The following is a 56,087-nucleotide window of genomic DNA, read 5'->3' as shown; positions in this document are numbered from 1 at the left end:
GACCCGTGCCCCTGCGGCTCCGGCAAGAAACACAAAAAATGCTGCGGTCTCAACTGAGAGCGCTAAAGCTCACAGGGCCGAGACCGGACGGTTACAACTCTCCGACGCTCCGGGCTGAGCTGATGAATGCGATCATGGATGCGCTAGAGGCTCACACCTCGCTGAGCAAGCAGGCATTGGGCTCACAAAAAGTTCAGGAGGGGCTGAAGGATGTTCTCCTCGGGCCGGCGCAGCTCTACGAGGCGCTGCGGCTGCGAGCAGGCGAGGCCAGCGCAGCGATCTGACGCCGTCAGGACGATGCGACCTGACAACTTTTTCCGACCAGGATTTCGCAGACCGCCCGCTCGAGAGGCGCGATAACGCGCGATGGCGTCGGGCCGCGCGCGGATCCTTGGGCATGCCGGCCTACTAACTTGCTAACCGGTCGCGATCTTCATCTGCCTTTCTCACCCTCGTCCAGCTCTTATCCCTTTCGAGACACCAGATCCTCAGGCACCAGTCAGTTCTGCTGCGACGCGCGCGCCCAGACACCTTAGCGCGACGCGCACGCGCTCGTTCAGCTCCTCGAAGGCCAAGAAGCTGCCAGACGCACCTCTCCCCACCCGCTTGGCTGGCGTCATCGTGCGCCCGCTCGTCCGTGAGCGAGATCTGACGTCCTTCCGGACCGTCTTCATGCGACGCGCCCACACCGTGTTCATCGCGCCTAGTCCAATCGCGCCGGTGCCGAGGAATTTTTGCTCGCGCTTTTCCTCATGAACGAGCCTGACGGCTTTCATCGCCCCTGCGGAAAGCTGGCTCGTGGCCGAGAAGGTCGGCAGCACGAAGCTGAAGAACTTGGACTGAAGCGTGGCGAACCGCAGGTGCGCCAGATCCGTCAGGTAGTCGATACCCAGTCCGGCAACGGCGCTCCGGCTTAAGGTGACCTCGATCCGGACCCGCTTATCGATGTCGTCCAGACTGACCGAGGTGCCTGCCGCCACATGCTGCCGGTCAACGACCTTATCCATGATGCGCCATCGGATGTCAGACTCTCTCGCCCCGACATAATAGCAGGCGTCGACGAACGGCTGTCGATCAGCGTCGACAGACATAAGGTAGTCGTCGTCCAGAACGGGCCACCCCTTCTTCCGGCCAATCGCCCCAACGGTATCGTCTTCGCCCTCGCCGAACGTGAAACGCGGCCAGTCGCTGTGGTTGCTGATTACATCGCGGGACGGCTCGAAGTGCCGTGTTAGAGCCATGAACAGCTTAGCTCGGTCATGAGCGTCCCGGAACCGCGACCGGAAATCAACGCTGATCTCGATCGCAGCGACGATCGGAAGGGCCTGAAGATCGAACTTCGCGTCTAATAACCAGCATATGCTGTTCACCTGACGAAGATCCGGTTCTTGGAACGTGATCTCAAACACGCTCGAAACGCGGCCCGGCGTCTCATCGACTACGCAGACATGGCACTTGCGCCCGATGACCGGCTTAACAACTTGCTGGATCCATTGATGCTGAGTCGCCTTGCCGAATACCAGCCGGACCCTGATCCAATCGATCACCGCACGACACTCATACTCATACAACTGCACGCCAGGCACGAGCACGTAACGGTCCTGGAATCTACGCTGCTTCTTCTCGATCGGCGCTCGTTCGTATTGCAGATGGCCAAGGGTGGCTGGGGACTTGATTGTGAGCAGCGGAATGCGGAGCATGGAGCGAAACGGTCACCTTGGTCGAGCAGTTGTCGCAGCTACGGGCTGCATTACCATTATAACGCGTCGCTCGACGCGATGCAGAAATAGCCGCTTGATCGCCTGAGTTTCCGCAAAACCTGGCGCGCCCCTCGCAATGTTCGCCCTAGCTGTCATGGGGCTTACATAATTGCATCGCCTAGCTGCGAAGCTACCATTCGGTCTCTTTCTGATTTGCGGTGTCTCAGACTGAAAGCAACGACGGAACGCCAAGCATTCCTGCGGTTAGAGGGCGTTGACCATCAGAAGCTTGGCAAGTCGGCATTTTTGCTCGGCAACAAGATTATGGCTGCAGCCTGATTTGCAACGCCTCCAGCTCTTCCATTGACATGTCCTGGTCCAGCAGGTCGCCCAGGTAGCCGAGCAGATCATCCTGCCGAGGCTGACCGAAGGCGAGCCGGTAGACCGTAAGGCTTCGCTTTAGCCACTCCAACCGCTGGGTCTCGCGGCTGAAGGGCAGGATCGGCACTCGCCGCTCCACTTTCACCGGCCCCTCGCAAAGCCAGTAGGGTGCGAGATCAGTGTCGGAAATTGTCGCCGCTCGTGCTGCAGCGAACATCTCTTCCCACGGGTCGGCGGGCACAGCCCCCCGCCCCATCAGCTCGGCACCATGATTGTGCGCTACGTTCAGGCGGACGGCGTGGCCTTTGAAGCGATGCACGCGTCCTTCGCGCTGCTCTAGATCGACCGGATTGCCGGGCAGGTTCCAATGGTAGACGCGGTAGCAATATGGATGAAAATCCAGCCCCTCCTGGCCAACCGATGTTGTTGCCAGCACGAAGGGCCTAAACGGCGAGTTGAAGGCGTCACGCACCCCACCCAATCGGGCGACGGCACCCTCTTCGTCGCGATAGTCGGCCAAGCGCATAGCGAACCGGCCTCGCATATGGAATTTGCCAACCTTGAGCTTGCCTTCGATCAGCGTGGGGTTGTCGACGTCGATCTGCGACGGTCGGATAGACAATGTGTCGGCCATGGCCTGGCCCAGCCCGGCGACCCGGTCTCCAGGTTCGGCCGCGCTCAGGCCCTGGGCGTCCACCAGGTAATGGGCGTATTCGTCCAGCACAGCCTGAAGGTTCTGCTGGGCCGAGAAAGTGAGAACCCTATGCCAATAGCGGTCCTCGTCGCCCCGGCGCAGGAGCGCCACCGCGTCATGCTGGTTGAATAGGGTCCGAAAACCCCATGAAACCTGCGCTGCGGCCCGAAGCAGTCGCGGATCGTCCCATGCAAGGTCAGGGGCAACGCGGCGCAGCGCGCGAAGGGCGCAGACGGCTGGGCTGCCTAGCGCGACATCGACCAGGAGGTCGAGCGCCTCATCTGAGACCGGCCCGATATTAACGCCCTTGGCTGCGTCCTTCAGGGCGGCGACATGGTCCTTGAAGCCGACCTCATTTGCCAACGCCACCATACCATCCCAGGCTGCGATCCAGGATAAAGCCTTGTTGCCGGCGGAAGCATCGAGGACGGCCGGCAGGGCCCACTCGGCGGATGCCATATCCAAGTCGCCGGGCGGGCTCTCCGTTAGCCCAGTCAAGGAAGGCCGGAGACGATTGGCGACGGCCGCCCGTGTAGCGGCGTATGACAATTGCTTCGATGCTGAACTCATGATCACGAGCGGATCGCCGAGTTCAGCCAATAGTGGCGAGGGATAGATCAGCAGCAGCGCGCGTAGCCCAGCAAGTCGTCCATCCACCTGGCGAAACTGTAGCGGCCGCGGGCGTTTTTGATCGAAGTAGCCGCGGCCCGTCTCGCCGGCGCCCATCCGGCGCTCGGCTTCATAGGAAAGCGTCGCCGCTATCGCGTCGGGGACCATCGTCCATGAGGAGAAGATCAGCGCCTTGGTCGGACGCGGGCCGGCAGAGCCTTCGCCATAGTAGGGCAGCGAAGGCGGGATCCACAAATGCTGCTCAAGGTTATTTTGGAAGACATCGCCCATCACAGCGCGCATGCGCCCGTTTGCAGGCTCGATCCGCGCGTAGCTGTCGAGCTTGGCCTGGTCCAGGCACGCGACCTTTGCGGCCGAGAGTGCAGACGCCAACGCCGGCGAGGACTTGGCGCCCTCCTTCTCTATCAGCAGCCGCTTCAGCGTGTAGTCGCGCATGAAATTCAGGAGGTAGGGCGCCGACTTCCAATACTCGATGATCTCGGGCGCCTCGAGCGCCCTGGCCACGCCCGACACTAGCATTGCCTGCCGAAGATCATCGGCTTGGATAGTGAGCGCCGAGAGCGGTTCGCAAACCATCGAATCCCGGTCTGCAGTGCTCGAAACGCGCTCGGTCCGGCACATCACCTGCTTAAGTGAGGTTTCGACCTTAGCCTTCTGAGCGAGGGCGTCCTGTTGCGAGGCCGGGAGGCCATGGAGCGCGACTCGGAAGGCCCGCATTTCCAGCTCCAGCGCGTTGACCATCTGACGACCGCGCACCTGGCCGAACAAGAAGGTCAGCGTCTCCAGAAAGTCGCGGTAGTGATCGCCGTCGGCAGCATCGTCTCCCTGAAGGGTTAGCATCCGATATGGCGTTGCGGACAGCAGCAGCGTGCGCGCTGCGTTACCTTGAGAATCGCGGTAGTCGAACAGATCACGCGCCAGATGGGCCGCGTCGCTGTCGCCATGCAGCAAATCTGGAAAGCGCTGGAACTCATCCATGATGATGAGATCCGGTTGTAGGGCATCCACACAAGCATGCGAGAGCTTGCTGCGTAAACGAGCGATGGTCGCATTGCGAAGCCCTTTCATATCCGCTGGGTAGTAATCGCGCCATCGTCGGAAGCGCTCGACGGCTGCGCCCAGGCGCTCATTGAGCGCCTGCTCCGCCGCAACGTCCTTACGGAAGCGATCAATCAGGTTCTGATCAACCCCATTCAGGGAGATGTCATGCTTAATCCAGGACTCCCAGCGTTCGGTGCCGACATCTACCTGGAGCAGGTTCTGTAGGCCACGCGGCGAGCTGACCAAGGGCCGCAGGAGATGGAACAAAAGAGCGCGCTCTTCAGCTACGCCGGTCGACGAGCGCAGGTCGAAGGTCGTGCCCGGAGTCAGGCTAATAAAGTTCACCTTGTTGGCAATGAGCGAACGTTCGCCTCGCATCTGCAAGGGCACCAAGGTCATACGGGTCGGGAGCGCCAAGGCTGCGCGGCCAAGGACATTCAGCCGATTCAGATTTTGCGCGGCAATAGCCTGGTTCGAGCAGATGTAGAGGATGTCGATCCGGTCGGTCTTGTCCCATAAGTGCTCGATCGCCTTCGCGATGACGCCGCGGGCCACCATCGTCTTGCCCAGGCCTACCTCGTCGGCGACGAGGAACTGATAGGCCGGGCTCGCGGCGTCATAGAAGCGACCGAACACATAGTCGACCGTGCGGCGCTGAAAGGCCTTCAGCGAAGCAATCGCCGCACCGGCTCTGAACGGTTCACCCGGCATGCGCGGTGTCCAGCATCATGGCGGACCGGAAAGAGGCCCAAAGGGCGCGAAACTCAGGAGGGATAGGATCTGCCGCGGCATCCTCCGCCGACAGGCGCGAAATGAGACGTTCGATGGCGATGAGCCGGTCGTCACCGGAGCAAAGGGCGCGAACCATGTCTTCGAGTAGGGGGACATCGTCGCCTCTACCACGGGACCAGGCGCCTTTGGCGGCGCTGGACTGAGCCGCGAGTGCCGCGGCGAAGGGATCGCCCAAATCCGACAGAAGCAACCTCAGGTAACGGAAGAACGTGTCTCGATTGGTGATGATCGAGCGGAAAATCGCGGCGTGCCGCTCGGCCGGGACCCCCTCTATTGGCAGACCGAGGCTGAACAGGAGCCGCGCGTCGCTCTCTTCGTCAGTGAGTTGGAAGGCGATGAACCGGGTTATGTCCGCCAGCGGCATGACGCCTAGGTCGACGCTACCCCCGGACGATAACGCCGCCAGAACATCACGCCGGTGCCCTTCTCCACGTGTGATGGGCCAGACGTAAGACGCCGCCAAATTGGCGATCACCAGCGGCTTGTCGCAGTCTAGCCAAACCCGCCAACCGCCTGCATCTTCGTTCATGGTCGGCGCGCGCTCGCAGCGCAGAGCTAAAGACGCCCTGCAAAGAATGCGCCTGGCGTCCCCAAGGCGTCGTTCTGCTGCCTTGGCCTCCGCCGATAAGGCAGCGCCGTCATTGGCCTCGAAGGGGCGCAATAGACGTCCGAAACCATGCAGTCCAAGGATATCTTCAACGCTGCCAACCTTGGAGGTCTTACCCGTTAGGCTCGCGAACACCTCGACGTTGTTGATCATCTTACGGTGGGCCACTGCGGCTTGGGTGGCGTTGCCGGAGCCGACCGTGAGCATAGTGTTCCAGCCAATCTCCTGGATAAAGGCCTTGGCGTGCAGGCCTTGTAGGCTCTCGGGCTCAACTTCTTCACCGTCCTCGCTGGCGGCCATCTCATCGAGCACGCTCACCCGCGCATAGCGCGCCAGCGTGTCCGGGGCGCAGGCCACCAATTCGTCGCTGCGACTGACCAGCACAGGCTTTTCGCGGCTTAGGCCCGCGAGCTTCGTGAGGGTGGCGTCGTCGCAGAAGGGCGAGATGATCCCCATGCGCGCGCATGCCGGCGGCGACCAGACCTTGCTCCCGATCCCGTTGACCGCGAGGGTGAGCTCATCAAAGCGCTCGGGTAGCACCCATTGTGCGCGATTGAGGTCACGGGCGACCGCCATGGTCAGATCTATGGCCTCCTCAGAGGGGGGATAGACAGCGAGCTTGGGCAACCTCTTCAAGAGATCGACGATGGGTTTGTTGTCTGCGACCACGCGTCGGGTGATATCCCCGTCGAGCCGCAATGAAATATCCCATGACCGATCGCTGGTTAGATTCCGCGACAACACCAAAAGCCGCATCTTGCCAGAGCCGACACCGTCTTGAGGCTTAAAGCGCAGCACCCAGATCTTCGGGTGGAAGGCGCCGCCCTGCGGAGCTGCAACTTCGATGATCATACGCTCCAGCAGACTGCAAAGCCGCGACTGCGGCTGCGTTCGAGCCTGGATATGACCCGCGTCACTGTAGACGGCGAGCCGGTCCGCAATCCGCTCGGCACCTTCCAGCAAGGCTAACGGTTGGCAGAGGATATCATCCCGGTTTTCGGCGGCGAACAGTGCCAGGCTCACCGGCGCGGCCAGGGCGGTCTCGAAATCCAGTGAATAGGTCGTAGCGACGGCAGCGTCGAAGATGAATCCCGATGGCGACGCCAGGCTCTCGCCGTAAAGCACCCGCTCTTCAGGATCGAGGGAGGTTCTATTCGCCACGCAACAGATCCCCCAGATGAGATTGCGCCTGGCTCCAGCGGAACGACAGCCGATCAGCGCCCGAAGCACCGCCCCATCGGTCGCGCGCCGCATGATTCGAAAAGCGCGACTGCGCCGTTTTTAGCCGCCGTTCCCGCTCGCGCACCAGGGAGCGGGCGGCCGCTAACTCTGGGATCGCCTCCGCGCCCGACCTAACTAGCGCGACCCATTCCTCCACGAAATGGACTAGCTGAGGGCGGACAGTATGGACCGGGTGTGCAACATCGCGCCAAAAGTCAGCCATCGACCACGTTGCGGTGGCATCTTCGTCCAGATCCGCGATCCACTGCGCGAGGCGGGCGCGATAGAGCTCGACCCAGTCCTGGCGGTCTCGGAGCTCAGCAAGCTGTAGGTTGTAGAGCAGCGAGGCGCCGTGCATGACGCCCGAAAACATCTGAGCGTGTTCCACCAGCCGGCGGGCGGCGGGCGGAAAGTCGCCATAGGCCGGATGCTGCCAAATATAGGCGCAATCGCCATTGTGAGCTTGCCGGGCGAGCCAGGTAAGAAGCGCATTAGGGGCCTCGGCGATTAGCCGATCGCGGATGAACTGCACCTCGTCGGGCGTGAGCGTGAAAGAAGCGGTCTCTAGAAAATCGCTCGGAGCCGGTGGCAGTCCCGCGTGCCAGGTGCCGGCATGCAGGACCTCCACTTCCAGGCTCTCGGCCTGGGTGGGACGCTGATGGCGTCGCCGCTGGTTTGGCAGGGCGGCGTAGTAGGTTTCGCGTGATCCCTGAAAAAGCCGGATCCCCCACGCGCCAAGGCCGACCCAATAGACGGAGCTCGGCAGCCTCTGAAGACGGACCCCAGCGTCTCGGCCGATGATCCCGGATGTCTCACCGCCTGCCTTCAATGCGTCAGTGAGGCGAAGCTCCATGGCCCGCCCCTCAGCGCTGAGCTGAGCCGCCGTGCCGTCACGACCTTCTAGTCGCCGCAGTATCCACGGTATGAACAGCATGTAGCGGAGCCGGGTCTGGATCGTGCTCGTGCCGGGAAACAGGTGATCCGCGATCGAGTCGCGGATCGCCCCAAGTCCCAGCTCATCGCGGCTCTCGCGCTCTTGGAACAAGGCCATGATGCGTTGCGCCCGCTGACGCTCCGCCTCATCAAAATCAATCCAAGCCAAAGACGACATCGCCACTCCAAAGGCCCGCGTAGCGAATCGTCTCGCAGCCCCCCTTGAAGGCCTAGCACTAGCCCACCACGCGGAGATTGGGAGATCTCCCGCTCCGTTGGCGCCGGAAACCTAGTGTCCAGCGCACCTATAGCGGCGCCCGAGCGGCCCCCGGCGCGGGAGAAGAACCGTGACGATGCCACCGGTCCGCTCGCTGATGCTCCAGAATCGCACCACGCGGAGCGGCAGTCGGTCGATTGCTGTCGGGCTATGCAGAAAGCGTCCCCTTCGGGCGCCCTTCCATGACGCCGTCGCTATTACGGCCGCAGTCGAGAGCGATCGCCTCGTCCTGCTCATCGAGGTCGAGACTGAATTCCTGCACCAGGCCCGCCTCGTCACGCACCTCGAACCGGAATGGCGTGCTGGCGGTCATCAAGCCGAATGCCCTCAGTGCCGCATCTCTGGGGTCCTCGGCATCCATACGGACGCGGACCACTATCTCGTATGACTGCATGGGTGATCTCCCTCTGATGGTCTTTTCGATCATAGAGCAGCTTGAATTGGAAGTCGGGAGGACGCTGTCGGGCAAAGCTCATAATAGAAGAAAGTAAGCACGCGCTTACTTTCAGCCCTGCCGCAGCATGTTGTCGAAAAAGTGGGGTCAGTAGCGATTGCCGCGTGACGTTCACTTCGAATTGGAAGCGAGATTCGTCGGCTCCGCCTTTCCCCGCTGGCGGGTCAGGCTACAATGCCCTCGCCCTTCTTGCTACCAGCTGACCATGCCAAGGCTCGTTGTTTCGGTCGTCACATCGTTACAAGACATCCACTAACCTATTGATTTTACTCAGCCTTAAGCCAGTTCAATCCTCTCTCGCAGCACCAGCCTGTCCCCTTGAAAGTAAAGCGTTTCCGGAATCTCAGTTCCAAGCCCGGTGTTTGGTCCAGACGCAGAGCATTGTCGAAGACGTTGCGGGTGTCGACGATCAGGCGGGCGTGGGTGGCCAGCGGCCGCATCTTCCGGATCGGAGACGGCTTCGAACGCTCGATTCCGCTCATCCGAACCACCCGCCCGCTGACCCGCCCTCCTTGGCAGATGGCTCACCGCAAGGCGAGAGGGGCCGCCATGGCCAAAGCTGGGGGTTTCCGCCAAATCCCGGATGACAGGCCGGCGGCGAGAGGCTAAGAACATGCCGCTGCGCCCGTTGCGAGATCGCATCCGGCGCCGCCTGCGGGCGTAGTTCAGTGGTAGAACGTCAGCTTCCCAAGCTGAATGTCGTCGGTTCGATCCCGATCGCCCGCTCCAATTTCCCTTGAAGCTTCAGCTTGTTATGGCGTCTTGCCGCTAGACTCGCGCTCCCCGCGTTCCCCAACCCTGTTCAGCGGCTGTTCGGCTCGCCGCGAAGCGCGCCGGCGCGGCCGCTCAAGCGTCCGCCGGCCATATCCAGGGGCGCGCCTGCCCGGTCGCCGCCTTGAAGCGGGTGATGTCGGCTGAAAAGGACCGGGTGACATCGATGTCGTCCCAGCCGTTCAGGAGCTGCTCGCGCCAGACCGGGTCGATCCGGAAGGGCACGGCGCGGTTGTCCCAGGACAGGGTGCAGGCTTCCAGGTCGACGAGCATCAGGCAATCGGGCCTGGCGGTCAGGACCGCGAGCAGTTCCTCGGCCTCCGCCTCGCCGATGACCGCCGGCAGCAGGCCATTCTTGACGGCATTGGAGGCGAAGATGTCGCCGAAGGTCGGAGCGACGACGACGCGGATGCCGTGGTCGGCCAAGGCATAGACAGCCGCCTCGCGCGAGGAGCCGGACCCGAAATTCCGTCGCGCCACCAGAATCGGGGCGTCGCGCCAGGGAACCTGGTTGAGCGGGAAATCGGGCTTTTCCGCACCGGCCTCGTCCCGGCGAAGGTCATGCAGCAGGAAGCCGCCATAGCCCTCCGAACGCGGCCGCTTCATGAAGCGGGCGGGGATCAGCTGGTCGGTATCCACGCTGGCGAGGCCTAGCGGGCAGGCATGGCCAGCGACCTGGACAAGCGGCTTCACGAGCGTCCCTCCAGCATCGGGCGGACATCGGCCAGGCTGCCGGCGACCGCGGCGGCGGCGGCCATGGCGGGCGACATCAGGTGCGTGCGCGCGCCCGGCCCCTGCCGGCCGCGGAAATTCCGGTTGGTGGTGGAGGCGCAGCGCTCGCCGGCCGGCACGCTGTCGCCGTTCATGCCGACGCACATCGAGCAGCCGGATTCGACCCAGTCGAGCCCCGCCTCGCGGAAGATGCTGTCGAGCCCTTCCTCCTCGGCCTGGCGCTTCACCTGCGCCGAGCCCGGCGACACCAGTCCGGGGACCTTCGCCTTGCGTCCTGCCAGCACGCTGGCCGCCGCGCGCAGATCCTCGATGCGGGCATTGGTGCAGGAGCCGATGAAGACGCGGTCGATCGCGATGCCGGAGAGTTTCTGCCCGGCGCTGAGGCCCATATAGGCGAGCGCGTCGCGGATCGCGGCGGCCCGCCCTTCATCGGCCTCGCGCGACGGATCGGGCACGGTGCCATCGATCGGCAGTGCATCCTCGGGGCTCGTTCCCCAGGTCACCACCGGGGCGATCCGGCTCGCATCCAGCGAAATCTCGCGGTCGAACGCGGCGTCCGCGTCGCTCGGCAGGCGCCGCCAGCTCTCGGCCGCCTGCTCCAGCAGGGCGCCCTTCGGCGCGAAGGGCCGGCCCTCGATCCAGCGCAAGGTCGTCTCGTCCGGCGCGATCATGCCGCAGCGGGCGCCGGCTTCGATCGACATGTTGCACATGGTCATGCGCCCGGCCATCGACAGCGCCCGCACCGCCGCGCCGGCATATTCGACGGCATGGCCGCGCGCCCCGTCCGCGCCGATGGCCGCAATGATCGAGAGGATGAAATCCTTGGCGCCAACGCCGGCGGTGGGCGTTCCGTCGATGGTGATGCGCATGCGCTTGGGCTTCTTCTGCCAGAGCGTCTGCGTCATCAGCACATGGGCCACCTCCGAAGCGCCGATGCCGAAGGCATAGGCGCCGAAGGCGCCATGGGTGGAGGTGTGGCTGTCGCCGCAGACCATGGTCAGCCCCGGCAGGGTCAGGCCCTGCTCCGGCCCGACGACATGGACGATGCCCTGACGCGGGTCATGCATGCCGAAGAGCTCGATGCCATGCCGGGCCGTGTTGGCGCCGAGATCGTCGATCATCCGCGCGATCTCGGGATTGCCGACATGGTCGCGGTCGCGCGTCGGCACGTAGTGGTCGGCCACGCCGAAGGTCAGGCCGGGCTCGGCCACGGTGCCGCCCCGCGCCTTCAGCTGGTTGAACGCGTGGAACGAGCCCTCATGCACGAAGTGCCGGTCGATCCAGAGCAGCGCATCGCCCGAGGGGCGCTCGGCCACGACATGGTCGGCCCAGAGCTTGTCGAACAGGGTCTGCGGCCCGCTCCTTGCCTGTCCGTTGCCTGCCGATCTCACCATCGCACGCCCTCCGCTTGGCAAAACATAGCGACAAACCGACTTGACGCAAGTCGGTTGTCCTATACGCTAGACAACTAGCTGTCCGATCAGGCAATCAATCGATGTCGGGGCAAGGGTGGCGCTTGGACGTATCGCTCGAACCACTGAAGGCCAGGCGGCTCGCGCTGCTGCTGCGTGAGCGCATCGCCAGCGGCGAGATCGCTCCCGGCTCGCGCCTGGCGAGCGAGCCGGCGCTGGCGCTGGAACACGGCGTCTCGCGAGTCACCGTGCGCCGCGCGCTGGACAGCCTCGCCTCAGACGGGCTCATCGACCGGCGCGTGGGCGCAGGCACCTTCGTCCGCGAGGCCGAAGCGCCCAAGCCGATCGTCGCCGACTTCGCGAACATGCTGACCCATCTCGTCGAGATGGGGCGTCGCACCGGGGTTCATCTGCTCTCCTTCTCCTATGTCCATCCGCCAGAAGCGGTCGCCCATTCCCTGGGGCTCGCGGCCGGCGAGCGGACGCAGCGCTCGGTGCGCGTTCGCCTGATCGACGGCCAGCCCTTCTCCTATCTCACCACCCATGTGCCCGAGCGGATCGGACTGACCTATTCCGAGAGCGATCTCGCCAGCGTACCGCTGCTGGCGCTGCTGGAACGCTCGGGAGCGGCGGTCGAGCGCGCCTCGCAGACGATCAGCGCGACATTGGCGAGCCCGGATGTCGCCGAGGCTCTCGGGCTGGAAATCGGCTCGCCCCTGCTCTCGCTGACGCGCGTGGTCTTCGGGCCGGATGGCGATGGGGTCGAGCATCTGCACGCGCTCTACCGGCCAGATCGCTACTCTTTCCAGATGGAGCTGCATCGCGCTGGCGCAGACGGCGAGAGGCGCTGGTCGCCGGTGCCGAGTCGCGGCGCAGACCAGAATGGCGAGGCGAGTGGCTGGCCGTCATCGGCCGTGGCGGGAGGCTGAAGCGCATGCATGAATTCTCGATCGATCGCCGTCGCTTCGGCCTGCTCGGCCTCGCTGCAGGCCTGGCCGCGACAGGCGCCGCCGCGCAGGATGCCTGGCCCAGCCGGACGGGCCGCATCGTCGTGCCCTACCCGGCGGGGGGCGCCACCGACGTCATGGGCCGCTTCGCCGCCGAGGCGCTGACGCAGGGTGCCAGTCCGCGTTTCATCGTCGAGAACCGGCCTGGCGCCTCGGGCGCACTCGGCTCCGCCGAGGTCGAGCGGGCAGCGCCGGACGGGCATACGCTGCTCGTCGCCACGCCGGCGACGCATGTCACCAACCAGTATCTGCGCGAAAAGCTCCTCTACGATCCGGACAAATTCGAGCCCGTCGTCCTGCTCTCCCGCAGCCCCCTCCTTCTGCTCGCGACGACCTCGTTCCCGGCGACGAGTGTCGCCGAGCTGATCGAGATCGCCAAGCAGAAGCCGGGCAAGCTGAATTACGCCAGCTCCGGCGCCGGAGCGACGAGCCATCTCGCGCCCGAGCTGTTCAAGAAAATGGCCGGCGTGGACATCACCCATGTGCCCTATCGCGGCGCAGGCCCGGCGATGACGGATTTGCTCGGCGGTCAGGTCGAGCTGATGTTCGACAATCTCCAGACCGCACTGCCCCAGGTGGAATCCGGCAAGGTCAAGGTGCTGGGCGTCACCAGCGCCGACAGGCTCTCGAGCCTGCCGAACGTGCCGGCGATCGCCGAGACGGTGAAGGGCTACGAGGCGCTGAGCTTCCTCGCGCTGATGGCGCCGCGCGGCACGCCTGCGCCGATCGTCGACAGGATCAACGCGCTCGTCACGGCCTCCTTCCAGACGGCGGAGGTCAAGCCGAAGCTTGCCGCGCTCGGCGTGGAATTCGTGCCGATGACGCCAAGGCAGCTCGACGGGTTCATCCACGCCGAGCGCACCAAATGGGGTGGCCTCATCCGCGAGCGAGGCCTCAAGGCCGACTGACGACCCAGCGACCAGCCCGGCGCCAGACCGGGTTTTCGAGACAGAGGAGAACGACATGACCATGAAGACCGAGGTATCCCGCCGCGCCGTTCTGGCTGGCACAGCTGCCGGAACGGCCGCGCTCGCCGTGCCGGGCGTGCTGCGCGCGCAGACGAAAACCGTGAAGATCGGCATCCTGCAGCCGGTCACCGGCGCGCTCGCCTATGACGGGCAGCAGGGCCAGATCGGCGCCGAGGCGGCGATCAAGGCGATCAACGACGCCGGCGGCATCAAGTCGCTGGGCGGAGCCAAGCTGGAGATGGTGTTCGGCGATGCGCGCTCGACGCCGGAAGGCGGCACGGCGGAGGTCGAGCGCATGCAGGCCGAGGGCGTCGTCGGCATCGTCGGCGGCTTCGCCTCCCCCATCTGCCTCGCCGCCAGCCAGGCCGCGGCCCGCTACGACCTGCCCTATATCGTCGATGTCGGCGTGGCGGATTCCATCGTCACCCGTGGGCTGAAGAACACCTTCCGCTTCGGCCCCGGCTTCGGCATGGTCACCAAGACCGCGCTCGCCAACCTCGCCAAGCTGAACGATGAGGCCGGAAAGCCGGCCAAGACCGTCGTGCTTGTCCATGAGGACGGGCTGTTCGGCGCCGGTCTCGCCAAGCTGATGCAGGCGGAGCTGCCCAAGCTCGGCTTCGAGATCCTCGACACCATCGCCCACCCGACTCCGGCGCGCGACATGTCGAACATCGCGCTGCAGATCCGCTCGAAGAACCCCGACCTCGTCATCCCCTCGAGCTATTATGGCGAGTTCGCCCTGCTGGCCCGCACCATGCAGCAGCAGCGCATCAAGCCGAAGGGCATCTACGCCGTGCTGAACGGCGCCGCCTCGAACTACCGCTTCGTCAAGGAATTTAACGAGGCCGCCCAGTTCGTGATGGACTGCAACCACTGGCATGACCCGCGCAAGCCCGTCGCCGAGGCGCTGCGCAAGCAGGTCGAGGCCTCCGGCAAGTTCTGGACCTACAACATCCCGCTCAACTACTCCTGCGTCGGCCTGCTGGCGGACGCCATCGAGAAGGCGGGCTCGACCGACAAGGCCAAGGTCACCGAAGCGCTCGCTGCCTCGACCTATGCCGGCCACATCATGCCCTATGGCCCGACCAAATTCGTCGATGGCCAGAACCAGGGCGGCGCACCGGTCAACACCCAGGTCCAGGGCAACGACATCAAGGTGATCTTCCCGTCCGACTTCGCCGACGCCAAGCCGGTCTTCCCGCGCCCGGCGTAAGGCGTCGATGACGGCCGCGGCTCCCTTCTCCCCTTGCGGGAGAATGTGGCTCGGCGAAGCCGACGGATGAGGGGGGCGCGCCGACCCTCGTCCGCCAGCCTGTCGTCTCCAGCGGAAACGTAGCGAGACCCCTCATCCGGCCCTGCGGGCCACCTTCTCCCGCAAGGGGAGAAGGGAAGGACTTGAATGTTCGCACCCGACATCATCCTCGCTGCCGTGCTGAACGGCCTGATGACCGGCTCGGTCTATGCGCTGATCGCGCTGGGGCTGACGCTGGTCTACGGCGTGCTGCACATCATCAACTTCGCCCATGGCGCGACGCTGACGGCGGCGATGTTCGCCGTCTATGTGGCGCAGGCGACTCTGGGGATCGACCCTTATCTCGCGCTGCTGCCGATCACCCTGCTGTTCTTCGGCCTCGGCTATATCGTGCAGCGCTTTGTCATCGGCCCGGCGAGCCATGGCGAGGATCGCAACATCCTGCTGGTCACCCTCGGCCTGTCGATCGTGATCGAGAACGCCATGCTCTCGATCTTCCGCTCGGATACGCGCTCGATCGACGTGCCCTATGCCTTCGAATCCATCGATCTCGGCTTCACCTTCCTGGCGCTGCCGCGCGTCGCGGCCTTCGGCGTGGCGCTGCTGGTCGCGCTGCTGCTCGGGCTGCTGCTGACCGGAACCGATACCGGCAAGGCGATCCGCGCCGTCGCGAAGGAGAAGACCGGCGCCGCGCTCGCCGGCATTGACGTCGCGCACATCTACGCCGTCACCTTCGGGCTGGGCGCAGCCTGCGTCGCGATCGCCGCCTGCCTGCTGATGCCGACCTTCTACGTCACCCCGCGCGCCGGCAACGCCTTCGTGCTCGTCGCATTCACGATCGTGGTGCTCGGCGGCATGGGCTCGATCCCCGGCGCGCTGCTGGGGGCGCTCTTTATCGGCGTGGTCGAGAGCCTGTGCGGCCTGTTCTTCGGCGAGAGCCTCGGCCAGATCGGCATCTTCCTGATCTTCATCCTCGTCCTGCTGGTGAAGCCGACGGGCCTGTTCGGAGCCCGCGCATGATCCGCGCCTATGGCCCTGCTCTGGCCCTGATAGCGCTCGCCGCGCTCGTGCCCTTCGCCGTCTCGGCGAACACGGTGCTGAACTTCGTCGTCTTCGCGTTGATCATCGCGCTGGCGGCGCAAGGCTGGAATCTGCTCGGCGGGCTCGCCGGCCAGTTCTCCTTCGGCCACGCCGCCTTCTTCGGCACCGGCGCCTATGCTGCGGCGATCCTGCAGACGCGCTACGGCGTCAACGCCTGGGCCGCCTTCGCCTGCGGCATCGCGCTGGCCGGCGCGGTGGGCTGGATCATCGGCTTCCTGAGCTTCCGCTCCGGGCTGCGCGGCTCCTATTTCGCGCTGGTGACGCTCGCCTTCGCCGAGGTGTTCCGCATTCTGGCCAATGCCTCCTCCGTCACCGGCGGCGCGGCGGGAACGCTGGTGAAGCTCGACGTACGGCCGGAAAACTTCCAGTTCGCCAGCCGGGGCGCCTTCGTCTGGATCGCGGTGGCGCTGGTCGGTTTCGTCCTGCTGATGACGATCGCAATCTCGCGTTCGCGCTTCGGAGCCTGGCTGACGGCCGTGCGCGAGAACGAGGACGCTGCCCGCGCCCTCGGCGTCGACACGCTCTCGGTCAAGCTCAAGGCGATCACGCTCTCGGCGGCGATCACCGGCGCCGCCGGGGCGCTCTACGTGCAGTATTACCTCTATCTCGATGCCGGCATCGCCTATGGCGCCTGGATATCGGTCGAGGCGCTGATCGCGCCGATCGTGGGCGGCATCGGCACGGCCTTCGGGCCGGTGCTGGGCGCCGTGGCGCTGCATGTCTTCGGCGAAGTCGCCAAGGCCGTGGCTGGCGGCATCCCCGGCATCGACCTCGTGCTCTACGGCCTGCTGCTCGTCGCCACCATCGCCTTCGCGCCCGACGGTCTCATGGGTCTGCTCAAGCGGCTGGCCCGCCGCAAGGCGCAGGAGACGCGCTGATGCTCACCGTCAACGCCGCCACGAAGCGCTTCGGGGGACTGGTCGCCGTCGATGCCGCGAGCCTTGAGGTCGCGCCGGGCTCGATCACCGGGCTGATCGGCCCCAACGGCGCCGGCAAGACGACGCTGTTCACGCTGATCGCCGGCTTCGAAACGCCGAGCAGCGGCACGATCCTGTTCGACGGCGCCGACGTCACCGCCCTGCCCGCCCATCGGCGCGCCGAGCGCGGCATCGCCCGCACCTTCCAGATCGTCCAGCCCTTCGCCGGCCTCTCCGTCGTCGAGAACATTGCGGTCGGCGCCTATCTGCGCCATCCGCGCCGGGTGGACGCGCAGGCCAAGGCGCGGGCGGTCGCCGACCTCGTCGGCCTCGGCGGCATGCTTGACCAGCCGGCCGCGGCCTTGACCGTCGCCGGGCGCAAGCGCCTCGAACTCGCCCGTGCGCTCGCGACCGAGCCGAAGCTGCTGCTGCTCGACGAGGTGCTGGCCGGCCTCAACCCGTCCGAGATCCGCGACATGCTGCCGGTCATCCGCCAGATCCGCGGCCGGGGCGTCACCATCCTGATGGTCGAGCATGTGATGCAGGCCGTGATGAGCCTGTGCGAACACATCCATGTGCTGGCTCAGGGCAAAATAATCGCCGAGGGCAAGCCGGCCGAGATCGCCGCGCACCCCGCGGTCATCGAGGCCTATCTCGGCCAGGGCGCCGCCAAGCGGCTGCAGGCCGCGCCGACCGGAGGCGCCCATGCTTGAGGTTCGCGGCCTCGTCGCCGGCTATGGCGGCACGGATGTCCTGCGCGGAATCGATCTCGATGTCGCTCCCGGCGAGATCGTCGCCGTCCTCGGCGCCAACGGCGTCGGCAAGACCACCCTCAACCGGGCTCTCTCCGGGCTGATCGCGCCGCGCGCCGGCGCCATCCGCTTCCTCGACGAGGCGATCGGCGGCAAGAAGCCCGCCGCCATCGTTTCCGCCGGGCTGATCCATGTCCCGGAAGGGCGCCGCATCTTCCCGAACATGAGCGTGCGCGACAATCTCGTGCTCGGCAGCTACCGGCGTGGCAAGCCCGGCCGTCTGGCCAATCTGGAGCGCATCTTCACGCTGTTCCCCCGCCTGCGCGAGCGCTCGGCGCAGGCCGCCGGCACGCTTTCGGGCGGCGAGCAGCAGATGCTCGCCATCGGCCGCGGGCTGATGGGCGAGCCGAAGCTCATCATCCTCGACGAGCCTTCGCTCGGCCTCTCGCCGCTGCTGGTCGAGGAGATGTTCACGCTGATCGCCCGCATCGCGGCCGAAGGGCTCGCCGTCATGCTGGTCGAGCAGAATGTGGTGCAGTCGCTCGAGCTGGCGAGCCGCGCCTACGTCATGGAGAACGGCCGCATCGTCGTCGCCGGCCCTGCAGCCGCAATCGCCGCCGATCCGGCCCTCAAGCACGCCTATCTCGGATTGTGAGGCCCCGATGACCGCCCACGTCAAAGCCGAACCCGTGATGCACCGGCCCGGCACCCCGGCCTGGCTGACCGAGTTGGCGCGGTTCTGCGCCGGCCTGCGCTACGAACACCTGCCCGAGCCCGTCGTCGCGCGCACGCTTCAGGTGATCGGCGACTGTATCGCGGCGATCGCCGCCGGCGCGCAGGAGCCGGAGACCATCGCGCTCGCCCGCCGCATGGCGCCGACAGACGAGGCGACCGGCGCGGCCGTCATCGGCGCCGGCCGCCGTGCGAGCCTGAGCCTGGCGGCGTTCCTCAACGGCACGGCCGGCACGATGCTGGAGCTCGACGAGGGCAACCAGTTCTGCCGCGGCCATCCCGGAATCCATGTCGTGCCCGCGGTGCTGGCAGCGGCGGGGCGGCTCAAGGCCAGCGGCCGCGACATCATCACGGCCATTGCCCTCGGCTACGAGATCGGCGCGCGCATCGGCATCGCCTCGAAGCTGCGGATCACGATGCATCCGCACGGAACCTGGGGCACGGTCGGCGCGGCCGTCGCCGTCGCCTGGCTGGAGCGCCGCGATCCGGCCGGCATGATCGAGACGATCAATGTCGCTTCCTCGCTCGGCCTCTCGACCAGCCGCCGCACCATGCTGGAAGGCGGCACGGTCCGGAACAGCTTCGCCGGCTTCTCCAACCAGATCGGGCTGATGGTGTCCGATCTCGTCGCCGCCGGCTTCACCGGCGAGGCGGACGGGCTCGGCACCGTCTACGGCACGGTCATCGCCGATGACTGGCGCCCGGAGGACATGGTCGCGGAGCTTGGCCAGCGCTGGGAGGTCGCGCGCAACTACTTCAAGCGCCATGCCTGCTGCCGCTACAACCACGGCGCGCTCGACGCGCTGGCCGAGATCGTTTCGCAGGAAGGCGGCCGGATCGACCCCGCCGCCATCGAGCGCGTCGATGTCGCGACCTATATCTGGGCGGCCCAGCTTGCCGGCCAGGAGCCGCACAACATGCTGGCTGCGAAGTTCTCGCTGCCCTTCTCGATCGCCACGACCATCGTCCACGGCGCGGCGACCGTGCCCGCCTTCCGCGAGCCCGCCCGCACCGACGAGGCGATCCGCGCGCTGGCGCGCCGGGTCTTCGTTCGCGAGGATCCCGCCGCGACGGCGAAGCTGCCGGCGCTGCGCCCGGCCAGGGTCACGATCGCGCTGAAGGATGGGCGCTTGCTCGAGGCACAGGCGATGACCAATCGCGGCGATACGGAAGACCCGTACACGCCCGCGGAAGTGCGCCAGAAATACTTCGATCTTTCCGTTCCGGTCTGGGGCCAGCCCCATGCGGAGGCGATCATCGCCGCCGTGGATGCCCTGCCGGGCGCGACCGATCTTTCGGCGCTCGACACCCTGCTCGCCGCTGCGCCCATCACCAGGACCTGATTGATGACATTCTCGCTCAAGGCTCGCTTCGGCCAGCCGCAGATCGTGCTGGCACCCGGTGTCTACGATGCGCTGACGGCCTCGCTCGCCACCGATGCCGGTTTCGAGGCGCTCTATGTTTCGGGCGCCTCGATCGCCTATACCCGCCTCGGCCGGCCGGATATCGGGCTGGTCTCGATGGCCGAGGTCGCCGAGACCATCACCATGATCCGCGACCGCGTCGCGACCCCGCTCATCGTCGATGCCGATACCGGCTACGGCAACGCGCTCAACATGCAGCGCACCATGCGGCTCTTCGAGCGCGCCGGGGCCAACGCCCTGCAGATCGAGGACCAGAGCTTTCCGAAGCGCTGCGGCCATCTGGCCGACAAGGGCGTGATCCCGACCGGCGAGATGGTCGGCAAGATCAAGGCGGCGACCGACGCCCGCGTCTCCGCGGAAACGCTGGTGATCGCCCGCACCGACGCCATCGCCGTCGAAGGTTTCGACAAGGCGATGGAGCGGGCCCATGCCTATGCGCAAGCCGGGGCCGACATGCTGTTCGTCGAGGCGCCGGGCTCGGCCGAGGAGCTCTCCCGCATCGTCGCCGGGCTGAAAGGCACGCTGCCGCTGATGGCCAACATGGTCGAGGGCGGTCGCACGCCGATCAAGTCCACCGCCGCGCTGGAAGGGCTCGGCTTTTCGCTGGTGATCTTCCCGGGCGGGATCGTGCGGGCGCTCGCCCGGGCGGCGCAGGATTTCTACGCCAGCCTCCACGCCAACGGCACGACCGACCCGTTCCGCGAGCGCATGTTCGATTTCGACCAGCTCAACGCCGTGATCGGCACGCCGCAGATGATGGCGGCCGGCAAGGCCTATGAGGGCAAGCCGTGACCGCAGCCCTCGACCCCGTCACGCTCGCGGTCCTGAAGGGCCGTCTGGAGCAGATCGCCAACGAGATGGACGCGACGCTCTATCGCTCCGCCTTCAACCCGATCATCGCCGAGGCGCATGATGCCTGCCACGGCCTCTATCATGCGACGACCGGCGACACGCTGGTGCAGGGCACCTCGGGCCTGCCGATCTTCGTCGGCGCCATGGCCTTCGCGGTGCGCGCGGTGATCGCGCGCGTCGCGGCGGGCGCGGCCAACGAGCCCGGCGATACCTGGCTCTTCAACGATCCCTATGAGGGCGGCACCCATCTCAACGACATGCGCCTGGTGCGACCGATCTTCCGCGACGGGCAGTTGTTCTGCTGGCTCGCCTCGGTCGGGCACTGGCTCGATGTCGGCGGCAATGTCCCCGGCAACTTCAACGCCAAGGCGACCGAGAGCTTCCAGGAGGGTTTCCGCATCCCGCCGGTGAAGCTGGTGCGCAAGGGCGAGTTCCAGCACGACATCGTCGAGATCCTGAACGCCAATTCGCGCCTGCCGCAGTCGAACTGGGGCGATCTCAACGGCCAGCTCAACGCGCTCGATCTCGGCGAGCAGCGGCTCTCGGCCCTGCTGGACGATTACGGCGCCGGCACCGTCAATGCAGCGCTCGATGCCTTCAGTGCCCGCGCCGAGGCGCTGATGCGCGCCGAGATCGCGGCCCTGCCGGACGGGCGCTACTCCTTCGACGACTTCCTCGACAATGACGGCATCAGCGACGAGCCCTTGCGGATCGCGCTCGATCTCACGGTCGAGGCCGACGCGATGACGCTCGATTTCTCGCGCTCCGCTCCGCCCTGCCGCGGGCCGCTCAACATCGCCTATTCGACAGCAGTCGCCTGCTGCTATGTCGCGCTGAAGCACATCTTTCCGCATGTCCCGGCCAATGCCGGCGTGCTGAAGCCGATCACCTTCATCATTCCGGACACGACGCTGCTGGGCGTCACCGCGCCCAAGCCCGTCGGCGGCTATACCGAGACAATCTTGCGCGTCATCGACACGGTGTTCGGCGTCTTCGCGCAGATCGCGCCCGAGCGGGCCAACGGCTCTCCCTATGCGACGATCAACGCGCTTTCTCTGGCCGGCCATCGCGACGACGGCTCGCGCTTCGTGATGTTCTCCTTCTTCGGCGGCGGCCTCGGCGGCAATCCGGAAGGCGACGGCCTCAACCACGGCAACAACCCGATCTCGACCGCGACCATCCCGCCGGCCGAAATCCTGGAGGCCGCCTATCCGGTGATGTTCACGCAATGGGCGCTGCGACCGGATTCGGGCGGGGCGGGACGTCATCGCGGCGGCTGCGGCGCGATCTACGAGATCGAGGCGCTGAGCGAAAGCGGCGCCGACGTCTTCCTGCTGGGCGAGCGCGGCAAGTTCCCGCCCTTCGGCGTCGCCGGCGGCAGCGCGGCCGCCATGAACCGCTTCGTCTACGATACCGATGACGGGCCGAAGTCCCCGACGCTCGTCACCAAGATCGCCGACATCCACATCGCCAAGGGCCAGCGCGTGCGCCTCGAAAGCCCCGGCGGCGGTGGCTATGGCGACGCCAGAGCGCGCGATCGCGAGGCCGTGCGGCGCGACGTCGCCAACGGCTACATCAGCGCCGAGGCGGCGCGCGAGACCTACGGGCTGGACATCGAGATCGGCTGATGACGACTTCCCCTGCCAAAGCCGTCGTCGGTGTCGATGTCGGCGGCACCTTCACCGACCTGTTCTGGTTCGACGAGGCGGCCAAGCGCTTCCGCACCGCCAAGGTTCCCTCCCAGCGCGGCGACGAGGCCAAGGGCTTCATCGCGGGGCTGACCACCTTCGGCCCGGTCTCGGAGCTCGCCTCCATCGTCCACGGCACCACGGTCGGCACGAATGCGCTGCTCGAGCGCAAGGGCGCGAAGATCGGCGTCATCACGACGCCCGGCTTTCGCGACGCGCTGGAGATGCGCCGCCGCGACCGGCGCCAGACCTGGGGGCTGTGGGGCGATTTCACCCCCGCCGCCTCGCGCGACTGCCGGCTGGAAGTGCCCGAGCGCACGCTCGCGGACGGCACGATCCGCACGGCGGTCGACCGCGAGGCCGTGCGCGAGGCGGCCCGTGCCTTGATCGCCAAGGGTTGCGAGGCGCTGGCGATCATCTTCATCAACGCCTATGCCAACCCGCAGAACGAGCGCGACGCGCTGGACGCCGCCCGCGAGGTCTGGCCAAACGAGAACATCGCCTGTTCCTCGGCGATCCTGCCCGAGATCCGCGAGTTCGAGCGCGCCTCGACCACCGCGCTCAATGCGACGCTCCAGCCGGTGGTGGGCTCCTATCTTCGGCGGCTCGAAGATGCGCTGGAAGCCGACGGCTTCACCGGCCGCTTCCACATCGTGCAGAGCAATGGCGGCGTGATGTCGACCGCCACCGCCCGGCGCCTGCCGGTCCGCACGGCCCTCTCCGGCCCGGCCGCGGGCGTGATCGCGGCGGCGGCGGTGGCGCGCGCCGCCGGCCACCCCGACATCATCACCGGCGATCTCGGCGGCACCTCCTTCGACGTCTCGCTGATCGCCGGCGGGCAGGCTGCGCTGGCGGCCCAGACGACGATTGATTTCGGCATGGTCATCCGCACGCCCATGATCGAGATCACCACGATCGGCGCCGGCGGCGGCTCGATCGCCCGCGTCGATGCCGGCGGCCTGCTGGAAGTCGGCCCGGAAAGCGCGGGCTCCCGGCCCGGCCCGGTCTGCTACGGCCAGGGCAATACCCGCCCAACGCTGACCGACGCCAATCTCGTGCTCGGCCGCATCGACGGCTCGAAGCCGCTCGGCACGCTGCAGCGGCTCGATGTCGATGCCGCCCGGGCCGCCATCGCCAGGGAAATCGCCGAGCCGCTCGGCCTCGACGTGATGGCGGCGGCGGAAGCCATCGTGAAGATCGCCAATGCCCGCATGGCCGGCGCGATCCGCCTCGTCTCGATCGAGCGCGGCCATGATCCGGCGCTGTTCATGGCGATGCCGTTCGGCGGCGGCGGCGCGCTGCATGCCGGTGCGCTCATCCACGAGGTCGGGCTGAAGGGCGCGCTCGTGCCACGCTTTCCGGGCGTCACCTCGGCGCTGGGCTGCGTCATCGCCGACATCCGCCATGACGGCGTGCAGACGGTGAACCTGATGCTCGACGGGCTGGACGCCGCCGCGCTCGACGCCCGCATGGTCGAGGCCGGGCGCGAGGCTCATGCCGTCGTCGCCGATGCGGGCCTCTCGGTCGAGCGCATCGACGTGCTCTACGAGCTCGACATGCACTATCTCGGGCAGACGCACACCGTCTCCGTGCCGCTGCCGATCACCCTCGGCGAAGCGAGCACCGGCATCAGCGCCGCGATCATCCGCGAGGCCTTCGATGCGGCCTATGGCGCCGCCTTCAGCCGGCTCCTGCCGGGCATCCCGGTTCGCATCGTGACGCTGCGCACCGCGGCCATCGGCCGCCGCCCGGCCTTCGACCTGACGGCGCTCGCCCCGCCGGCCGATGCCGCTGTCGAGACGGCGCGCCGCGGCACCAGGAAAGTCTATCTCGACGGCGCCTGGCGCGAGACGGCGATCTGGTCGCGGCTGGACCTGCCGGTCGGGGCCCGCATCGACGGCCCGGCGATCTTCGAGCAGCCGGACGCCACGACCTTGCTCGACCCCGGCCTGACCGCCGAGGTCGATGCGCTGGGCAATCTCGTGATCATGAGAGGCTGACCATGGCTGGCCCCCTCGCCTCGCTCGCCAGCACGGCGCTGCTGATCGTCGACCTGCAGAACGATTTCATCCATCCCGACGGCGCCTATGCCAAGGGCGGCGCCGCCGCACCGGAAGCCCAGGCGCTGCCGGCGAAGCTGAAGCCGCTCGCCGACAGCCTGCGCGCGCGCGGCGGGCTGGTCGCGGCAACCCAGTTCACGCTCGTGCCGGGGCGCGGCGGCGAGCCGCTGATCTCGCCGCATCTCAAGCAGATGCGGCCGTTCCTGAAGCGCGGGGACTTCCTGCCCGGCGGCTGGGGCCACCAGGTCGTCGATGCGCTGCAGCCCATCGACGTCGGCGTCGAGAAGATCGCCTATTCCGCCTTCTACCAGACGCGACTCGAATGGCTGCTGCGCAAGCTCGGCATCGAGCACCTCGTCGTCGCCGGCATCGTCACCAATGGCGGGGTCGCCTCGACCGTGCGCGACGCGCATGTCCGCGACCTCGAGGTCACCGTGCTGGAGGATGGCTGCGCGGCCCCGACGCCGGCGATGCATGCCGAGGCGATCGCGGCCCTGAAGCCGGTCGCCCGCATCGCGACCATCGCCTCCGTGCTGGCCGAGGTCGAGGCGCTATGAACCGGGTGCTTCCCGCGGCCGGCGTCGCCTTCGAGGCCGAGGCCGATGTCCTGATCGTCGGGGCGGGTGCGGCCGGGCTCGTCGCGGCGCTCGCCGCCAGCGAGGCGGGAGCCGAGGTCGTCGTCGTGGAGCGGGACGCGGTGCCGAGCGGCTCGACAGCGCTCTCGGCCGGGCTCATTCCCGCGGCCGGAACGCGTTTCCAGCGCGAGGCAGGCATCGAGGACAGCCCGGAGCTCTTCGCGGCCGATATCATGGCCAAGGCCGAGGGCGAGCCCGACCCAGCGGTGGTCGGGCGCCTCAGCGAGCATATCGGCCCGGCGCTGGAATGGCTCGCCGACGCGCACGGCCTGCCCTTCGACGTGGTGACGAACTTCTCCTATCCCGGCCATTCCGCCCGGCGCATGCACGGCCTGCCCAAGCGCACCGGCTCGGAGCTCATCGGCCGGCTGCGCGAGGCGGTCGAGGCCCGCGACATCCCGATCCTGACGGAGTTTCGCGCCACCACGCTCTTCGCCGACGACGCCGGCCGCGTCGCGGGCCTCGCGGGCACGCGCCCCGGTGGCGGCGAGGAGCGCATCGGCTGCAAGGCCCTCATCCTCGCCTGCAACGGCTATGGCGGCCATCGCGGGCTCGTCGCCCGGCACATCCCGCAGCTGGCGGAGGCGCTCTGGTTCGGCCATTCCGGCAATGAGGGCGACGCCGTGCTCTGGGGCGAGGCGCTCGGCGCCGAGCTCGTCCACATGTCCGGCCACCAGGGCCATGGCTCGGTCGCCCAGCCGCACGGCATCCTGATCAGCTGGGCGACGGTGATGGAGGGCGGCTTCCAGGTGAACACCGCCGGCCAGCGCTTCTCCGACGAGAGCCACGGCTATTCGGAGCAGGCCGCGACCGTGCTTACCCAGCCCGCGGGGAAGGCCTGGACGATCTTCGATGAGCGCATCGCCGGCATCGCCCGGCAGTTCGAGGATTTCCGCCAGGCCGAAGCGCAAGGGGCGATCGTCAGGGCGCAGGACATGGTGAGCCTCGCCGCCGCGCTCGGCCTGCCCGCGACGAGCCTTGCGGCCACCGCCGCCGAGGTCGCGGCGCTGAAGCGCGGCGAGGGCATCGACCGCTTCGGCCGCGACTTCCGGAACGCGCCTGCCCTGGAGGCGCCCTTCTGCGCGGTGCGCGTCACGGGCGCGCTGTTCCACACCCAGGGCGGGCTGCGCATCGACACGCAGGCGCGCGTCCTCCGGCCGGACGGGGCGGCCCTGCCCAACCTCTTCGCCTGCGGCGGAGCCGCGGTCGGGGTCTCGGGCTCCCGCGCCTCCGGCTATCTCTCGGGCAACGGCCTGCTCACCGCCGTCTGCCTCGGAGAGATCGCAGGCAGAGAGGCCGCGCGGCCCGTGCGGCTGGACGCTCAGTACATCGCCTCGTAGCCGCAATTCACCACCAGCTCGGAGATCGACGCGGTGTTCGGCGGTGCGACGATCCGCGAACGTGCTCATCTGGAAGCCGGCATTGGCGTAGCCCGACCGGGTGGCCGGCCGGGCTGGCCGCCGCTCAGAAGAGATGGAAGGGCGGCCTGGCGTCGTCCGGCAGGAGCGGCTTGTAGGGCGTCTTCGCCAGCCGTTCCTCGAAATCGGCCCTGGTCTGCCGCAGCAGCTCCGGCTCGGAGAGCACATCCACCGCCACGCCGGCCATGGCCTTGGCGACATGGACCATGCCCTTATGCGCCAGCGGCGACTGGCCATGGGCGGTGAGCTGCCAGGAATGGCCGGGCGTGCCGATCGTATAGGTCGCGCCGCGCGCCTGGACCGTGGGAACGGCCCAGGAGACGTCGCCGACATCGGTCGAGCCCATCATCGTCGGCCCCGGCACGTCCTTGGGCCCGATCCTGTCGCAGAGCGGGAAATCCGAGACCGGCAGGCCGGCCCGGCGGAAGGCCGTCTCGATATGCGCCGGCGTCACGGTCTGCTGCATGCGCCGGGCGAAGGCGACATCCTCCGCGTCGAAGGGCGGCGGCCCCAGGCGATCCAGATTGCGCTGCATCGCATCCTCCAGGGGCGTGTTCCCCAGCAGGCTGCTCATGGCGCTGACGACCTCGCTGGTGACGCTCGTCTCCGTCATCAGCGCCGCGCCATCGGCGATCTTCCGGACGCGGGCGAGCAGCTCGTGCACCTCCGAGACCGCGATCGCGCGAACGACGTAGCGCAGCTTGGCCTTGGCCTGCACGACGTTCGGCGCGATGCCGCCGGCGTCGAGATAGGCATAGTGGATGCGGGCGTCGGAAGGCATGTGCTCGCGCATGTAGTTGACGCCGACATTCATCAGTTCCGCGGCATCGAGCGCGGACCGGCCGAGATGGGGCGCGGCCGCCGCATGCGAGGCCTTGCCGGAGAATTCGAAATCGATGGTGGTGTTGGCGAGCGCGACCGGCGCGGTGACGGCGGCGAAAGCGGCCGGGTGCCAGGAGATCGCGACATCGACGTCCTTGAAGGCGCCGTCCTTGACCATGAAAGCCTTGCCCGCCCCGCCCTCCTCGGCCGGGCAGCCATAGTAGCGGACGCGCCCCTTCAGCCCGTGCCGGACCAGATAATCCTTGACCGCGGCCGCCGCCAGCATGGCCCCGGCGCCGAGCAGATTGTGCCCGCAGCCATGGCCGGCGGGCTGATTCGGAAGCGGCTGATGCTCGGAGACGCCGGGCGCCTGGGACAATTCGGGGAGCGCATCATACTCGCCGAGGATGGCGATGACCGGCCCGCCCTCGCCCGCCTCGCCCATCACCGCGGTGGGCAATCCGGCGATGCCGGTCTCGACGCGAAAGCCCTCCCGGGCGAGCTGCTCGGCATGGGCCGCCGCCGACTTCACCTCGCGGTAATTGAGTTCCGGCATCTCGAAGACGCGGTCGCTCAGCGCGATATATGCGTCCTGCTTGCCATCGACGATCGACCAGATTTCCTCGGTATTCTGCACCATCATCTCCTGCGGCTTTCATTCCGTCCCGGCATTGCCGGATACGACACCGGCCAGTCGCATCTGCGACTGCGAAGGCAAGGTACCACCGGCCGATCGTCAGGGAGGCTGACTTTTTTCACGTCACACTGAGGCGATTCCCGCATGGCGACGAAGTGGAGCCGGCAAATGTCATCGTGCACCCCAGCGGCTTCCGATCACCTGCCAGAACAGTAGCTCACCGGCTTGGAGAAGGCCTTGCCCGGATATAAAACCAAGTCATGAATCGGACTGTTGAGCCAGCCCCGCTGCGGGGGGCTTGATCTTCGGCTGCGACAGGACGCCTGTCGATACGTCGCCGCTTTATGCCAGCGCATGGGCCCATGGCTTCAGGCCCTCCGGCAAGGTGATGGAACACGGATGGTATATCCGCTTTGGGGGGCATTCCCAGCTTGCCTTGATGGAGCATTTGATGCCGAGCAAGGGCGCCATCGTTCCAAATCAGCGTCATCGTCCGCTCTCGAGGACCGCTTCGTGCGCACTAAGGGAATGCCGTTCGTGCCCCTCGTAGCTGGCCTCTGCCTGACCGTCTCGAACCAGGCTCTGACCGATCTTCTCTCTCGCATCGCTGACAGGCAGTACCGGGTCGGCATCATCGGCTTGGCTATTTCAGCATCCCGCTGGCTCTGATCACCTGCAACCCAACTTCTCCGTGATCGGCGTTGACATCGACACCAGGCGCATAGCGCAGATCAATCGGGGCGAGAGCCTCCTCAAGCACACCCCCCGTCCGCGGGCGTTGATGTTGCGAAAACCCATCGAGCCCCTGCCAACTGGCTGTCGCGATTGCGGCGCGTCGTTTTTCGCGCAAAAGACGCCTCCCGGGCAAGACAGCACTCGCGATTCCATCAGGACTTCGGCAAGGCCTTTCCATCCGCACACAAATCATAGGCATTGACGACATCGACCAGCTTTCGATTGTTGGCGGCCATATCGGCGACCGACCTGACCCGGTGCTGGCCATCCCGTATCGAGGCTATGATCTGGCGTGTCGTCGCCAGATCGAAATGCAAGGGGTCCTTGTACCGCGACAGATCATCGGAGATCGACCTGTCTGCCTGGAAATCGAAAAGCGAGACATTCTGGAAGCCGAGCACCTCTTCCGCCAGCCGCTCCCGGAAAGGCAGATGGACCGGCAGGAAGCGCGTAGCGCCGGGGATATAGATCAGTGTCGCCAGAGGCGGCAGGAAAAGATGGAACCTCACCTCGGGATAGGTTCGGATCAGCTCGACGAGGTTCTGCCGGATCGACTGCTCGCGCTTCTCGACGAGAGCCGCCGCCAAAGGACTTTGAGCGCCCGCATACTTCTCCTTGAAACTGTCGCAAGTCCCGCCCCAGGCCTTGACCGTGACGGCAGACCCAAACTCGAACTTGTCGTACCAGGCATGGTAAGCATCGAAATCCGTCTCGCCATAGCCTTTCAGGGCGGCGATCGAGAGGCGGGACGTGCCGAGAGCGAGCAGGTATTCGATATTGGGAATCGGGATATTGCGATACATGTGCCAGGGAAACGGCGCCTGATCGTCGCGAACTGCGGCAGGCGCGAGGTAGAAGGCGCCCGTATCGATCCCCCAAAACACGTTCCTGACACGCCCGCTCTCGAGCGCCGTCCGCAGAACGAGAAATTGCTCATGCGCCGTCGACCCCGAGACCGAGAGCTTGGTTGCGGGCTTTCCCCACAGGGCGCGAATGTCGCGCGGCAGGAAATTCTCTGTGACCGAAGACCCAACGACGACGGTGTCTTCGGCAAAATTACGGGCGAGACCTGCGCTCTGGTAGCGCTGCATCCCGCCCCAGAGGACCGGCTTGTACAGAGTTGCGGCGCGATAGTACTGGAACGGATCAATGACGTAGTTGAACGTTGCCATCACGGCCGCCGACAATGCGAGAACCGCCAGGAAAGCGACGAGGAACTTCCGAGACCGGCCGGCCACCTCATCGTTCATGGAGACGATCCTCAATAGCGGCCCGCGCGGATGACGGCCAGGCAAGACTCAATCCGACATCGACGGATTCACGCGACGTTGCAACAGCAAGATTTCAATTCGTGCAAGCCAAGGGAACGGCTTGACCCCGCTGGCAAATTCTCACAGATGAACCTCATGCTAAACAAGATTCTCGTCACGGGCTGCGCCGGATTCATCGGCTTCCATGTCGCCAAGCGTCTTCTGACGGCGGGCTGGTCGGTCGTCGGCCTCGACAATGTCAACGACTATTACGACACCCGGATCAAGGAGGGCCGTCTCGCGATCCTCCAGCAGCAGGCCGGCTTCCGGTTCGAGCGGCTCGATCTCGCCGACAGGGCGGGCATCGCCGGCCTGCTCGAGCGGGAACGCTTCGCGCGCGTCGTCCACCTCGCAGCGCAGGCGGGCGTGCGCTACTCGCTGAGCCATCCGGACGTCTATATCGACTCCAACATCCGGGGCTTCGAGAACATCCTGGAAGGCTGCCGGCACAATGGCTGCGAGCACCTGATCTACGCCTCGTCCTCCTCGGTCTATGGCGCGAACACGAAGCTGCCCTTCAGCACCTCTGCCTCGGTCGATCATCCGATCAGCCTCTACGCCGCGACCAAGAAGGCCAACGAGCTGATGGCGCATACCTATGCGCATCTGTTCAAGCTTCCCTCGACGGGACTGCGCTTCTTCACCGTCTACGGTCCGTGGGGACGCCCGGACATGGCGATGTGGCTCTTTGCCAAGGCCATCCTCGCCGACCAGCCGATCAGGCTGTTCAACAACGGCCAGATGCGGCGCGACTTCACCTATGTCGACGATATCGTCGAAGCGATCGTCCGGCTGGTGCCGCAGGCCCCGGCCGGCAACCCGGCCTGGTCGGGCGACAGCCCCGATCCGGCGACGAGCTATGCACCCTGGCGCGTCTTCAATATCGGGAATTCCAGTCCCGTCGAACTCATGTACGTCGTCGAGCAGATCGAGCGCTCGCTCGGCAAGAAGGCCGTCAAGGAGTTCTTGCCGATGCAGCCGGGCGACGTGCCGGCGACCTATGCCGATGTCGCCGATCTCGAGGCAGCGGTCGGCTTCCGCCCTGAAACCACGATCGAGGACGGCATCGGCCGCTTCATCGCGTGGTTCAAGGAGTATCACGCGGCGTAGCTTGGCAACCGACGGGGCGGAGGGCGAAGCAGGCCGCCGCCCTTGTCATCAGTTCGGGATCGTCCCCTCCGAGTTCGCTCGATGCTGTTCAACTCCTACCCTTTTCTCTTCGTTTTCCTGCCCATCGCGCTTGCCGGCTATTTCGGGCTGGCGCGGCTCGGCCAGCGCTTCGCCGCGAGCTGGCTGGCCCTGGCCTCCCTCGGCTTCTACGCCTGGTGGGATACCCGCTTCTTGCCCGTTCTGTGCCTGTCGATCATCTGGAACTTCGGCGCAGGCTGCTTGCTGAACCATTTGGCCGAAGCACGGCAAGGCGGCCTGAAACGGTTCATACTGCTGATCGCCATCGCCGGTGACCTCGCCGCGCTGGGCTATTTCAAATACGTCAATTTCTTCATCGGGATCGCCGGAGACCTGTCAGGCATCCAGCTTGCCGCCGTCAACGTCGTCCTGCCGCTGGGCATCTCGTTCTTCACGTTCACCCAGATCGCCTTCCTCGTCGACACCGCTCAGGGCAAGGCGAGGGAATTCAACTTCATCAACTACGTCCTCTTCGTCACCTATTTCCCGCATCTGATCGCCGGCCCGATCCTGCATCACAAGCAGATGATGCCGCAATTCGCGGATTCCGCGACCTATGTCCCACGGAGCACCAATTTCGCGATCGGCGCAGCCTATTTCACCATCGGGCTGCTCAAGAAATGCCTACTCGCCGACAGCTTCGCCCCCGATGCGGCGGCGGCGTTCGCCACGGCCGGCGCAGCGACACTGGGGGCAGCCGCAGCCTGGAAAGGCGCGATCGCCTATACGCTACAGCTCTATTTCGACTTCTCCGGCTATATCGACATGGCGATCGGCCTGTCGCTCTGCTTCGGCGTGCGACTGCCCCTGAACTTCAACTCGCCCTATCGCGCCGCCAACATCATCGATTTCTGGCGGCGCTGGCACATGACACTGTCGCAGTTCCTGCGGGACTATCTCTACATCCCGCTGGGCGGAAACCGGCGCGGCACGGCACGGCGCTATGCCAACCTGATGATCACGATGCTGCTCGGCGGCCTCTGGCACGGCGCGAGCTGGACCTTCGTCATCTGGGGCGGGTTGCATGGACTCTATCTGATCATCAACCACGCGTGGCAGCATGTAAAGCCGACCTCGGCGCTTCAACACATACCGCCCGCTATCCGGATAACCGTTGCGACATTGATCACATTCCTGGCCGTGGTCGTCGCCTGGGTCTTCTTCCGCGCGCCGGACGCGACCACCGCGCTGCTGATCCTGCAGGCGATGACCGGCTTCCACGGCCTCGGCACGCTCCCCACCCGCACATTCAGCGACATCGACCTGTTTCTGATGATGACGAAGCTGCCCAGCGCCATCACGTTCTGGAACGACATCGTCTTGTATATCGGCGGGCTCGCGATCGTTTTCTTCCTGCCCAACAGTCAAGCGATCGTCGAACCGGAGCGCTACGGCAAGGATGCGGCCGGCTTGCCCCTGCTGTCCTTGCGCTGGCAACCCGGTTGGGCATGGGGGGCCGCGATGGGGCTGGCCGTCGCTTTCAGCCTGACGCTGTTCATGAGCACCAGCGAATTCCTGTATTTTCAATTCTGAAACAGCCGCATGCGCCCGCAAGCATCCGGATGTCGCCAGCCTGGTGGTTGACTTCTCCGGACCTTGGAAGCAAAGCCTCGACTTCAGATCGCTTCATTACCCGAAGTCCCGTTTCGCGGAAGTTCTCCATGGCCCAGTCCGACGCCGGCAAAAGCGAAAGCTTGACCGATCTCCTCGCTCGCATCGCCGGCAGACAATACCGGATCGGCATCATCGGCCTCGGCTATGTCGGGATTCCCTTGGCGCTGACGGCCTGCAAGGCCGGGTTCTCGGTGGTCGGCTTTGATATCGATGCCAAGCGTGTCGAGCAGATCAATCGCGGCGAGAGTTTCATCAAGCATATTCCGACCGAGGCGATTGCTGCTGCGCTGCAGCAAAATCGTTTCCGCGCGACGACGGACTTCGATCAACTGAACGACGTCGACGCGATCATCATCGCCGTGCCGACCCCACTGACCAAGCATCGCGAGCCGGATCTGAGCTATGTCGAGGCGACCGCACGAGCGATCGCGCCGCGCCTGCGCAAGGGCCATCTCGTCGTGCTGGAATCGACGACCTGGCCTGGTACGACCGACGAGATCATGCGCCCGATCTTCGAGAAGACCGGCCTGAAGAGCGGCGTCGACTTCTACCTGGCGTTCTCGCCTGAGCGCGAGGACCCCGGCAACCCGGATTTCGGCACCTCGACGATTCCGAAGGTTGTCGGCGGTGACGGCGCGGATGCGCTGGAGCTGGCCAATGCCGTCTACAGCGGGCTCGTGGTCAAGACCGTGCCGGTCTCGTCCTCGGCCACGGCCGAAGCCGTCAAGCTGACCGAAAACATCTTCCGCGCTGTCAACATCGCGCTCGTGAACGAGCTCAAGGTGATCTACGGCAAGATGGGTATCGACGTTTGGGAGGTGATCGATGCCGCCAAGACCAAGCCCTTCGGCTTCATGCCGTTCTACCCGGGCCCTGGCCTCGGCGGCCACTGCATCCCGATCGACCCGTTCTACCTGACCTGGAAGGCGCGGGAATTCGACGTCACCACCCGTTTCATCGAGCTTGCCGGCCAGATCAACACGGCGATGCCGCACTGGGTGGTCGACCGCGTTGCAGAAGCGCTCGACCGGCGGCAGGGCCGTGGCCTCAACAATGCGAAGATCCTGATCATGGGCGTCGCCTACAAGAAGAACATCGACGATATGCGCGAAAGCCCCTCGCTGCGCCTGATCGAGCTTCTGGAAGAGCGCGGAGCTAAGGCGGATTACCACGATCCGCATATCCCGGTGATCCCGCCAACCCGTGAGCATGCAAACCTCACCGGCCGCGCGTCGGTGCCCCTTTCCGCGGATGTGCTCGCCGGCTATGACGCGGTGCTGATCGCAACGGACCATGACGCGGTCGACTACAAGGCGCTCGTCGCTGCAGCCCGCCTCGTCGTCGATACGCGCAATGCCTGCGCCAAGGCTGGCTTGACCGGCGACAATATCGTCAAGGCCTGAGCCGGGACGCCTCAGGGGAAACGCCAGAGACCAACGCCATGACGTCATTCGCACTGATCGGTGCCGCCGGCTATATCGCGCCGCGCCATATGAAGGCCATCAAGGCTGTCGGCGGGGATCTCAAGGTCGCCTTCGACCCCAATGACTCCGTCGGCATCATCGACAGCCATTTCCCGCAGGCGCATTTCTTTACCGAGTTCGAGCGCTTCGACCGCCATGTCGACAAGCTGCGTCGCCGCGGTGAGCGCATCGACTATGTCAGCATTTGCTCGCCCAACTACCTGCACGACGCGCATATCCGTTTCGGTCTGCGCGCCGGCAGCGACGTGATCTGCGAGAAGCCGCTCGTTCTTAATCCCTGGAACATCGACGGGCTGATCGAGATCGAGCGCGAATCCGGCCGCAAGGTCAACACGATCCTGCAGCTACGGCTGCACCCGGCGATTCAGGCGCTCAAGGAGCGCATCGCTTCCTCCAACGAGCGCCATTCGGTCGACCTGACCTACATCACCTCGCGGGGGCGCTGGTATCACGCCTCCTGGAAAGGCGACGACGCCAAGTCCGGCGGCGTCGCGACCAATATCGGCGTCCATTTCTTCGACATGCTCGCCTATGTCTTCGGGCCGCTGCAGTCGCAGACCGCGAACCTGCGCGAGGCCGAGCGCGCCGGCGGCCTGCTCTCCTACGAGAAGGCCGATGTGCGCTGGTTCCTGTCGGTCGATTCCAATGACCTGCCGGACAGCGTGAAGGGCCAAAAGACGACCTACCGCTCGATCACGATGGACGGCGAAGAGGTCGAGTTCTCGGACGGCTTCACCGACCTTCACACCCGCAGCTATGAAGAGATTATCGCCGGCAAGGGTTATGGGCTGGAAGACGTGCGCTTCTCGATCGAGGTGGTCTCGCAATTCCGCAATGCTCCGGTGGTGACGGCCGGCGAGACGCATCCCTTCGTCGCCAAGTATCGCAAGGGTTGAGCCATGGCCGGCGCATCGCAGATGCGGGAGGATCCGCGCTTTCCCGGCGCGCTCGTCCATGAGAGCGCCTATGTCGACGAGGGTGCGGCTCTCGGCGCCGGCACCAAAATCTGGCATTTCGTGCATGTGCTGGGCCAGACCACAATCGGCCGCGACTGCGTACTCGGCCAGAACGTGATGGCAGGGCCGCGGGTCACGATCGGCGACGGCTGCAAGATCCAGAACAATGTCGCGTTGTATGATGGCGTAGAGCTTGAAAACGACGTGTTCTGCGGTCCATCCTGCGTCTTTACCAACGTCAACAATCCGCGGGCCTTCCTGAACCGCAAGTCCGAGTTCCGCCGCACGCTGGTCAAACGCGGCGCCAGCATCGGCGCCAACGCGACCATTGTCTGCGGGCACACGCTCGGCGCCTATTGCTTCATCGCCGCCGGCGCCGTGGTCGCCAAGGATGTTCCGGACTTTGCCCTGATGGCTGGCGTTCCAGCCCGCCGGATCGGCTGGATGAGCCATAATGGCGCCAAGCTCGGGGCCGACTTGGTTTGCCCGGAAACCGGGCGTCGCTACCGCGAAACAGGGCCAGACAAGCTCGAGGAGATCGTCTGATGAGCGAGCGTCCGACAATCGAGTTCATCGACCTCAAGGCCCAGCGCCGTCACATCGGGCAAGCCATGGAGGACGCGATCCTCAAGGTTGTCCGCGACGGCAACTACATTCTGGGGGAGCAGGTCGGCCAGTTCGAGAAGGGTTTGGCGGATTTCTGCGGTGCCAAGCACGCCATCGGCGTCGCCAATGGCACTGACGCGCTGATCCTCGTCCTGGAGGCTCTGGGCATCGGGCCCGGCGACGCCGTGATCTGCCCGAGCTTCACCTTCGCGGCGACCGCCGAGGTCGTGGCCTGGATGGGCGCGACGCCGGTCTTCGCCGAGATCGACGAGGCGACCTATAATCTCGATCCGAAAAGCCTTGCAGCGGCTCTGGATACTGCGCGGCAGCACAAGCTCTCGCCGCGCGCCTTGATCAGCGTTGATCTCTTCGGACAGTCCTGCGACTACGAGCCGATCGAGGCCTTCTGCCAGCAGAACGGTCTGATCCTGATCGCCGACTCGGCGCAGGGCTATGGCGCGCGCTACAAGGACCGCGTCGCCGGCGCGATCGGCGATTTCGCCACGACCAGCTTTTTCCCCGCCAAGCCGCTCGGCTGTTACGGCGACGGCGGTGCGATCCTTACGAACGACGATGCTCAGGCCGATTTGCTGCGTTCCCTGCGCTTCCACGGGAAGGGTTCCTACAAATACGACAATGTCCGCGTGGGCGTGAACTCGCGGCTCGACACCATCCAGGCGGCCGTCCTGATCGAGAAGCTCAAGGTCTATGCCGAGGAGATCGAGAAGCGGCAGGTCGTGGCCCGGCGCTATACCGCGGCACTGAAGGACGTCGTCGTGACGCCTCATGTCATGGCAGATTGCGTCTCGACCTGGGCCCAGTACACGATCCGCGTCGCCGCCGACCGCCGCGACGCCTTCCAGGCAGCGCTGAAGGCCAAGGGCGTGCCGACCACGGTCTATTACCCCAAGCCGCTGCACCAGCAGACCGCCTACAAGCACTTCCCCGTCGCCGGCAACGGCCTGCCGATCTCCGAGCGCGCCGCGCAGGAGGTCGTCGCCCTGCCGATGCACCCCTATCTCGACCAGGAGACGCAGGACTATATCATCGCGCAGGTCCGAGAGGCTCTGGCGGCGCCGACCGCCGCGGTCGCCTGAGGGGCTAGTCCGCCGCTCGCGGCCGCTCAGCTCAGGCAGGCGAGCATTGCCTCGGCCCGGTGCCTGTAGGTATGGCCCGCCATCACCGTCTCGTAGGCAGCTGTGGCGATTCGCGAGCGCTCTCCGCGGTCCTTGAAGCGGGCGATGACGGCATCAGCATTCGACAGATCCCGCTCGAGCGCGAAATAGTGCTCATCCGCCACGAGGATATCGTTGAAGCGGCCACGATAGGCGATCTGGCAGGTGCCGGTGCCGATCGCGTCGAAATGGCGGGACGAGATGGCTTTCCCGTAGGCCGGCGCTCGCGGCTCCTTCTTGAAAAAGGCCTCATTGAGTTCTTCGAAGCTGGTGTTGTAATCGTCCAGCACCTCGAACCCGATCGGCCCCTTCTGCAGCAGACGCCAGAGCACGGCCTTGACCGGGCTCGGCAGATGGCGCGCCGCGCGGCGCAGCGGGCTCTCGTTGCTGATCACGATGCCGCTGCGCTTGCTCTTGAGGTAGGCGTAGATGCGGTCGATCAATTCGTCGTTCGGCGAAATGTACCAGCTGCCGGTCTCGGTCGTGATGGTGCCGTAGCTGGTCTGCAGGAAGCGGGCCCAGTGGGCCCGGTCGAGGCGCTTGTCCTCGCCGACATCGATCGATAATCCCAGGCGCGCGCCGTTGTCGCTGAAGAAGCGCATCATGGTGTTGCGGTCGTCGTCTCCGAGATAAGGCGGGTACTTGTAGCCGCGCACGCCGATGTCGCGCTCGCGCTTTTCCGGGCCGGGGGTGAAGACGACCGGGTTCAGGGCGTGAGGCATCGAGACGATGCGGGCGCCCGACGCCGCATAGAGATAGTCGCCGGCTTCCTGCAGGAGCTGCGTCGCGACGATGTCGCAACGAGCCGTCGCGAACAGCCGAACGCGCTCGGCCGTCGAAACATACGGGAAATTGAACTCGTTCCCGACGAAAGTCGCGACCTTGGCCCGCCGGCGTTCGGCGAGAACCGGAGCCAACGGGGCGAAATAGTCGAGGGTGTCACTGTTGCAGCTATGCAGGAGGATGACCGCGTCGAACTGGTCGATCTCCTGCCGCAGTTGCTCCGGCGTCAGCGTCATGATGTTGCGAACCGAGCAATCATAGCCCAGATGCTGTTCGAAGGCGTCCCGCCAGTCGTCGTAGTAGGACACGCGATTGGGGTAGATCAGCGCCAGGATGAGTGTTCTGAGGCGGCTTTCGTTCATTCCTAGTCCTGAGTGTCGGCCGGCGGCTCTGCGGCGCACGGCATGGCCGGTGCTATCGGGCGGCCGCTACCTTGTCGACCAAGCCCAGAAGCTTGTCTTCATAGACCTCCCAGCAATAGTCGGTATCCGCTGCCGCGTGTGCCCGGGCGCGACACAGCTCGAGTGCCGGTGCGTCCAGCGCGCTGGCGACCGCTTCGGCGAGCGAGCCCGGGCGGCTGACGTTGTAGACCCAACCCATCTCATGGCTGCGCACCATGTCGGCGACGAAGGGGATGTCGTTGGTCAGGACAGCCAGCCCTGCATGCATGTATTGCGAGAGCTTGTTGGGACAAGCGAAACGATAGGACGGCAGGTCGCCCTTGTAAGGAATAATGCCGATATCGGCCTCGGCCGCCGCCGCGATCAGGTCCGCCTCGAAGACGGGCGGCAGGAAATAGACACTGCGGCCCAGGAGCTTCAGCTGTTCGGCCTGGCTTCTGAGTGCTGCGGTGACCGCATTCTCCGGCCCTCTCAGGAACAAGGTGGCGCGATCGCCATCGACAGCCAGCCATTCGCGCAGCAAATCGTCCAGCCCGCGGCCTTCGACGAAATTGCCCTGGTAGAGAAACTTGACGCGCCCCTTGGCCAATGACGCCATCTCGGTTCCGAGCGGCCTGACGCGAGCGCTCGGGCGGGGCTCGGCATTGGGAATGGCCTCGAAAGCCTCTGTCCCGAGAACCGCTGCCAGTTCTGACGCGAGCTGGGGGCTGACGGTCAAACGCAGATCCGTGTGGCTCGCAAGCTTCCGCTCGTACCAGAGCGTCGACGCCACAAAGGTCGGATGCACGAACTGCATCGCGTAGTACTCATGGGAATCGTAGACAAGCGGGCTGCCCGTCTGCTGCTTGAGCTGGACGCCGGTCTGCAGCACATACAGATCGTGGCAGAAGATGATGTCGGGCCGGACGGGATTGGTTGCGAAGTAGCGCTGCAGCGTGTGATTGACGGCCAGCGTCTGCAGCAGATACGCGACATTCGTCCGCAGCCTTCTATAAAGCGGCAAGCGAAACGCCTCGGCTGCCACCGACGCCGGTTCGCGCCCACCATGGGCGCTGCTTCCGGCCGCGCGTTGCATGGAGAAGGCCTGCCACGCCATGTCCGGCCATGGCAGCATCATGTAAGGCAGGCGGACCACCTCGTAGCCGTGCTGGGTGTTTGCCGCAGCGGCAGGTCGCTTGTCACGGGAACGCGTCGTGGAGACGACCTTGACCGTGTGGCGTTTGGCCAAACCGGCAGCCGTGTAATGGATCCGCGGGTCGAGCGAAGGCTCGTGCGGCACCAACATGAGGATGTTCAATCCACCGGCAGGGGAGGTCGCAGAAAGGGTCATTTAATCAAGATTTTGCAGCTTCTCGGCGCCGGTGCGCTGGCCTTAGCACAGCTTGATGCGAAGCTGCCAGCCCGCGGTCGGGATTATCCCGGCTCCCCGCAGCTAGTTGCTGACAAGGGCGAGCGGTTGCTGTTAAAGGCCATCGCCTATCGTCAGCAAACACCCTTGAATTGAGGATGTCGTTTCAAAATGTGCGGAATCGCGGGAGCCATCTCTCTGGCGCATAAGCCTGTGCCGAAGCTCGACCGCGCCCTGGCCACGATGAACCACCTGATCGCGCACCGCGGACCGGATGGGCACGGCTTCTGGCGCGCGCCGTCGGACGTCTGCGGTCTCGCCCATCGACGCCTTGCCATCATCGACCTGTCGCCTGCCGGCCACCAGCCGATGGTTGGAGATAGCGGTGCTGTCATCACCTTCAACGGCGAGATCTACAACTACGTCGAGCTGATGGCTGAGCTGAAGTCCGGCTGGAATTTCCGCTCGGCCTCCGACACCGAGACAGTGCTCGCCGCCTATGCGAAATGGGGCATCGACTGCCTGCAGCATCTGCGTGGCATGTTCGCCTTCGCGCTTTGGGATGGCGAGCGCTTCTTCGCAGCACGCGATCGTTTCGGCATCAAGCCCTTTTATTACGCCATCGTAGACGACGTGCTCTATTTTGCCTCCGAGATGAAGGCGCTGCTGCCGATCCTCCCGGAGGTCGCGACCGATCCGGACGCGCTCGCCGAGTACATGACCTTCCAGTACACCATCGGCGAGAATACGCTCTTCAAGCATGTCCAGACGCTTCTCCCCGGCCATGCGCTGACGGTGGAGAACGGCCAGGTCAAAGTCTTCCGCTACTGGGATGTCCATTACGAGATTGACTGGGACCACACGCCCCGCTGGTTCGGTGAGGAGATGCGGACCCGCCTGTCGGATTCGATCAAGGTGCATCTGCGCTCGGACGTGCCGGTCGGCGCCTATATCTCGGGCGGAATCGATTCGAGCCTGATCGGCATCCTCGCCAGCCGCGAGGAGGCCTCCGGCCGCATCGGCTTCCACGGCAAGTTCACCGAATTCGAGGGCTATGACGAAAGCGTCTATGCCGAGGCGGCCTGCCGGGACGGCGGCATCGACCTGCACCAGATCGACATCACGGCGAGCGACTTCCGCAACAATATCGAGAAGGTACTCTACCATCTCGACACGCCGGTCGGGGGCCCGGGCTCCTTCCCGCAGTACATGGTGTCGGAACTGGCGGCCCGCCACGTCAAGGTCGTGCTCGGCGGCCAGGGCGGCGACGAGATATTCGGTGGCTATGCCCGTTATCTGATCGCCTATCTCGAGCAGGCGCTGAAAGCGTCGATTGATGGCACCCAGCGGAACGGCAACTTCGTGGTGACGCCGGAATCGATCATTCCGCACCTGACAGTGCTGCAGGAATACAAGCCGCTGATCCGCCAGCTCTTCTCCAAGGGCCTGTTCGGGCCGCTGGACGAGCGCTATTTCCGCCTGATCGACCGCTCTGCCGATATGGAGAACGAGGTCGACTGGTCGGCGCTGGACCGGGCCGGCGTGTTCGCGCGCTTCCAGGCCATCTTCAACTCCGAGCGGAACGTGAAGAAGGAAGCCTATTTCGACTCGATGACCCATTTCGACTTCAAGTGCCTCCTCCCCGCCCTGCTCCAGGTCGAGGATCGGATGTCAATGGCACATGGGCTCGAATCGCGTGTGCCGCTGCTCGATCACTCCGTCGTCGAGTTCGCCGCGACCATCCCCGCGGACCTCAAGTTCAAGGGCGGCCAGATGAAGCACTTCATCAAGTCGACCTTCTCCGGCGACCTGCCGCAGGAACTGGCGCAACGCCGCGACAAGATGGGCTTTCCGGTGCCGCTCAAGGAATGGTTCTCCGGCGAGCTCAAGGACATGGTTGCCGACATCTTCTCGACGCAGAAGACTCGCCATCGCGAGTTCTTCAACTCGGACGCCATCCTCGCCAATTTCGACAAGGCCGAGCGCTTCTCGCGCAAGACCTGGGGGCTGCTCAGCCTCGAGCTCTGGCAACAGATCTTCCACGACCGCGCCGCGTCCTACAAGCGCATGCTCGACGAGGTCGAGCCCGCCCAAGTCGCGGCCCAGTAACCCCAGCATTCACAGGAACCAGACGATGAAGGTCTTCATTACGGGCGGCTCCGGCCAGGTCGGCTCGACGGCGGCGGACATGTTCCTGGCGCGGGGCGACACCGTGATGTCGCTCGAGAATTTCTCGACTGGCCGGCGTGACAACCTGCTGGACCAGGAACGCCTGACCCAGGTCGAGGGTTCGATCACCGACTGGAAGCTGGTCGACCAGCTCTTCTCCGACTTCAGGCCCGACGTGGTCGTCCACACCGCCGCCTCCTACAAGGACCCGGAGGACTGGGAGACCGACGCGCTCGTCAACGCGGTCGGCGGCGCCAACATCGCCAAGGCCTGCAAGCTGCATAAGGTCGGGCGGCTGATCTATTTCCAGACCGCGCTGTGCTACGGCACCAAGCCGCTGCAGCAGCCGATCACGCTCGACCACCCGATCAACCCGGTCAATTCGAGCTACGCCATCTCCAAGACGGCCGGCGAGCACTATGTGCAGTTCTCCGGCATCGACTGGGTGACCTTCCGCCTCGCCAACGTCATCGGCCCGCGCAACGTTTCCGGCCCGCTGCCGATCTTCTACGGCCGTCTGGCCGAGGGGAAAAAATGCTTCGTCACCCCGGCGCGGCGCGACTTTTGCTATGCGGGCGACCTTGCCCGCGTCGTGGTCCAGGCCGCTGACGGCAGGGGCAACGGGACCTATCACTTCTCGTCCGGCAAGGACGTGGCAATCAAGGAACTGTACGACGCGGTCGTAAAGGCGATGAAGCTCAATGACTACCCCGAACCGGAGGTGAAGCCGCTCGGGCCGGATGACGCCGCCTCGATCCTGCTCGATCCCTCGAGAACCTTTGCCGACTTCGGCGACATCGAGTTCACGCCGCTCGAAGAGATTGCGCGCCTCTCGGTCGAGCGCTGGGAGAGGGAAGGTGTCGTCGGAGGCTACACCCATCTGAAGGAAGCGCGCGCCGACATCAAGACGCCGGCCAAGGGCTGAGGCGAGCGATGCGTATCCTCATCACCGGCGGGGCAGGCTGTCTCGGCTCGAACCTGACCGAGCGTTACCTCGAGGCCGGCCACCAGGTGCTGGTGCTCGACAATTTCGCAACGGGCCATCAAGGCTCGCTGCCGGAGGCGCATCCGGGGTTGAGCGTCGTCGAGGGCAAGGTCCAGGACCGTGCGCTAGTCGATAATCTGTTCGCAGAATTTCGGCCGAGCCACGTCATCCATTCGGCCGCGGCCTACAAGGACCCCGACGACTGGCTCGAGGATACGCGCACCAATGTCGAGGGTACGATCCAGGTCGTCGAGGCGGCGAAGGCGGCCGGCGTCCGGCGCTTCGTGAACTTCCATACAGCGCTCGGCTATGGCCGGCCGGAAATCGTGCCGATCCCGGCGGATGCCCCGGCGCGCCCCTTCACCAGCTACGGCATCTCCAAGCAGGCTGGCGAGAATTACCTCGCCATGTCGGGCCTGCCCTTCGTCTCATTGCGGCTCGCCAACGTCACCGGCCCGCGCCTGGCCATCGGCCCAATCCCGACCTTCTACACCCGCCTGAAGGCCGGCAAGGGCTGCTTCTGCTCCAAGACCGTGCGCGACTTCGTCGACATGGACGATTTCTTCTCGGTCATGGACGCGGTGATGGCGGATGGTGCGCCGACCGGCGTGTTCAACGTCTCGACCGGAACCGGCCATACGATCAAGGAGATCTTCGACATCGTCGTCGACCATCTCGGCATCACGCTCTCGGAGCCGGTGCCGGAGGTGGAACCCGGGGCGGACGACGTGCCCGCCGTCGTGCTCGACCCTTCGACGACCATCGAGACCTTCGGCTGGCGGCCGCGCTACTCCTTCGAGCAGACGATCCGGCGCATGCTCGACTGGTACGACGCCCACGGCGTCACGGCGATCTACAGCCACCTCAAGGCCCCGCCCACGAAGGCATGACCGCCGTTAAGGCCTCGCGCCGATCCATTCTCTTCTCTCTTCCGGACGGACTTACCCATGACCGATAGCTTCGCTGGCAAGAACGTGCTGGTCGTCGGCGGCGCCGGCTTCGTCGGCTCAAACCTGGTGAAGCAGATCCTGCGGGAGAACCCGCGGAAGCTCACCATCGTCGATAATTTCCTGTCAGCCGACCCGGTCAACGTTCCGGACGATCCGGTCGTGAAGCTGATCTCGGGCCCGATCACCAACGAGCGCATCCTCGCGGGCCTCGATGATGACCTCGACTATGCCTATCACCTCGCCTGCTTCCACGGGAACCAGTCGTCGATCCACGATCCGCTGATGGATCACGAGAACAATACACTGACCACGCTGAAGCTGTTCGAGCGCCTGAAGGACATCAAGTCGCTCCAGAAGGTCGTCTATTCGGCAGCCGGCTGCGCCGTCGCGGCCAAGACCTTCGACGGCGCCACGGCGACCACCGAGGATGCGCCCGTCTCGCTGTTCCACGACAGCCCGTATTCGATCTCGAAGCTGATCGGCGAGATGTATGGCAATTACTATTTCACGCGCTACGGTCTGCCTTTCGTCAAGGCGCGCTTCCAGAACGTCTATGGGCCGGGCGAAATCCTGGGGGCCGGACGTTGGCGCGGCACGCCGGCGACGGTCTGGCGCAACGTGACGCCGACCTTCATCTGGAAGTCGCTGCATGGCGAGGCCCTGCCCGTCGAGAACGGCGGCATCGCCACCCGCGACTTCATTTTCGTCCAGGACATGGCGCGCGGCCTGATGGCTTGCGGCCTGAAGGGCGAGCCGGGGGAGATCTACAATCTCGGTTCCGGTGCCGAGATCTCGATCCGCGAGCTCGCCGAGCGCATCAACACAGCGACGGGGAATGCGACGCCGATCGCCCTGACGCCGGCGCGCGACTGGGACCGCTCGGGCCAGCGCTTCGCGGCGACCGACAAGGCCCGCGAAAAGCTCGGCTTTGTCGCGGAGGTTTCGCATGAGGAGGGGATCAGGCGTACGGTCCAGTGGACGATGGCGAACCGCTCCACCGTCCTGCGCTGCATGACGCAGCACGTTCATTTCGTGCCTGAAGTGAAGAAATATACCGAGTGAGGCTCCCGGACTGACACGATCAGCGCCCACTCGATTGCGGTTGGACGGGTTAGCCTAGCTGGTCACAAGCCAATTTGGCGCAGGGCATCGTCGGCGCTCCAAATATAGCCCATAGAGCATCTGCTCCCGACGGCCCCTGACGCGCACGGAAGAGGCCGCCTCCATTTACCGCACGCGGCAAGCGCCTTGACAGACCTCTGTCAAGACCTGAAATGGCAGCCGGAATTTGCTGCTGCTCGCTCTTTCATCCACCGGCATCGCCAGGACTGTAAGCTCCCTTCATGTCGCTCCCCAAAGTCACACCATTCGTCGCGCGGAATTTCCGGCTCATGGGGGACGGCACCAAGCTGGCGCCCAATGTCGGTCTGGTGCTGGCGTTGATCGCGGCCGGCCTAGTCTACAATCTGGTATTGTTGCCAAATGCACCCTCGGGCTATCCGGCCCTGACAATGAATCACGAGATCTATGCGTCTATCACAAAGGCGCTGGCCGATGGCTGGTACCGACTGCTTCTGCCGTTCGAATATGAGGTAGGGCGATTTTATTGGTGCCCCAGCGTTATATTCTTGGTTTATTGGGCCGAACGCCTGTTCGGAGGAGCCGGTTCCTTCGCGATATTTTTCTCATTATTTGTCACTTCTGTATATTTCTGTAGTTTTAACATAACAAAGTCGAGGTATTTTGCTGGGATCGTGACGTTTTTGTTCTCTTTTGGAACGCAGCTCGATTATCTCTTTACGTTCGGAAACTTAATCGCTTTGTACCTTGTTTTGACCTATGTGGTGATCAATTTCTATTTCCTGATCAGATACCTGAGCACAGCGGACGACGATTGGCGGGCGCTCGCTTTTTTCGCGGTCAGTATGGTTCTTGTCGCCTTATCGAACGAGATGTGGCTGAACTATGCTACCGGACTGTTTTGCGCGTTGGTCTTTGGCATTTTTTGGTCAAGGCGGCATCGAGTTCATGACCTGTCGCGGCGGTGCAAATTCGCGGCAGCAACCCTGCTCATGGTCCTTATCGCGTACCTTACTATCCGCATTCGCGTTGCAAGTCAGTACGTGCAGCCTGGGGCGGAAGAAGAATTGATTATTACCTATCATCACTTGTCTCTTTTTATAGACGACGTTATTACGAATTTCTTTACACTTCTATATATGTCATTGAGTAACTATCTGCCATCATTCTTGAGTGGATCAAATTCTCTTGTTTCGCTGCAACCCGCAGATATTGTTGCATCTCAGCATGGATACCATGCCCAATACGAAAACCTGATCGTAATGAACCATCTGTACATGTGGCGATTCCATGCCGGTGTACTAGTTGCGCTGTTTTTTGTGGCGTTGATCTGGATGCTGCGCCGTAGCTGGCAAACGAAGGACATTGCTCCGGCAGTCGTCGTCGCGTTGGCCCTGATGGTCGTCGGCGGCTTCTCGACGCATCTGTCGATCAAGATGCGTCCTTATAACTCGACGCCCAACCTACCCTACAAAGTGATCATGAGTGTTAGTGCATGGACAGCGCTCATCGGCTATATGGCGTGGCAGATCGCGGAACTGAAAACTGAACGGGCTCGCAGGTGGATCGCGATCGGGGTTTGCGTCGTCGCCTTGTCCGCGGCGATCACGCGGCCGGGGATGCATGCGGCCTTCCTGGCGCAGACAGGGTTGGCAGGTTTCGCTGATCCGATGCCGAAGCTCAAGCGACTGCTGCATCTGTCGGGAACATGACGTGTTCGATATGCACCCCTGGGTGATGGCGATATGAGTTCGTGTTTGAAATTGGCGCGCAAGCATCTCCATCATGGTCTTGTCTGAGGGCTGCATTTGCGGATTCTTGTGCTCTGTTATGAATATCCGCCTGTAGGCGGAGGCGGCGGCCGCATTGCCGCGGTTGTTTCGGAGGGGCTGGCGGCGCGGGGCCATACCGTTCGCGTCGTTACATCGCACACGGGTGCGCTGCCCCACGAGGAAACAAGCACGAGGGGCGTATCGCTGCGGCGCGCCTTTGCGGGCAGGCTGCGGCAGGATCGTTGCACCGTCCCAGAGATGGCTGCCTATGTTGCGAGCCACAGCTTCATCGTCTCTGCGGAAATCGCCCGTTTCAAACCGGATGTCATCCATTCGCATTTTGCCGTGCCCACGGGCGCGGTCGCCTGGCTGACGACTCGATTGCGGCCGGTGCCTTACGTGATCACCGCCCATCTGGCCGATGTTCCCGGTGCGATGCCAGAACAGACCGAACTGCTGTTTCGCTTCGCGAAGCCTATGACGAGACCGATCTGGCGCGGGGCCGCAGCTTCGTCCGCGGTCGCGCCCCATCTCGTCGAGCTGGCTGACAAGGCCTACGGACAGCGCCCAGTGGTCATTCGCAACGGCATCGATATGAGCGATGCTGCGCGCGCGCCGTCGCCCGTCGACGGGCCGGTGCGCGTGCTCTGGTGCGGGCGAATGCAGGCCCAGAAGAATCTCGCTCCGGTTCTGCTCGGCCTTGGTGCACTGGCCGACCTACCCTGGACGCTCGATCTGATTGGCGACGGCCCTCTGCGAGCAGAAGTCGAGGAGAGCATCCGCAAGGCCGGCCTTACCGAAAAGGCGCGGATCCATGGCTGGCTGCCGGCCGAGCGCGTTCGAGACATTTTCAGGCAGTCGCACGTCCTGTTCATGCCCTCGCTGAGCGAGGGTCTCTCGCTGGTGACCATCGAGGCCTTGCGTGATGCATTGGCCATTGTCGGCAGCCGCATTCCCGGGATCGACGATGTGGTGGTCGACGGGGAGAACGGCATCTTGTGCAATCCCCAAGACCCGGCGACCTACGCGAGGGCGCTGGCCGATCTTATCGGAAGTCCGGACCGTCTGGACGCCATGCGGCGCACGGCTCTGGCCAGGGCCCCGCTCTACGATGCCGAGCGGATGATCGACGCCTATGAGGAGCTGTTGTCTCGAGCGGCAGGCGGGTCCAAGTGAACTGGGTAAGCGCACGCGTCATCCGCGGAAATCGAGGTGACATCGCCAGCCGCTATAGCATTCTCAGCCATGCGAGCGAGAATGGCTCTGCTGTCAGCGCTGTTTTTGCAGAGAACAGTCTGCACGTGCCTACCGAGCTCGGAGGGAAGCTGGTCCCATATGGTCCACTGTACAATTTCTGGCCGGGCTGGCAGGGTTTGCGGGCCCTGCGAAACGCCCGGGCGGTGATTTGGACTGGCGGCCTTGATCTCCAGGACGATTCGAGCCTGATCAAGCTCATCCACACCTGGTTTGTCTTTCTCAGCTATCGGTTGCTCGGCCTCAAGATCCTGCTCGCGAACCAGGGCGCTGGTCCGTTGTCGACCGGTGCCGGTCGCTGGCTCGCCAAGCAGGTGTTGCGACAGGTCAGCGTCGCTCTTGTTCGTGACAAGGGCAGTTACGAACTGTTGCGAGCGTTGATGGACGAAAGGCGCCTGATGCTAGGCGCAGACGGCATCTTCCTTGCCGAGCCTTGGCATTCCCTTGCGATCGGGGATAGGCGCGCGCGCCAGGGCGGCCGGCCCGTCATCGGCCTGAACCTGCGTCTCTGGTTTCATTTCAGCAATAGCTGGATACCCTACCAATTCGCGCGCCGTCGCTATATGGAGCGCGCACGTGAGCCGATGGCCCGCGTGGTGGCCGCCGCGTCCTCGACGATTGCCGCTCTGCGCGAGCGTCACGACGCGCGGATCGTGCTGTTCTCGATGTACGAGCCGGATGTCGAAAACTGGGAAGACGATCGTTGGCTTCTTGATCAGGTGAAGGCCAATTTTGCGGGGGATGGAGACGTGCAACTAGCCGGCGGAAATCCGAGCCATGTCGAACTCTGCCGGCAATTTTCGGAGCTCGATCTGATGATCGGCATGCGCCTGCACTCGACGCTGCTCGCCTTGAGGGCAGGCGTCCCGGCGATTCATCTCGCCTATACGCTCAAGGGGCACGATATCTATTCCGACCTCGGCCTGTCGGATTGGGTAGTTCCGATCGAGGGAATTCTCGAAGGGCAGCAGACCCTGGTCGACCTTGCCTCCCGTGTCCTCGGCGACCCGGCGAGCGGATCGCGGGTCCGGGATGCCGTGGCCAAGATCGTGGATACCAACGGCGCGGCCTTGACCGCGGCCATGCGTCGAGTCGAGCAAAGCTAGGGGCATGTGCGGCATAGCGGGATATTACGGGCGCTTCGAATCCGAACGTCTGCGGCGCATGACTCAGGCGATCGCGCACCGGGGCCCGGATGGCGAAGGCCATGATTGGCGCCCTGGTCTGCAGGAAGGCGAAGCTGTCGGCATTGGTCACAGGCGCCTCGCCATCATCGATCTCGCCGGCGGGATCCAGCCGATGTGGAGCGAAGATGCCCGGATCGGCATCACCTTCAATGGCGAGATTTACAACTACCGGGAGCTGAAGGCGGAGCTGATCGCGGAAGGCGGTCGCTTCCGCACCAATTCCGACACCGAAGTCATTCTCGAAGGCTGGCGGCTGCGCGGCGAGGAGATCTTCGAAGCGCTCTCGGGCATGTTTGCGTTCGGCATCTGGGACGGACGCACCAATGAATGGATTCTCTGCCGCGATCGAGCCGGCATCAAACCGCTTTATTATGCGCAGCCGGCGTCTAGAGTCCTGGCCTTTGCCTCCGAGGTGAAGCCGCTCCTGCCGCTCGTCGGCGGGGTACGCCCAAACCGGCAGGCGATGTATGAATTCCTGCTCTACAGCTGGATCCCGGGTCCCCAGACCTTGTTTGATGGCGTTTTGAGCCTACCCCCCGGCACCTGGCTGCGCTGGCGGCCAGATGCACCGATGCCGAAGCCGTTGCCCTACGTGACCGGACGGGACACTGTTTCGGTGCCTGCCACCTTTGCTGAGGCGGCGGCGGAGTTGCGCGGCCTGCTTGATGCCGCGGTCAAGTCTCATCTTGTCGCCGACGTGCCGGTCGGCATCAACCTCTCAGGTGGCCTTGATTCCAGCGCCGTCCTCGCGAGCATGATCCGGGAGGTCGATCCCGGAGCAATCGACGCGTTCACGATCGGCTTTGGCTTGCCTGACGATGAACTGCCGTTCGCGCGGACCGTTGCCGAGCACGCCGGCGTGCGACACCACACCGCCTTGGCGTCACCGTCACGCATCGAGGAAGACTTCTCGCGCATCATTCGGACGCTGGAGGAGCCGATCGGGCACCCGGTGCTGCAGACGACGTTCGAGGTCGCCAGGCTCGCCCGAAGCCACGTCAAGGTGACAATGATCGGCGAGGGAGCCGACGAGCTCTTTCTGGGCTACCCTCAGTTCAAGCTCATGGTGCCGCCATACAGCTTCGCACCACGCCGGCTGCAGCAGCAGACGTTCATGGCGGTGGCATGCCTGATGCCGACGGCCCGGCAGCTCTCCGGCCTGCTGAACCCCGACCTCCTCGACCATGATGCGTTCCAGGCAGCCTCGCATCGCTTCGACGGTTATTTCTCCGATCCAGGTGGCCCCCAAGGCGTTGCCGCATTCGAATTTGACTATCCCTTGGTCTCAAACCAGCTCATGCGCATCGACAAATTGACGATGGCGCACAGCCTCGAGGCGCGTGTTCCGTTCCTCGACAATCGGCTTGCGGCCTGGTCGAAGCGCTTGCCGACAGCCTGGAAGCGTTCGTCCAACGCAACCAAGATCATTCTGCGCGAGGCTGTCGCCGATCGCCTGCCGGGCTCGATCGTTCATCGGCCGAAGACCGGGCGCCGCGGCACGCAGGCGCTCCTGCCGTACCTGAACTCGGTGGTGATGCAAGGTCCTCTCGCGGACCATGTCGCTCCAAGGACGGTTGCCAGGCGTGGCCTGCTTAGATCCGATATGGTGCAGGCCTATCTGGCGGCGCAATCGGACTTTGCGATCAGGCTCCATCCGATCGAGAGCCGCCGGCGCGCCAAGTTCCGTTATGCGCTCGCCGTGCTCGAGCAATGGTCGCGCGAGTTTCTGGACTCGCCATTTCCCTGAGCTTCCCTATTCAATCGCCCTGCCGCGTCGTCCTCGACGCCAGCCTGTGAGACATACGATGCCGCCACTCTATGGCCCAGACGTTCGTGAAAAGCTACGTGAACGCCTGCTGACGCTCTATCGGCAGGCATTCGGCGGTGTCGCTGCCCACGAGCAGCATCTCCAGCAGATGGCGATCGACGGCGCGGACGAGTCACGATCTGTGGAGCAGCTCGAGCGCCTCCAGCAGATGACCGGCCAGACTTTGGCCGGCGCCAAGATGCTGGAAGTGGGCGCCGGAACAGGCCTCACTGTCGCGATCGCGCGCAGGTTCATGGACGTCGAAGCCTATGGAATCGAGCCGGGCGAGGCGGAATATGACGGCACCCTGGCCGTCGCGAAGGATGTCCTGCGCAACGCCGGGCTTGATCCCGAGTTCATTCGCCACGGCTTCGGCGAAGCGATCCCTTTCCCTGACGAAACGTTCGACATCGTCTTCTCGACCAACGTCCTGGAGCATGTGGCCGACCCGGCGCAGGTCGTGAGCGAGATCGTCAGGGTTCTCAAGCCCGGCGGCTCCGCCCAGATCATCGTTCCGAACTACGGGTCTTGGTGGGAAGGGCATTACGGCTTGCCCTGGTTCCCGCACATGCCAGCTTGGCTCGGCAAGATCTATGTGCGGCTTTTCGGGCGCGATGCGCAGTTCATCGATACGCTGCAGCTGGTCTCGCGTGGGAAGCTCGAACGCTGGCTTCGTCCGCACAGCGATCGGGTGGAGGTTCTCGATTGGGGCGTCGCACTATGGGAGCAGCGGGTACGGAGCCTGAACTTTTCCGAATATTCTGCCCTGGCGCGCCTCAAGGGCATTCTGCGCGCGATGCACACGCTTGGTGTCATTCCGCTCCTAGTCTGGCTCGGAAAAGCGCTCCATTGGGAGACGCCGCTCGTCCTGACCTTCCGGAAGCGCGCCTAGGCGGATAACGGCTGGGCTAAACGCCGAGCCGAGCGTCAGCCTATTTCGCCAACGGCTCCGAGACGAGGGCGCGGTTCAGAAGCATGGCCAGACCAGCGATCAAGCTCGTACCGACGATAATTGCTCGCACCAGCAGCGAAAAGACGATGGCCTTCTCCGATGTCGTCCCCGCCGCTGTGAGCAGATAGACGAAGCTCACCTCTTGAAGCCCAATGCCATTCAGGCTGATCGGCAGCATGGTCGCTATTGTCACAAGGCAGATGATGCTGGTGAGCGTCAGGAAGCTCACATTCATATCGAGCAGATTCGAGAGCAGCCACTGGGCGACGATCGATGAGCCAATATTGCAAAGCGTCAGCAGGCCGACTGCCAATAGCAAACCCCGATCCGAAAGGAGTTGGCGGATGGGGGCGAGAAACGATGTCAGGAACTCCGGCAACTCACGCCTGGTCAGAGCTCGGCCAGCCAGCACAGCAATGACGGCCGCAGCAAGGACCAGCAGAAAGATGGTGAGGAATGGGCCCTTATTTTCCAGCGCCCACCCTGCGATCAGTCCCGCTGACGAGCCGGCAAGGATCACCGCTACCGCGAGAGTATTCAGAAGCCGGTCAAAGAAAATGGCGCCTGTGGCTCTCGTGAGCTCGATGTGAGCGGAACGCAGCTTCGCAATACGCACCACATCGCCGCCGACGGTGCCCGGGAGGAACGTGGACCAGAAGAAGCCCGCGAAGGTAGAGACGATGGCCAGCCGCCAGGGCCTGGGCTTGTGAAGCAGGCAAGCGAGACGAAGCCCCGAGAAGATTTGTGAGGTGCTGAAGACGAACGTCACCAGCACCAGTCCCTGAACACCAATGCGGTGGATGGCCGTCCAGGTGCGTGCGTCGAGAGCGCTTGCGAGCCAGAGCAGCAAGAGCACCGACACAGCAAACTGCGTGAAAAGGCCAGCCCGCGAGGAGAAAAATCGCTGCAGCCTGCCGGCAGCATTTCTCAAAATGCGATAGCTCCCGACAAGCCAATGCTCATGCATGACGTCATCTGTCTGTTTCATGGGGTGTCGAGCGGCTGGCGCAGGACGACGTTGACGGTTTGCGCGAACAAGCCCTCGCGATCCAGCTTGTCGATCAGCTTTGCTGTGCCAAAGAGAAGTTGAGCCGGAGCCGCAGCCAAACGGGGTATGCGCCGATGCCACAGTACCGAGGTGGATACCATCGAGACGGCGTGCAGAAGCATATGCGCAATACCGCCGCTCGTCCGCAATTCAGCGATCTCGAAGCCGGCCGTCGTTGCCATCGCGATCACGCCGTGGCGTGTGAAGCGAAAATAGTCGTGCGGCGCTCCATGCAGATAGTAGATGAATGGCACGGAAAGGATGATATGTCCGCCGGGCCGCATGATCCGTTTGAGTTCCGCAAAAGCGAGCCACGGCTCGGGAATATGCTCGAGGACGGAGCAGCAGAAGACTGTATCGACGCTGCCATCGTCGATCGGCAAACCGCCGCGAAGGTCGCCCTGAAAGCTCAGGTCGGGATGCGTGGGCTCGTAGTCCATCGACATGTATTCATCAGCGCGAGCCTGGAGCAGCGAGCGCCATGCCATCCGGCCGGCGCCTGCGTCCAACACGCGCCCCCGCGTGTAGCGCTCGATGAGAGGTACCAGTTCGCGCCTGATCGACAGGTGGTCGACGGCGATATCCCAGAACACGTCACTGCCAATGGTTTCAGCACAGGCTCGATTCCACCCGCTCTTTATTCCCATTTTATCACTCGCTCACTGCTTGCGGGTGCCCGGCCGCAGCGTGTGGCTGATCTGCCTGGCGGTCGAGAGAGCGGCATCGATCCTTCGCGAGACTCCGATGCAACGGGGCGTACAGCCGTCTACTCGCATGGCGGTCGTTTCATCACTTGAGCGTGTATCCGGACGCGGCGAGCTTGTCGCCGCGATAGGCCCAGCCCAGCGCATATCCGTCATAAGCCGCCACGAAGTCCGGCTCGATGGCCGGCTTCTTGTAGGCATTCTGGATGAGCATAAGCCGGTTATGTGCGATGAAGGTCTTGGCGTCGAAGACGGGTTCGCCGAATGCCTTGAGCTGGATCGTGCTGGGGCCGGGCAGCCAGCGGCCTGAAATCATCACCTGCAACGTGACCTCGTTGCAGGGCGTTCCGGCGAAGCGGGTATCGCCCGTCAGGCAGGCGCGCTCGATCTCCTTGCCGAGTCGCATGATCTCCTCGCCCCATCCCATCCATGATGCGTTCAGCCGTCCGCTCTCGGCCTCCCTTGCGTCGCCATAGGTGATCCAGAACGGGCGATAAGCCGCGAAAAGCGGCCTGAACGGCGCCAGTCCCACAACCAGGCCAGCGAGAACGATACAACCGACGCCCAGCTGCGCCGCATGGGGCCACTCGGCCCGCAAGAAACCGCGGACGCCCAGAACGATGATCGAACTGGCCAGCAGGAGCAGCCAAACGTTGAAATAGCGGTGGGCGAAAGGAATGCCGACCATGGCGATAGCGACGGGAAGAGCGACGCTGATCACGATGAGGAACGTCACCGACCAGTTGACGAAGGGTTCAGGCCGAGCGCCAGGCAAGGCCTTCTTTCGCGTTGCGAAGCAGGCCACCACGATGGCCAGGGCGAGCACGAGCCAAAGCGCCGTTGGAATCGCCACGACGAGCACGGCCAAGGCATGGGCTGCGGCGGCGAGCGCGTGCCCAATGGCGGTACTCGAATCAAAATGTAGCGTTGTCTCGCCGAAGGCCTGCACCAACGCCGACGATGGCAGGCGGCTCGGATGATAGGGCGCCCAATAGGCGTGAATATGATTGACCGCAATGGCGCCGCCTACGAAGAGCAGCACGAGCAGCCCCGCCGGCAGCGCAAATGGAGCGTCCCGCCGCGCGATGGACCAGTTCTTGAACCGTGCGACGAGCGGGGGAGCCACCGCGGCCGCGATCACCGAGGCGAAGATGATCAGCAAGCCGGCGCCAATGGCGATCGTGACGCGATAAGTACTGCCAACCGCCAGCCCCACGGTGCTGTTCGGCAGCTTTGCGACGGGCAGCATTAGACTGATGAGAAACCAGGACCAGGAAGACATTGCGTCGACGCTGCTGGCGAAGAGCCCGGCCGGGCGCGCCGAAGGCGCGAGCAAAGCAAAGAGCAGACGTGACAAGAGGCTGATGCAGAGCGGGACGGCGAGCGCCCAGAGGGCTGTCCAGGCCGCGTGCCTCACGCGTTTGCGCAAGTCGACGACCGCAAGTGCTTTCCAGACGGGCCAGACCACCAGCAGCAGGATCAAGACGGGGCCGACGAGCGATTTCTCCTGGGCGGCAAGGGAGGCCGAGGCAACAGCGCCCAAGAAAAGGCGCTCTCTATTCTCCTGGATGGCGCGCAGCGCCAGGATCACGGCAAGCACGGCCAGTGACATGGACAGCAGGTCGTAATTCAACGTTTTGGCGGCAAGCTGACTTGTCGGAATGAGCGCAAGGCCCGCGAAAACGAGGACCAGATTGATGGCGTTGCGGCGCACATTTGCCAGGCACAGGATGTTGAACGCGATGACCAGGAAGATCGCGTTGGCTAGCATCCACCAAAACGCCTTCAGCAGCATGAGGATCGTGTCGCGCTCGGCGCCGAGCGCGTTGAGAAACAACGCAATCGGCAACTGAACCACCGCGCCGGTGCCATAGAGGCCGATCACGATAGCCGACGAGAGGCGGTTGGCCGGATCTAGCAACCACAGCGACATGCCCCATTCGTCCATGGTCATGAACTGCGTGGTTTCTGCGGCGGTCAAAATGAGCACCGGCGCTGCCAGTAGCAGCGCTATCGCAACGCTTCGGCGCGGCCATTCCAGGCGCCTGCCCAGTTGCGCCAAGCCGGCCATGACTAGCAGGATAGCCACAAGTTCGATCAGATTGAGTTCGAAAGGGAGAGATGCGTGCGTCGCAAGGCGCAGCATGGGGCAAATCCTCTACAGGCGTGCTCCATGCCAGAGACGCTCAAGTGTCAGTTTTTTACTTTGGCAGCCGCATATCAGGTCTGGGCAGTCACGCCTAGCCCAAGGCCTGTTGCAAAGTATGCCGGCTGCGCTCCGCTAGCCGTTTACGACGCTCGGTAAAGTCGCCGGCGAGCCTGCCGCGCCGGGCTGCATGTCGCGTCGGATCAATCCTGACTTCCCGGCCGAAGGAAGTGCCCCTTCCTTCATTGCCAAGTGTATGCGGCCACCTCTATATCGAGGCGCAAAATCGGCGCAAACGGAGAAATTTTCTGTGCTTGAGGACGTTCCGAAAATTTCGGAGGCCGTGAATCTTTCCGTAGTCGTACCGATCTTCGAGGAAGAGGAGAGCATCCCGCTTCTGATCGACATGCTCGTCGGCGAGCTAGACAATGTTCGTCGTCAGAACATTCGGCACAACTCGCGGCGTAGATTAGCGGAGTGCGGGCCTCGTCTGGGGGTTGATGTTAGGCGGCGAGCTTGCGGT

General features: G+C 64.5%; 44 protein-coding genes and 1 tRNA gene. 31 read left to right on the top strand and 14 right to left on the bottom strand.

Annotated features, from left to right (window positions below; translation table 11 throughout):
- On the top strand, positions 1–284 hold a 284-nt coding region (locus BW981_RS23490), incomplete at its 5' end, for a hypothetical protein (RefSeq protein WP_244560385.1).
- Positions 285–488: 204 nt separating this feature from the next.
- Here BW981_RS23490 and BW981_RS19345 read toward each other — a convergent pair.
- The 5 genes from BW981_RS19345 to BW981_RS19325 all read right to left on the bottom strand — a co-directional run bounded on the left by BW981_RS19345 (position 489) and on the right by BW981_RS19325 (position 8,670).
- On the bottom strand, positions 489–1,700 hold the full coding sequence (locus BW981_RS19345; RefSeq protein ID WP_076442215.1) for a hypothetical protein: 1,212 nt from the start codon (positions 1,698–1,700) through the stop codon (positions 489–491).
- A gap of 322 nt (positions 1,701–2,022) precedes the next feature.
- A complete protein-coding gene (locus BW981_RS19340) occupies positions 2,023–5,157 on the bottom strand; it encodes a helicase-related protein (RefSeq protein ID WP_076442213.1) in 3,135 nt (1,044 codons plus the stop codon).
- Positions 5,147–7,006: a phospholipase D family protein gene (locus tag BW981_RS19335; RefSeq protein WP_076442211.1), complete on the bottom strand. Its 1,860-nt coding sequence runs from the start codon at positions 7,004–7,006 to the stop codon at positions 5,147–5,149. Before BW981_RS19335 ends, BW981_RS19340 begins: the two co-directional genes overlap by 11 nt.
- Positions 6,996–8,177 carry a DUF6361 family protein gene (locus BW981_RS19330; protein ID WP_076442209.1) on the bottom strand — a complete coding sequence of 394 codons (1,182 nt, stop codon included), beginning with the start codon at positions 8,175–8,177 and terminating at the stop codon, positions 6,996–6,998. The genes BW981_RS19335 and BW981_RS19330 overlap by 11 nt, the downstream gene beginning before the upstream one ends.
- Before the next feature lie 247 nt (positions 8,178–8,424).
- Positions 8,425–8,670: a hypothetical protein gene (locus BW981_RS19325; RefSeq protein ID WP_076442208.1), complete on the bottom strand. Its 246-nt coding sequence runs from the start codon at positions 8,668–8,670 to the stop codon at positions 8,425–8,427.
- Positions 8,671–9,384: 714 nt separating this feature from the next.
- Here BW981_RS19325 and BW981_RS19315 point away from each other — a divergent pair.
- A tRNA-Gly gene (locus BW981_RS19315) sits at positions 9,385–9,459 on the top strand.
- 117 nt (positions 9,460–9,576) lie between these two features.
- On the opposite strand, the gene leuD is transcribed toward BW981_RS19315, so the two are convergent.
- Together leuD and leuC are read right to left on the bottom strand one after the other, a co-directional pair.
- Positions 9,577–10,194 carry a 3-isopropylmalate dehydratase small subunit gene (gene leuD, locus BW981_RS19310; RefSeq protein ID WP_076442205.1) on the bottom strand — a complete coding sequence of 206 codons (618 nt, stop codon included), beginning with the start codon at positions 10,192–10,194 and terminating at the stop codon, positions 9,577–9,579.
- On the bottom strand, positions 10,191–11,627 hold the full coding sequence (gene leuC, locus BW981_RS19305) for a 3-isopropylmalate dehydratase large subunit (protein ID WP_076442203.1): 1,437 nt from the start codon (positions 11,625–11,627) through the stop codon (positions 10,191–10,193). The genes leuD and leuC overlap by 4 nt, the downstream gene beginning before the upstream one ends.
- A 122-nt stretch (positions 11,628–11,749) precedes the next feature.
- Between leuC and BW981_RS19300 the strand changes: the two genes are divergently transcribed.
- The 13 genes from BW981_RS19300 to BW981_RS19240 all read left to right on the top strand — a co-directional run bounded on the left by BW981_RS19300 (position 11,750) and on the right by BW981_RS19240 (position 26,373).
- Positions 11,750–12,574 (top strand): GntR family transcriptional regulator, encoded by an 825-nt coding sequence (locus BW981_RS19300; protein ID WP_139333855.1) that lies wholly within the window; start codon positions 11,750–11,752, stop codon positions 12,572–12,574.
- A 5-nt stretch (positions 12,575–12,579) separates the two neighbouring features.
- A complete protein-coding gene (locus BW981_RS19295) occupies positions 12,580–13,560 on the top strand; it encodes a Bug family tripartite tricarboxylate transporter substrate binding protein (protein WP_076442199.1) in 981 nt (326 codons plus the stop codon).
- Between the two features lie 55 nt (positions 13,561–13,615).
- Complete coding sequence (locus tag BW981_RS19290; protein WP_076442197.1) at positions 13,616–14,833, top strand: ABC transporter substrate-binding protein; 1,218 nt, start codon at positions 13,616–13,618, stop codon at positions 14,831–14,833.
- A gap of 186 nt (positions 14,834–15,019) precedes the next feature.
- Positions 15,020–15,892 (top strand): branched-chain amino acid ABC transporter permease, encoded by an 873-nt coding sequence (locus BW981_RS19285; RefSeq protein WP_076442195.1) that lies wholly within the window; start codon positions 15,020–15,022, stop codon positions 15,890–15,892.
- On the top strand, positions 15,889–16,851 hold the full coding sequence (locus tag BW981_RS19280) for a branched-chain amino acid ABC transporter permease (protein WP_076442193.1): 963 nt from the start codon (positions 15,889–15,891) through the stop codon (positions 16,849–16,851). Before BW981_RS19285 ends, BW981_RS19280 begins: the two co-directional genes overlap by 4 nt.
- The gene (locus BW981_RS19275) at positions 16,851–17,603 is read left to right on the top strand and encodes an ABC transporter ATP-binding protein (protein ID WP_076442191.1); all 753 of its coding nucleotides are present in this window, start codon (positions 16,851–16,853) and stop codon (positions 17,601–17,603) included. The genes BW981_RS19280 and BW981_RS19275 overlap by 1 nt, the downstream gene beginning before the upstream one ends.
- Positions 17,596–18,297, top strand: a complete 702-nt coding sequence (locus BW981_RS19270) for an ABC transporter ATP-binding protein (protein WP_076442190.1) — start codon at positions 17,596–17,598, stop codon at positions 18,295–18,297. The genes BW981_RS19275 and BW981_RS19270 overlap by 8 nt, the downstream gene beginning before the upstream one ends.
- A gap of 7 nt (positions 18,298–18,304) precedes the next feature.
- Positions 18,305–19,717, top strand: coding sequence for an MmgE/PrpD family protein (locus BW981_RS19265; protein WP_076442188.1), 1,413 nt, complete (start codon positions 18,305–18,307; stop codon positions 19,715–19,717).
- Between the two features lie 3 nt (positions 19,718–19,720).
- On the top strand, positions 19,721–20,590 hold the full coding sequence (locus BW981_RS19260; protein WP_076442187.1) for an isocitrate lyase/PEP mutase family protein: 870 nt from the start codon (positions 19,721–19,723) through the stop codon (positions 20,588–20,590).
- Positions 20,587–22,278 carry a hydantoinase B/oxoprolinase family protein gene (locus BW981_RS19255; RefSeq protein WP_076442185.1) on the top strand — a complete coding sequence of 564 codons (1,692 nt, stop codon included), beginning with the start codon at positions 20,587–20,589 and terminating at the stop codon, positions 22,276–22,278. The genes BW981_RS19260 and BW981_RS19255 overlap by 4 nt, the downstream gene beginning before the upstream one ends.
- Positions 22,278–24,338 (top strand): hydantoinase/oxoprolinase family protein, encoded by a 2,061-nt coding sequence (locus BW981_RS19250; RefSeq protein WP_076442183.1) that lies wholly within the window; start codon positions 22,278–22,280, stop codon positions 24,336–24,338. Before BW981_RS19255 ends, BW981_RS19250 begins: the two co-directional genes overlap by 1 nt.
- Before the next feature lie 2 nt (positions 24,339–24,340).
- On the top strand, positions 24,341–24,955 hold the full coding sequence (locus tag BW981_RS19245; protein WP_076442181.1) for a cysteine hydrolase family protein: 615 nt from the start codon (positions 24,341–24,343) through the stop codon (positions 24,953–24,955).
- A complete protein-coding gene (locus BW981_RS19240) occupies positions 24,952–26,373 on the top strand; it encodes an FAD-dependent oxidoreductase (protein WP_076442179.1) in 1,422 nt (473 codons plus the stop codon). The genes BW981_RS19245 and BW981_RS19240 overlap by 4 nt, the downstream gene beginning before the upstream one ends.
- Before the next feature lie 124 nt (positions 26,374–26,497).
- Here the strand turns inward: BW981_RS19240 and BW981_RS19235 are convergent, their stop codons facing one another.
- Positions 26,498–27,910 carry a M20 family metallopeptidase gene (locus tag BW981_RS19235; RefSeq protein ID WP_076442220.1) on the bottom strand — a complete coding sequence of 471 codons (1,413 nt, stop codon included), beginning with the start codon at positions 27,908–27,910 and terminating at the stop codon, positions 26,498–26,500.
- A gap of 887 nt (positions 27,911–28,797) precedes the next feature.
- Complete coding sequence (locus tag BW981_RS19230) at positions 28,798–29,895, bottom strand: hypothetical protein (protein WP_076442178.1); 1,098 nt, start codon at positions 29,893–29,895, stop codon at positions 28,798–28,800.
- Positions 29,896–30,051: 156 nt separating this feature from the next.
- On the opposite strand from BW981_RS19230, the gene BW981_RS19225 reads away from it, so the two are divergent.
- The 6 genes from BW981_RS19225 to BW981_RS19200 all read left to right on the top strand — a co-directional run bounded on the left by BW981_RS19225 (position 30,052) and on the right by BW981_RS19200 (position 36,900).
- On the top strand, positions 30,052–31,065 hold the full coding sequence (locus BW981_RS19225; protein WP_076442218.1) for an NAD-dependent epimerase: 1,014 nt from the start codon (positions 30,052–30,054) through the stop codon (positions 31,063–31,065).
- Positions 31,066–31,146: 81 nt separating this feature from the next.
- Entirely contained in the window at positions 31,147–32,676 is a 1,530-nt protein-coding gene (locus BW981_RS19220; RefSeq protein ID WP_076442176.1) for an MBOAT family O-acyltransferase, read from the top strand.
- A gap of 128 nt (positions 32,677–32,804) precedes the next feature.
- Positions 32,805–34,160, top strand: coding sequence for a nucleotide sugar dehydrogenase (locus tag BW981_RS19215; protein ID WP_076442175.1), 1,356 nt, complete (start codon positions 32,805–32,807; stop codon positions 34,158–34,160).
- Between the two features lie 38 nt (positions 34,161–34,198).
- Positions 34,199–35,137: a Gfo/Idh/MocA family oxidoreductase gene (locus BW981_RS19210; protein WP_076442173.1), complete on the top strand. Its 939-nt coding sequence runs from the start codon at positions 34,199–34,201 to the stop codon at positions 35,135–35,137.
- Positions 35,138–35,140: 3 nt separating this feature from the next.
- Positions 35,141–35,743 (top strand): acyltransferase, encoded by a 603-nt coding sequence (locus tag BW981_RS19205; RefSeq protein ID WP_280174207.1) that lies wholly within the window; start codon positions 35,141–35,143, stop codon positions 35,741–35,743.
- Positions 35,743–36,900 carry a DegT/DnrJ/EryC1/StrS family aminotransferase gene (locus BW981_RS19200; RefSeq protein WP_076442172.1) on the top strand — a complete coding sequence of 386 codons (1,158 nt, stop codon included), beginning with the start codon at positions 35,743–35,745 and terminating at the stop codon, positions 36,898–36,900. The genes BW981_RS19205 and BW981_RS19200 overlap by 1 nt, the downstream gene beginning before the upstream one ends.
- A gap of 26 nt (positions 36,901–36,926) precedes the next feature.
- Here the strand turns inward: BW981_RS19200 and BW981_RS19195 are convergent, their stop codons facing one another.
- A complete protein-coding gene (locus BW981_RS19195; RefSeq protein WP_076442170.1) occupies positions 36,927–38,123 on the bottom strand; it encodes a glycosyltransferase in 1,197 nt (398 codons plus the stop codon).
- 52 nt (positions 38,124–38,175) lie between these two features.
- The gene (locus BW981_RS19190) at positions 38,176–39,492 is read right to left on the bottom strand and encodes a glycosyltransferase family 4 protein (RefSeq protein WP_083712497.1); all 1,317 of its coding nucleotides are present in this window, start codon (positions 39,490–39,492) and stop codon (positions 38,176–38,178) included.
- A gap of 189 nt (positions 39,493–39,681) precedes the next feature.
- On the opposite strand from BW981_RS19190, the gene asnB (BW981_RS19185) reads away from it, so the two are divergent.
- The 9 genes from asnB (BW981_RS19185) (at position 39,682) to BW981_RS19145 (ending at position 51,606) form a co-directional block, all read left to right on the top strand.
- Complete coding sequence (asnB, locus tag BW981_RS19185; RefSeq protein WP_076442166.1) at positions 39,682–41,619, top strand: asparagine synthase (glutamine-hydrolyzing); 1,938 nt, start codon at positions 39,682–39,684, stop codon at positions 41,617–41,619.
- Between the two features lie 25 nt (positions 41,620–41,644).
- On the top strand, positions 41,645–42,604 hold the full coding sequence (locus BW981_RS19180) for an NAD-dependent epimerase/dehydratase family protein (protein WP_076442164.1): 960 nt from the start codon (positions 41,645–41,647) through the stop codon (positions 42,602–42,604).
- Between the two features lie 8 nt (positions 42,605–42,612).
- Complete coding sequence (locus tag BW981_RS19175) at positions 42,613–43,554, top strand: NAD-dependent epimerase/dehydratase family protein (RefSeq protein ID WP_076442162.1); 942 nt, start codon at positions 42,613–42,615, stop codon at positions 43,552–43,554.
- A gap of 57 nt (positions 43,555–43,611) precedes the next feature.
- Entirely contained in the window at positions 43,612–44,676 is a 1,065-nt protein-coding gene (locus tag BW981_RS19170) for an NAD-dependent epimerase/dehydratase family protein (protein WP_076442161.1), read from the top strand.
- Positions 44,677–44,957: 281 nt separating this feature from the next.
- Positions 44,958–46,406, top strand: coding sequence for a hypothetical protein (locus BW981_RS19165; RefSeq protein WP_076442159.1), 1,449 nt, complete (start codon positions 44,958–44,960; stop codon positions 46,404–46,406).
- Between the two features lie 108 nt (positions 46,407–46,514).
- Positions 46,515–47,642 (top strand): glycosyltransferase family 4 protein, encoded by a 1,128-nt coding sequence (locus BW981_RS19160; RefSeq protein ID WP_244560386.1) that lies wholly within the window; start codon positions 46,515–46,517, stop codon positions 47,640–47,642.
- On the top strand, positions 47,639–48,826 hold the full coding sequence (locus tag BW981_RS19155) for a polysaccharide pyruvyl transferase family protein (protein WP_083712496.1): 1,188 nt from the start codon (positions 47,639–47,641) through the stop codon (positions 48,824–48,826). The genes BW981_RS19160 and BW981_RS19155 overlap by 4 nt, the downstream gene beginning before the upstream one ends.
- Before the next feature lie 4 nt (positions 48,827–48,830).
- Positions 48,831–50,654, top strand: a complete 1,824-nt coding sequence (gene asnB / locus BW981_RS19150) for an asparagine synthase (glutamine-hydrolyzing) (protein WP_076442155.1) — start codon at positions 48,831–48,833, stop codon at positions 50,652–50,654.
- Positions 50,596–51,606 carry a class I SAM-dependent methyltransferase gene (locus BW981_RS19145; RefSeq protein WP_175624175.1) on the top strand — a complete coding sequence of 337 codons (1,011 nt, stop codon included), beginning with the start codon at positions 50,596–50,598 and terminating at the stop codon, positions 51,604–51,606. The genes asnB (BW981_RS19150) and BW981_RS19145 overlap by 59 nt, the downstream gene beginning before the upstream one ends.
- A gap of 40 nt (positions 51,607–51,646) precedes the next feature.
- Here the strand turns inward: BW981_RS19145 and BW981_RS19140 are convergent, their stop codons facing one another.
- The 3 genes from BW981_RS19140 to BW981_RS19130 all read right to left on the bottom strand — a co-directional run bounded on the left by BW981_RS19140 (position 51,647) and on the right by BW981_RS19130 (position 55,564).
- Positions 51,647–52,654, bottom strand: coding sequence for a lysylphosphatidylglycerol synthase transmembrane domain-containing protein (locus tag BW981_RS19140; protein WP_083712494.1), 1,008 nt, complete (start codon positions 52,652–52,654; stop codon positions 51,647–51,649).
- Positions 52,651–53,307 (bottom strand): methyltransferase domain-containing protein, encoded by a 657-nt coding sequence (locus BW981_RS19135; RefSeq protein ID WP_076442150.1) that lies wholly within the window; start codon positions 53,305–53,307, stop codon positions 52,651–52,653. The genes BW981_RS19140 and BW981_RS19135 overlap by 4 nt, the downstream gene beginning before the upstream one ends.
- A 196-nt stretch (positions 53,308–53,503) precedes the next feature.
- Positions 53,504–55,564, bottom strand: a complete 2,061-nt coding sequence (locus BW981_RS19130; RefSeq protein ID WP_076442148.1) for a hypothetical protein — start codon at positions 55,562–55,564, stop codon at positions 53,504–53,506.
- Between the two features lie 310 nt (positions 55,565–55,874).
- Between BW981_RS19130 and BW981_RS23285 the strand changes: the two genes are divergently transcribed.
- The coding region (locus tag BW981_RS23285; protein WP_210188701.1) for a hypothetical protein at positions 55,875–56,087 on the top strand (213 nt) is incomplete at its 3' end.

Origin of the sequence: Allobosea sp. TND4EK4, assembly GCF_900156025.1 — a bacterium.
Classification (GTDB): domain Bacteria; phylum Pseudomonadota; class Alphaproteobacteria; order Rhizobiales; family Beijerinckiaceae; genus Allobosea.
The sequence above is the reverse complement of the archived record's forward strand: the minus strand, read 5'-3'. Positions and strand labels throughout refer to the sequence as shown.

Excerpts from the sequence above, each read along its gene's own strand:
- BW981_RS19265 (WP_076442188.1), top strand. The coding sequence starts at position 18,305 with ATGACCGCCCACGTCAAAGCCGAACCCGTGATGCACCGGCCCGGCACC.
- BW981_RS19260 (WP_076442187.1), top strand. The coding sequence starts at position 19,721 with ATGACATTCTCGCTCAAGGCTCGCTTCGGCCAGCCGCAGATCGTGCTG.
- BW981_RS19220 (WP_076442176.1), top strand. The coding sequence starts at position 31,147 with ATGCTGTTCAACTCCTACCCTTTTCTCTTCGTTTTCCTGCCCATCGCG.
- BW981_RS19170 (WP_076442161.1), top strand. The coding sequence starts at position 43,612 with ATGACCGATAGCTTCGCTGGCAAGAACGTGCTGGTCGTCGGCGGCGCC.
- BW981_RS19250 (WP_076442183.1), top strand. The coding sequence starts at position 22,278 with ATGACGACTTCCCCTGCCAAAGCCGTCGTCGGTGTCGATGTCGGCGGC.
- BW981_RS19280 (WP_076442193.1), top strand. The coding sequence starts at position 15,889 with ATGATCCGCGCCTATGGCCCTGCTCTGGCCCTGATAGCGCTCGCCGCG.
- BW981_RS19215 (WP_076442175.1), top strand. The coding sequence starts at position 32,805 with ATGGCCCAGTCCGACGCCGGCAAAAGCGAAAGCTTGACCGATCTCCTC.
- BW981_RS19190 (WP_083712497.1), bottom strand. The coding sequence starts at position 39,492 with ATGACCCTTTCTGCGACCTCCCCTGCCGGTGGATTGAACATCCTCATG.
- BW981_RS19225 (WP_076442218.1), top strand. The coding sequence starts at position 30,052 with ATGCTAAACAAGATTCTCGTCACGGGCTGCGCCGGATTCATCGGCTTC.
- BW981_RS19130 (WP_076442148.1), bottom strand. The coding sequence starts at position 55,564 with ATGCTGCGCCTTGCGACGCACGCATCTCTCCCTTTCGAACTCAATCTG.
- BW981_RS19245 (WP_076442181.1), top strand. The coding sequence starts at position 24,341 with ATGGCTGGCCCCCTCGCCTCGCTCGCCAGCACGGCGCTGCTGATCGTC.
- BW981_RS19145 (WP_175624175.1), top strand. The coding sequence starts at position 50,596 with ATGCGCTCGCCGTGCTCGAGCAATGGTCGCGCGAGTTTCTGGACTCGC.
- BW981_RS19180 (WP_076442164.1), top strand. The coding sequence starts at position 41,645 with ATGAAGGTCTTCATTACGGGCGGCTCCGGCCAGGTCGGCTCGACGGCG.
- BW981_RS19340 (WP_076442213.1), bottom strand. The coding sequence starts at position 5,157 with ATGCCGGGTGAACCGTTCAGAGCCGGTGCGGCGATTGCTTCGCTGAAG.
- BW981_RS19290 (WP_076442197.1), top strand. The coding sequence starts at position 13,616 with ATGACCATGAAGACCGAGGTATCCCGCCGCGCCGTTCTGGCTGGCACA.
- BW981_RS19140 (WP_083712494.1), bottom strand. The coding sequence starts at position 52,654 with ATGAAACAGACAGATGACGTCATGCATGAGCATTGGCTTGTCGGGAGC.
- BW981_RS19270 (WP_076442190.1), top strand. The coding sequence starts at position 17,596 with ATGCTTGAGGTTCGCGGCCTCGTCGCCGGCTATGGCGGCACGGATGTC.
- BW981_RS19200 (WP_076442172.1), top strand. The coding sequence starts at position 35,743 with ATGAGCGAGCGTCCGACAATCGAGTTCATCGACCTCAAGGCCCAGCGC.
- BW981_RS19295 (WP_076442199.1), top strand. The coding sequence starts at position 12,580 with ATGCATGAATTCTCGATCGATCGCCGTCGCTTCGGCCTGCTCGGCCTC.
- asnB (WP_076442155.1), top strand. The coding sequence starts at position 48,831 with ATGTGCGGCATAGCGGGATATTACGGGCGCTTCGAATCCGAACGTCTG.
- asnB (WP_076442166.1), top strand. The coding sequence starts at position 39,682 with ATGTGCGGAATCGCGGGAGCCATCTCTCTGGCGCATAAGCCTGTGCCG.
- BW981_RS19230 (WP_076442178.1), bottom strand. The coding sequence starts at position 29,895 with ATGAACGATGAGGTGGCCGGCCGGTCTCGGAAGTTCCTCGTCGCTTTC.
- BW981_RS19210 (WP_076442173.1), top strand. The coding sequence starts at position 34,199 with ATGACGTCATTCGCACTGATCGGTGCCGCCGGCTATATCGCGCCGCGC.
- BW981_RS19345 (WP_076442215.1), bottom strand. The coding sequence starts at position 1,700 with ATGCTCCGCATTCCGCTGCTCACAATCAAGTCCCCAGCCACCCTTGGC.
- BW981_RS19240 (WP_076442179.1), top strand. The coding sequence starts at position 24,952 with ATGAACCGGGTGCTTCCCGCGGCCGGCGTCGCCTTCGAGGCCGAGGCC.
- BW981_RS19175 (WP_076442162.1), top strand. The coding sequence starts at position 42,613 with ATGCGTATCCTCATCACCGGCGGGGCAGGCTGTCTCGGCTCGAACCTG.
- BW981_RS19325 (WP_076442208.1), bottom strand. The coding sequence starts at position 8,670 with ATGCAGTCATACGAGATAGTGGTCCGCGTCCGTATGGATGCCGAGGAC.
- BW981_RS19285 (WP_076442195.1), top strand. The coding sequence starts at position 15,020 with ATGTTCGCACCCGACATCATCCTCGCTGCCGTGCTGAACGGCCTGATG.
- BW981_RS19205 (WP_280174207.1), top strand. The coding sequence starts at position 35,141 with ATGGCCGGCGCATCGCAGATGCGGGAGGATCCGCGCTTTCCCGGCGCG.
- leuC (WP_076442203.1), bottom strand. The coding sequence starts at position 11,627 with ATGGTGAGATCGGCAGGCAACGGACAGGCAAGGAGCGGGCCGCAGACC.
- BW981_RS19195 (WP_076442170.1), bottom strand. The coding sequence starts at position 38,123 with ATGAACGAAAGCCGCCTCAGAACACTCATCCTGGCGCTGATCTACCCC.
- BW981_RS19330 (WP_076442209.1), bottom strand. The coding sequence starts at position 8,177 with ATGTCGTCTTTGGCTTGGATTGATTTTGATGAGGCGGAGCGTCAGCGG.
- BW981_RS19275 (WP_076442191.1), top strand. The coding sequence starts at position 16,851 with ATGCTCACCGTCAACGCCGCCACGAAGCGCTTCGGGGGACTGGTCGCC.
- BW981_RS19165 (WP_076442159.1), top strand. The coding sequence starts at position 44,958 with ATGTCGCTCCCCAAAGTCACACCATTCGTCGCGCGGAATTTCCGGCTC.